The 57,201-nt window shown below is 64.1% G+C and carries 56 protein-coding genes (1 of these 56 only partly in view); 26 read left to right on the forward strand and 30 right to left on the reverse strand.

Annotated elements, in window-relative coordinates; translation table 11 throughout:
• Positions 1–212: 212 nt before the first annotated feature.
• The 19 genes from AB0876_RS32930 to AB0876_RS33020 all read right to left on the reverse strand — a co-directional run bounded on the left by AB0876_RS32930 (position 213) and on the right by AB0876_RS33020 (position 15,963).
• Positions 213–479, reverse strand: a complete 267-nt coding sequence (locus AB0876_RS32930; protein ID WP_526044102.1) for a hypothetical protein — start codon at positions 477–479, stop codon at positions 213–215.
• Between the two features lie 68 nt (positions 480–547).
• Positions 548–6,028, reverse strand: coding sequence for a helicase-like domain-containing protein (locus AB0876_RS32935; protein WP_526044171.1), 5,481 nt, complete (start codon positions 6,026–6,028; stop codon positions 548–550).
• A gap of 14 nt (positions 6,029–6,042) precedes the next feature.
• On the reverse strand, positions 6,043–6,645 hold the full coding sequence (locus AB0876_RS32940; RefSeq protein ID WP_526044103.1) for a hypothetical protein: 603 nt from the start codon (positions 6,643–6,645) through the stop codon (positions 6,043–6,045).
• A 197-nt stretch (positions 6,646–6,842) separates the two neighbouring features.
• On the reverse strand, positions 6,843–7,301 hold the full coding sequence (locus AB0876_RS32945; protein ID WP_526044104.1) for a hypothetical protein: 459 nt from the start codon (positions 7,299–7,301) through the stop codon (positions 6,843–6,845).
• 61 nt (positions 7,302–7,362) lie between these two features.
• Positions 7,363–7,722, reverse strand: a complete 360-nt coding sequence (locus AB0876_RS32950; protein ID WP_448499618.1) for a hypothetical protein — start codon at positions 7,720–7,722, stop codon at positions 7,363–7,365.
• Positions 7,723–7,779: 57 nt separating this feature from the next.
• On the reverse strand, positions 7,780–8,118 hold the full coding sequence (locus AB0876_RS32955) for a hypothetical protein (RefSeq protein ID WP_217340846.1): 339 nt from the start codon (positions 8,116–8,118) through the stop codon (positions 7,780–7,782).
• Between the two features lie 56 nt (positions 8,119–8,174).
• Positions 8,175–9,368 (reverse strand): DUF1173 family protein, encoded by a 1,194-nt coding sequence (locus AB0876_RS32960; RefSeq protein ID WP_448499614.1) that lies wholly within the window; start codon positions 9,366–9,368, stop codon positions 8,175–8,177.
• 44 nt (positions 9,369–9,412) lie between these two features.
• Positions 9,413–9,766: a hypothetical protein gene (locus AB0876_RS32965; RefSeq protein ID WP_526044105.1), complete on the reverse strand. Its 354-nt coding sequence runs from the start codon at positions 9,764–9,766 to the stop codon at positions 9,413–9,415.
• Positions 9,767–9,769: 3 nt separating this feature from the next.
• Entirely contained in the window at positions 9,770–10,516 is a 747-nt protein-coding gene (locus AB0876_RS32970) for a DNA methyltransferase (RefSeq protein ID WP_526044106.1), read from the reverse strand.
• 46 nt (positions 10,517–10,562) lie between these two features.
• Positions 10,563–10,739, reverse strand: coding sequence for a hypothetical protein (locus AB0876_RS32975; protein WP_526044107.1), 177 nt, complete (start codon positions 10,737–10,739; stop codon positions 10,563–10,565).
• A 46-nt stretch (positions 10,740–10,785) separates the two neighbouring features.
• Positions 10,786–11,298 (reverse strand): hypothetical protein, encoded by a 513-nt coding sequence (locus AB0876_RS32980; protein WP_526044108.1) that lies wholly within the window; start codon positions 11,296–11,298, stop codon positions 10,786–10,788.
• 12 nt (positions 11,299–11,310) lie between these two features.
• The gene (locus tag AB0876_RS32985) at positions 11,311–11,793 is read right to left on the reverse strand and encodes a hypothetical protein (protein WP_526044109.1); all 483 of its coding nucleotides are present in this window, start codon (positions 11,791–11,793) and stop codon (positions 11,311–11,313) included.
• Positions 11,790–12,893 (reverse strand): DNA methyltransferase, encoded by a 1,104-nt coding sequence (locus AB0876_RS32990; protein WP_448499602.1) that lies wholly within the window; start codon positions 12,891–12,893, stop codon positions 11,790–11,792. The genes AB0876_RS32985 and AB0876_RS32990 overlap by 4 nt, the downstream gene beginning before the upstream one ends.
• A 174-nt stretch (positions 12,894–13,067) precedes the next feature.
• A complete protein-coding gene (locus AB0876_RS32995; RefSeq protein ID WP_526044110.1) occupies positions 13,068–14,033 on the reverse strand; it encodes an alpha/beta fold hydrolase in 966 nt (321 codons plus the stop codon).
• The gene (locus AB0876_RS33000; RefSeq protein ID WP_526044111.1) at positions 14,030–14,524 is read right to left on the reverse strand and encodes a hypothetical protein; all 495 of its coding nucleotides are present in this window, start codon (positions 14,522–14,524) and stop codon (positions 14,030–14,032) included. The genes AB0876_RS32995 and AB0876_RS33000 overlap by 4 nt, the downstream gene beginning before the upstream one ends.
• 1 nt (position 14,525) lies before the next feature.
• Positions 14,526–14,891: a hypothetical protein gene (locus AB0876_RS33005; protein WP_448499598.1), complete on the reverse strand. Its 366-nt coding sequence runs from the start codon at positions 14,889–14,891 to the stop codon at positions 14,526–14,528.
• 26 nt (positions 14,892–14,917) lie between these two features.
• On the reverse strand, positions 14,918–15,172 hold the full coding sequence (locus AB0876_RS33010) for a hypothetical protein (RefSeq protein ID WP_448499596.1): 255 nt from the start codon (positions 15,170–15,172) through the stop codon (positions 14,918–14,920).
• Positions 15,153–15,443, reverse strand: coding sequence for a hypothetical protein (locus tag AB0876_RS33015; protein WP_448499594.1), 291 nt, complete (start codon positions 15,441–15,443; stop codon positions 15,153–15,155). The genes AB0876_RS33010 and AB0876_RS33015 overlap by 20 nt, the downstream gene beginning before the upstream one ends.
• 76 nt (positions 15,444–15,519) lie before the next feature.
• Entirely contained in the window at positions 15,520–15,963 is a 444-nt protein-coding gene (locus AB0876_RS33020; RefSeq protein ID WP_448499592.1) for a WhiB family transcriptional regulator, read from the reverse strand.
• Positions 15,964–16,393: 430 nt separating this feature from the next.
• On the opposite strand from AB0876_RS33020, the gene AB0876_RS33025 reads away from it, so the two are divergent.
• Positions 16,394–16,972 (forward strand): helix-turn-helix domain-containing protein, encoded by a 579-nt coding sequence (locus tag AB0876_RS33025; RefSeq protein WP_448499590.1) that lies wholly within the window; start codon positions 16,394–16,396, stop codon positions 16,970–16,972.
• A 12-nt stretch (positions 16,973–16,984) separates the two neighbouring features.
• Here the strand turns inward: AB0876_RS33025 and AB0876_RS33030 are convergent, their stop codons facing one another.
• The gene (locus AB0876_RS33030) at positions 16,985–18,052 is read right to left on the reverse strand and encodes a C40 family peptidase (protein WP_526044112.1); all 1,068 of its coding nucleotides are present in this window, start codon (positions 18,050–18,052) and stop codon (positions 16,985–16,987) included.
• A 141-nt stretch (positions 18,053–18,193) separates the two neighbouring features.
• On the opposite strand from AB0876_RS33030, the gene tcmP reads away from it, so the two are divergent.
• On the forward strand, positions 18,194–19,183 hold the full coding sequence (tcmP, locus tag AB0876_RS33035) for a three-Cys-motif partner protein TcmP (RefSeq protein ID WP_217341102.1): 990 nt from the start codon (positions 18,194–18,196) through the stop codon (positions 19,181–19,183).
• Here tcmP and AB0876_RS33040 read toward each other — a convergent pair.
• The 4 genes from AB0876_RS33040 to AB0876_RS33055 all read right to left on the reverse strand — a co-directional run bounded on the left by AB0876_RS33040 (position 19,180) and on the right by AB0876_RS33055 (position 23,355).
• On the reverse strand, positions 19,180–19,926 hold the full coding sequence (locus AB0876_RS33040; protein WP_526044113.1) for a DUF5131 family protein: 747 nt from the start codon (positions 19,924–19,926) through the stop codon (positions 19,180–19,182). The two genes, tcmP and AB0876_RS33040, sit on opposite strands and share 4 nt — an antisense overlap.
• A gap of 168 nt (positions 19,927–20,094) precedes the next feature.
• Positions 20,095–21,174 carry a hypothetical protein gene (locus AB0876_RS33045; RefSeq protein ID WP_526044114.1) on the reverse strand — a complete coding sequence of 360 codons (1,080 nt, stop codon included), beginning with the start codon at positions 21,172–21,174 and terminating at the stop codon, positions 20,095–20,097.
• A 505-nt stretch (positions 21,175–21,679) separates the two neighbouring features.
• Complete coding sequence (locus tag AB0876_RS33050) at positions 21,680–22,561, reverse strand: ParB-like helix-turn-helix domain-containing protein (protein ID WP_526044115.1); 882 nt, start codon at positions 22,559–22,561, stop codon at positions 21,680–21,682.
• Between the two features lie 2 nt (positions 22,562–22,563).
• A complete protein-coding gene (locus AB0876_RS33055) occupies positions 22,564–23,355 on the reverse strand; it encodes a ParA family protein (protein ID WP_526044172.1) in 792 nt (263 codons plus the stop codon).
• Between the two features lie 920 nt (positions 23,356–24,275).
• Here AB0876_RS33055 and AB0876_RS33060 point away from each other — a divergent pair.
• Positions 24,276–24,557, forward strand: coding sequence for a hypothetical protein (locus AB0876_RS33060; protein ID WP_526044116.1), 282 nt, complete (start codon positions 24,276–24,278; stop codon positions 24,555–24,557).
• A 338-nt stretch (positions 24,558–24,895) separates the two neighbouring features.
• On the opposite strand, the gene AB0876_RS33065 is transcribed toward AB0876_RS33060, so the two are convergent.
• Both AB0876_RS33065 and AB0876_RS33070 read right to left on the reverse strand, forming a co-directional pair.
• Positions 24,896–25,186, reverse strand: coding sequence for a hypothetical protein (locus tag AB0876_RS33065; RefSeq protein ID WP_526044117.1), 291 nt, complete (start codon positions 25,184–25,186; stop codon positions 24,896–24,898).
• A 538-nt stretch (positions 25,187–25,724) separates the two neighbouring features.
• Positions 25,725–26,033 carry a hypothetical protein gene (locus AB0876_RS33070; protein ID WP_526044118.1) on the reverse strand — a complete coding sequence of 103 codons (309 nt, stop codon included), beginning with the start codon at positions 26,031–26,033 and terminating at the stop codon, positions 25,725–25,727.
• A 254-nt stretch (positions 26,034–26,287) separates the two neighbouring features.
• Here AB0876_RS33070 and AB0876_RS33075 point away from each other — a divergent pair, with 254 nt between their 5' ends.
• Positions 26,288–26,677 carry a MerR family transcriptional regulator gene (locus AB0876_RS33075; protein ID WP_526044119.1) on the forward strand — a complete coding sequence of 130 codons (390 nt, stop codon included), beginning with the start codon at positions 26,288–26,290 and terminating at the stop codon, positions 26,675–26,677.
• Between the two features lie 20 nt (positions 26,678–26,697).
• Here AB0876_RS33075 and AB0876_RS33080 read toward each other — a convergent pair whose 3' ends face one another.
• On the reverse strand, positions 26,698–28,626 hold the full coding sequence (locus AB0876_RS33080) for a hypothetical protein (RefSeq protein WP_526044120.1): 1,929 nt from the start codon (positions 28,624–28,626) through the stop codon (positions 26,698–26,700).
• A gap of 1,113 nt (positions 28,627–29,739) precedes the next feature.
• On the opposite strand from AB0876_RS33080, the gene AB0876_RS33085 reads away from it, so the two are divergent.
• From AB0876_RS33085 to AB0876_RS33190, 22 genes are all read left to right on the forward strand, one after another.
• Positions 29,740–31,035, forward strand: a complete 1,296-nt coding sequence (locus AB0876_RS33085) for a DUF4226 domain-containing protein (RefSeq protein ID WP_526044121.1) — start codon at positions 29,740–29,742, stop codon at positions 31,033–31,035.
• A 72-nt stretch (positions 31,036–31,107) separates the two neighbouring features.
• Positions 31,108–31,413, forward strand: coding sequence for a type VII secretion target (locus AB0876_RS33090; RefSeq protein ID WP_526044122.1), 306 nt, complete (start codon positions 31,108–31,110; stop codon positions 31,411–31,413).
• Between the two features lie 10 nt (positions 31,414–31,423).
• Positions 31,424–31,690 (forward strand): DUF2694 domain-containing protein, encoded by a 267-nt coding sequence (locus AB0876_RS33095; RefSeq protein ID WP_448499569.1) that lies wholly within the window; start codon positions 31,424–31,426, stop codon positions 31,688–31,690.
• Between the two features lie 89 nt (positions 31,691–31,779).
• Positions 31,780–33,477: a hypothetical protein gene (locus AB0876_RS33100; RefSeq protein WP_526044123.1), complete on the forward strand. Its 1,698-nt coding sequence runs from the start codon at positions 31,780–31,782 to the stop codon at positions 33,475–33,477.
• Complete coding sequence (locus tag AB0876_RS33105; protein WP_526044124.1) at positions 33,474–33,827, forward strand: YbaB/EbfC family nucleoid-associated protein; 354 nt, start codon at positions 33,474–33,476, stop codon at positions 33,825–33,827. The genes AB0876_RS33100 and AB0876_RS33105 overlap by 4 nt, the downstream gene beginning before the upstream one ends.
• Before the next feature lie 444 nt (positions 33,828–34,271).
• Positions 34,272–34,607, forward strand: coding sequence for a hypothetical protein (locus AB0876_RS33110; protein ID WP_526044125.1), 336 nt, complete (start codon positions 34,272–34,274; stop codon positions 34,605–34,607).
• A gap of 107 nt (positions 34,608–34,714) precedes the next feature.
• On the forward strand, positions 34,715–35,203 hold the full coding sequence (locus AB0876_RS33115; protein ID WP_526044126.1) for an Rv2240c family protein: 489 nt from the start codon (positions 34,715–34,717) through the stop codon (positions 35,201–35,203).
• A 1,335-nt stretch (positions 35,204–36,538) separates the two neighbouring features.
• Positions 36,539–37,606 carry an EspK C-terminal domain-containing protein gene (locus AB0876_RS33120; protein WP_526044127.1) on the forward strand — a complete coding sequence of 356 codons (1,068 nt, stop codon included), beginning with the start codon at positions 36,539–36,541 and terminating at the stop codon, positions 37,604–37,606.
• A gap of 180 nt (positions 37,607–37,786) precedes the next feature.
• Complete coding sequence (gene eccB / locus AB0876_RS33125) at positions 37,787–39,241, forward strand: type VII secretion protein EccB (RefSeq protein WP_448499559.1); 1,455 nt, start codon at positions 37,787–37,789, stop codon at positions 39,239–39,241.
• A gap of 141 nt (positions 39,242–39,382) precedes the next feature.
• Positions 39,383–39,745 (forward strand): hypothetical protein, encoded by a 363-nt coding sequence (locus AB0876_RS33130; protein ID WP_526044128.1) that lies wholly within the window; start codon positions 39,383–39,385, stop codon positions 39,743–39,745.
• 26 nt (positions 39,746–39,771) lie between these two features.
• A complete protein-coding gene (locus AB0876_RS33135; protein WP_526044129.1) occupies positions 39,772–43,653 on the forward strand; it encodes an FtsK/SpoIIIE domain-containing protein in 3,882 nt (1,293 codons plus the stop codon).
• Positions 43,647–44,402: a helix-turn-helix domain-containing protein gene (locus AB0876_RS33140; RefSeq protein WP_526044130.1), complete on the forward strand. Its 756-nt coding sequence runs from the start codon at positions 43,647–43,649 to the stop codon at positions 44,400–44,402. The genes AB0876_RS33135 and AB0876_RS33140 overlap by 7 nt, the downstream gene beginning before the upstream one ends.
• 108 nt (positions 44,403–44,510) lie before the next feature.
• On the forward strand, positions 44,511–44,816 hold the full coding sequence (locus tag AB0876_RS33145; protein ID WP_526044131.1) for a hypothetical protein: 306 nt from the start codon (positions 44,511–44,513) through the stop codon (positions 44,814–44,816).
• A gap of 41 nt (positions 44,817–44,857) precedes the next feature.
• Positions 44,858–46,288 carry a PPE domain-containing protein gene (locus AB0876_RS33150; RefSeq protein ID WP_526044132.1) on the forward strand — a complete coding sequence of 477 codons (1,431 nt, stop codon included), beginning with the start codon at positions 44,858–44,860 and terminating at the stop codon, positions 46,286–46,288.
• A gap of 54 nt (positions 46,289–46,342) precedes the next feature.
• Positions 46,343–46,702 carry a hypothetical protein gene (locus AB0876_RS33155; RefSeq protein ID WP_526044133.1) on the forward strand — a complete coding sequence of 120 codons (360 nt, stop codon included), beginning with the start codon at positions 46,343–46,345 and terminating at the stop codon, positions 46,700–46,702.
• A gap of 40 nt (positions 46,703–46,742) precedes the next feature.
• Positions 46,743–47,039 carry a hypothetical protein gene (locus tag AB0876_RS33160; RefSeq protein WP_079632970.1) on the forward strand — a complete coding sequence of 99 codons (297 nt, stop codon included), beginning with the start codon at positions 46,743–46,745 and terminating at the stop codon, positions 47,037–47,039.
• The gene (locus AB0876_RS33165) at positions 47,039–48,025 is read left to right on the forward strand and encodes an ESX secretion-associated protein EspG (RefSeq protein ID WP_526044134.1); all 987 of its coding nucleotides are present in this window, start codon (positions 47,039–47,041) and stop codon (positions 48,023–48,025) included. Before AB0876_RS33160 ends, AB0876_RS33165 begins: the two co-directional genes overlap by 1 nt.
• A gap of 140 nt (positions 48,026–48,165) precedes the next feature.
• Positions 48,166–49,596: a MinD/ParA family ATP-binding protein gene (locus AB0876_RS33170; protein WP_526044135.1), complete on the forward strand. Its 1,431-nt coding sequence runs from the start codon at positions 48,166–48,168 to the stop codon at positions 49,594–49,596.
• The gene (gene eccD, locus AB0876_RS33175) at positions 49,593–51,107 is read left to right on the forward strand and encodes a type VII secretion integral membrane protein EccD (RefSeq protein ID WP_526044136.1); all 1,515 of its coding nucleotides are present in this window, start codon (positions 49,593–49,595) and stop codon (positions 51,105–51,107) included. Before AB0876_RS33170 ends, eccD begins: the two co-directional genes overlap by 4 nt.
• Positions 51,107–52,789: a S8 family serine peptidase gene (locus tag AB0876_RS33180; RefSeq protein WP_526044137.1), complete on the forward strand. Its 1,683-nt coding sequence runs from the start codon at positions 51,107–51,109 to the stop codon at positions 52,787–52,789. Before eccD ends, AB0876_RS33180 begins: the two co-directional genes overlap by 1 nt.
• Positions 52,780–54,501 (forward strand): type VII secretion protein EccE, encoded by a 1,722-nt coding sequence (gene eccE / locus AB0876_RS33185; protein WP_526044138.1) that lies wholly within the window; start codon positions 52,780–52,782, stop codon positions 54,499–54,501. Before AB0876_RS33180 ends, eccE begins: the two co-directional genes overlap by 10 nt.
• Positions 54,482–55,495 (forward strand): hypothetical protein, encoded by a 1,014-nt coding sequence (locus AB0876_RS33190; RefSeq protein ID WP_526044139.1) that lies wholly within the window; start codon positions 54,482–54,484, stop codon positions 55,493–55,495. The genes eccE and AB0876_RS33190 overlap by 20 nt, the downstream gene beginning before the upstream one ends.
• 49 nt (positions 55,496–55,544) lie before the next feature.
• On the opposite strand, the gene AB0876_RS33195 is transcribed toward AB0876_RS33190, so the two are convergent.
• The 3 genes in view from AB0876_RS33195 to AB0876_RS33205 are tightly spaced (at most 7 nt apart) and all read right to left on the reverse strand, a layout consistent with a single transcriptional unit that may run on beyond the window.
• On the reverse strand, positions 55,545–56,327 hold the full coding sequence (locus AB0876_RS33195; RefSeq protein WP_526044140.1) for a DUF2637 domain-containing protein: 783 nt from the start codon (positions 56,325–56,327) through the stop codon (positions 55,545–55,547).
• A 7-nt stretch (positions 56,328–56,334) separates the two neighbouring features.
• The gene (locus AB0876_RS33200) at positions 56,335–57,162 is read right to left on the reverse strand and encodes a hypothetical protein (RefSeq protein ID WP_526044141.1); all 828 of its coding nucleotides are present in this window, start codon (positions 57,160–57,162) and stop codon (positions 56,335–56,337) included.
• Positions 57,163–57,201 carry the final stretch of a helix-turn-helix domain-containing protein gene (locus tag AB0876_RS33205; RefSeq protein ID WP_217340948.1) on the reverse strand. Its footprint extends 381 nt past the window's final position, so the window shows 39 of its 420 coding nt (coding positions 382–420); its start codon lies off the right edge, out of view — the gene reads right to left on this strand; the stop codon is at positions 57,163–57,165.

A 57,201-nucleotide genomic window follows, 5' to 3' on the forward strand; every position in this document is an offset into this window, starting at 1 on the left:
GATGCGTAGAGAACACCAATCCTCCCAGCTCAAGGGGCACTTTCCTTATATCGACACCCACCTACACAGGCAATTCATCGGTGGATCGAGGCTAAGGATGCGCGGCGAAGGAAGCTGGCGACGTCGTCAGTGGTCAACGGGGAGCGGTCGGGAACGTCGGGACTAGACATGTGGTGTCCTTCCTGTTGGATGTCGGGTGTTGCCTGCGGGGGTCAGACGTCGAAAAGGGCCAGCTGCACGGGTTTGCCGCGGCGGCGCGGCGATCGTGTCGCTCCCCTGCATTCCTTGTGAGCGATGTGCTCAAGAGCGGCGGTGAGGATGGCTGCGGGGCAGGTGTCGAGTGTGGGGCTATCGGCGATGGTCTGCCGCAGCGCCGGGGGCAGCATCGGCAAGTGGATGTGGCAGATCAGCGTGTCGGTGGGTTCGTCGCATCCGCTCACTCGGCAGGTGGTCGGTCGCTGAGATGCTGGTTGGGACATGGCGGCTTCCTTGTGAGTTGTCGTGCGTCTCAGATCATGTGGTGAGAGCTGGCTGGCGTCGTTGCCGCTTAGAGTTCGTGGCCGAGGCTGGGGTCGTCAGGGCCTCGGTGGTAGTTCTGCAGGGCGATGCGTTCCTGTGCGGCGATGCGGCGGCGTAGGACGTCTGCGCTCGGGTAGCCGGACTCCTCTAGCACTGCTGGGGTGGGGTTGAGCAGCAGGCTCCAGCCCGGTTTGCGGCCCCGCATGGTCATGCGTTGCTCGGCGGCGCGGGCCTTCTCTTTGGCTTCGGGGCTGTCGGCTGCCAGGCGCAGCTCGAGGGTGAGTGCGGCCAGCTCGGCCTTGGCGGCGTCGAGCGATGCGGACTCCTCGAACGGCGCGGGCGGGTTGTCTAGCAGGTCATCGAGCTGGGTTTGGTCGCGTTGCATCTCAGCGCGCAAGTTGGCTTGGTGGGCCGGCAGACCTGTGTAGAGGTTTTCGAGGCGTTTAACGAGACCGCGAGCTTTGGCCGCGCCGGGCTCCCCTGGCGCGGCGGTGGCCAACAGCTCATCGGATTTCACCTCTGTGGAGCGGGACGGCAGGTTGAGTCGAAGGATGAGCATGTCGTGCATGAGCGAGCGGGCGCCCAGGACCTCGATACCGTTCACGGTGATACCGACCGGTTCGAATACTGAGGCGCCCTCTTTGAGGCGGCTGTAGGTGTGTCGGCATGCTGCGGCGACGGCGGCGGCCTGGTTGCCTCGGTCGGTGTAGCTTTTGCCGTCGATGCTCAGCGGCGGTGGAGTGTCGCGGGCGATGAGCTCTTCAGCTGCTTTCACCACGGGGCCGAGACGCTCAATGTTGTTGTGCTGGTTGGGGATGGAGCGTTCGAGTTGGGCTACCTGCCAGTCGCGTTGGCGCACGGTCTGGTTGTGTGAGCGCTCCAAGGCGGTGAGTCGACGCACGTCGTCGTCGAGTTCGACTTGGCGGAGGTAGCGCGGGTCGCCGGTGGCGATCGCCTTGGTTTCGGCGGCGGCCGAACCGATGTCTCCGCCGCTGAGGTCTTCGATTTCCAGGTCAACGACTTCGTTGCGGCGCATTTGTTCGATGAACAGCGATTTGGCTTGGACTTTCTGCCACATGACGGTGTCGTAGGTGCCTTCGGTGACGTAGTTGAAGATGTCCACTTGTTCGTTCTGGTTGCCCTGCCGGATGATCCGGCCTTCGCGTTGTTCGAGATCGCAGGGCCGCCAAGGAACATCGACGTGGTGGAGGGCGGCGGCTCGGGCTTGGACGTTGGTTCCGGTGCCCATCTTCTCTGTGCTTCCGATCAGGACGGACACATCGCCGCGGTTGCATTGGGCGAATAGCGCTTTCAGTTCGCTGGGTTTGCGGGCTTCGTGAATGAAGCGGATGGCCTCGGCGGGCATGCCGCGGGTGATCAGTTCGTCTTTGATGGCCTGATAGATGGTGAACTGGTTGGGGTCTTTGGAGGGCGTGCCGCGGTCGCAGAACACGATTTGCAGAGGCCCGGTGCGCGGCAGCGGGGCGCCGGTGTCCTTGTCGTAGTAGACCCTGTCGGCCAGTGGGGTGTGGACTGCCATGATGCGCTCGGCGACAGCTTCTGCGCGGCTGTGGGCGGGTTTGGGCAGATGGGCGAGGCGGGGGTCCAGCGAGACGTTGCGGCCGTCGTTGGCGATCTTGAGGACGTTGTCGCGGCGCGGATTGCGGGCGTCGAGGTGTTCGGCTCGGTATCCGAGGTCGCTGATGAAGTCGTTGACCTGGATGTCGGGTTGCAGACTGACGATTTGGCGGGCACCGGTGCGTAGCGTGGGCAGCCTAACGGGCACCTGGTCGCGGGTGACGACGTCGGTGTAAGCCGAGGACAGCGCCAGCAGTTCGATGAGGTTGGTGAACTTTCCGACGCGGGTGACCGGCCTGAGTTTGGTGCCGGTGGCGTTGACTTCGACGGTGCTGACGGTGGTGGTGAACGCCGCACCCCAGTCACCGAGGTCTTCCACTCCCGCATCGCGCATGAGGTCGGGTCGCAGATAGCTCTGCATGACCCACAACTCCCCCAGTGAGTTGGCGATCGGGGTTCCGGTGGGCAAGGTGGCCACGCGCTCGACCACCTTGTCTTCGGGGATGCCGGCGGCCAGCGCTTCGTCGCGTCGCCGTTGCCGCAGGATCCGCAATTTGAGGGTGAGATCCTCGGCGCGCTGCGAGGAGGCCGGGCACGACAATTCCTCGATATTGCAGACCCGCTGCTTGTTTTTGAACATGTGGGCTTCGTCGATGAAAAGGTAGTCGCAGCCACTGTTTTCGAATCCGAGACCGTGGTCTTTGCGGTCCTGCGCGGCGAGCCGTTCCATGCGCTCTTGGGTTTGCTTGATGGCCAGCTCAATGCGTTTGATGGTGCGGTCGGAGTCGGCGACCAGCAGTTGGCTGCGCAGCTCGGCGAGTTGTTCTGCGATGTAGTCGGACACGACGGTCGGGTCGACACGGATCGCGGTGAAAGCCGACTGCGGGATGATGACCAGATCCCATTCGCTGGCCGCAGATTGGGCGATGAAGCGGCGGCGTCCCTCGGCGGTGGTGGCTGATGATCCCAGCAAGACTCGAGCTGCGGGGTACCACTGGTTGGCTTCGCGGCCTACCTGCTCCACGATGTGGTTGGGTACCACGATCCAGGGTTGACGGACGAGGCCGAGACGGCGCAGTTCCATGGCTGCCATGAGCATGGTGCCGGTCTTGCCGGCGCCGACGACATGGTCGAGCAGTGTGGCGGGTTCGGCGATGATGCGGGCGACCGCGTCACGCTGATAAGGGTGTGGGGTGAAGTGATCAGACAGGCCGGGCAGGCGCAGTTTGGATCCGTCATAGCGCGGGGCGCGCAGTGAGTTGAATCGCTGGTTGTATTCGGCGACAAGGACTTCGGTGCGTTGCGGGTCGCTGAAGATCCAGCGACGGAACTCCTCGGTGATCTTCTCGCACTTGCCTTGCGCGGCGAAGGTGCCTTCGGTGTCGAGGGCACCTTCTTCGGTGTAGAGGACGACGCTGCGGCTGTTGCAGATGGCGTCGAGCAGGCTGACCGCGTCGCAGCGATCACGGTTCAGGCCCCAGGTTTCGGTCATGAGCCGGCCGTGTCGCTTGTACTTAGCGATGTCGATGGTCCAGCGTCCGCCGAGGTGTTCGGCGATGACGTCGGTGACGCCGAAGGTTTCCTCGGCGAACTGGGCGAGGTAGCGCGCGTCGACCCAGGGTGCGCCTGGGCGCACCGTGATTTCCTCGGCGGTGCGGTCTGGCGGGATCAGCTCGCGCAGTTTTTCGGCATAGCGCGCGTAGACGGGGTTGGTTTCGGCCGCCAGTGCTGCTTCGGTGTGTTTGCGGCGGACGTTGCCCGACAAGGCGGTTGAGGCCGGGACCAGCTCGTCGGGGTCGTCGAGGCTGGGATAGACCAGGCCGTCGATGAGGTCGCGAGCATCGGAGACAGGTACTTCCAGCAGGCCGGCGATGTAGTCGAGGTCGATGCGTAGGTTGCGATCCAGGCTCATCGCCACGGCATCTTCAGGGGTGTCGGCGTGTAGACGTTCCGGGGCCGGTGTGAGTTGATCGGTGGAGAAGATGGGTGCCTTGCTGGCTTTCTCGGTGTCTTCGTCGAATTCCTCCAGCGAGGAGAGCACCGCCCAGCCGGGATCGTGGCGGATACCACCGTCGAGGTGGCTGCGTTTGCGGTAGGGGGCGGGAGCTTCCCAGGCCGCTTCGTCCCATTGGACGAGCAGTTCGTCGGGGACGGGACCGCGATACGGTACGCCGGGTTGCCCTTCTTTTTCTCGCCACCGCTTTTCGAGTGCGACAACTTTGTCGTCGTGGCGTTGTTGAGTGATTTCTTTGGGATAGACCCAGGTGAATCGGTTGATCGGTCCGTGTTTGCTGACGTAGCGGTCGTAGAGGGTGTTCAGGTGTGCGCGCAGTTGGTCGCGTTCGGTGTGGGGCCGGCCCTGGCTCTGGGCGAGCATGAGGCTGGTGGCCACGTCACGAAGGGTGATCAGCTCGCGGGTTTCGGCCATCCGCGATTTCGGGGTGTTGTTGGGCGCCCAACGGTCGTCGCGGGTGCGGTACTCGATGCCTTTGGTTTCGGGGTTGTAGCGCAACGTATACGGCGGGGTGTTCTCGCCGCGGTCGGCGGCAGTGATCAGTCCAGGGTCGAAGGTGTCGGGCGAGACGACGGTGAGGTCCTCGGCGCGGGCGGTGAGCCCGTATCCGCGGTCCACGGCCCGGTCGACGATGTCGGCGAGCGTGTCCCCGAGTTGTTCGGCCAGGACGGCGCCGGTGGACCCGTCAACGGTCAGGGTGGGTGCGCCGTTGAGTCCTCGTCCCAGCTCCATGGCACCCAGGACGCGGTCTGGGTGGGTGGCGAAGTAGGAGTTGACGAACGTGTCGGTGGGTTGGCCGTCCTCGTCGAGCATGGCTGCGGTGGTGGTGACCCATTCGGGCAGTTGCGCGGGCGCGGGTTGTTCGGGATCGCGGCGGCGCAGGATCAGCAGGTCGGTGACGACGTCAGTGCCGGCGACGCGGCTGAATGCTTTCGACGGCAGCCGGACTGCGCCGACGAGGTCGGCGCGCTCGGCGATGGCGCGGCGGGCGGTGTCTTTGGCGGCGTCGAGAGTGTAGCGGGAGGTCAGGACGGCGACGTAGCCGCCGGGGGCGGTCAAGGCCAGGGCCTTGACGATGAAGTGATTGTGGATCGACAGGCGTAGCGGGTTGTGGCTGGGGTCAGTGATGGCGTATTTGCCGAAGGGCACGTTGCCGATGGTCAGGGCGAAGGAGTTCTCCGGGACCCGGGTGGCTTCGAATCCCTGGTGGCGGATTTGGGCCGAGGGGTAGAGGTGCGAGGCGATCGCGGCCGTGATCGCATCGTTCTCGACACCCACCATGACCGCGTTCTCGGGAGCGTGGTTGATGAATGTTCCGCTACCGCAGCCGGGTTCAAGTACGCGGCCGCCACTGAACCCGGCCTGGGTCATGGCCTGCCAGATGGTCGCGGCCACAGCGGGATCGGTGTAGTGGGCGTTGAGGATTGAGGCCTCGGCCTGGCGGTACTGGATGTCGGTGAGCAGTTCGCGCAGGCGTTGCCGCTCGTTGGCGAAGGTCTCGTTGCGAGGGTCGAATACGGCGGGGACCGCGCCCCATCCTGACCAGGCCGCCAGCACAGATTGTTCTTCGGCGGTGGCGGGCCGCTGCGCGGTCTGCAGGACCTCGAGGAGTTCGATGGCCGCGATGTTGGCGCGCGCGCGGGCTTTGGCGCCCGTGGGGACTCGGGTGTCGGTGCTGGGCGGGAAGTCAGTGGCGGTGCGGTAGGTATCGGGTGCAGCAACAGGTGCGGGGGGTGCCTGGGCCTCGGCGTCATCGACGGTGCCTGAGACCGATGTGCTGGTGGCCGTCGTGTCGGCGGCGGGGACGACGGGGGCCGCAGTGGGGGCCTCTACGGGTTTGGTGACCGGTGGAAGTGCCTGACCGCCAGGGTCGATGTCGCGGGGATCGGTGGGTTGATCGACGATTTCGTCGAACAGTGACGGTTGTGCGGTTACCTTTCGGGCAGACCGTCGTGGCGCAGATCGGCGAGGATCAGCGGGGCCAGTGTCGCGGCCAGCGGGTCCTCGCGATGGCTGGGCAGCGGCAGGTGTTCCTCGGCGCGGGCCGCCAGCAGGTAGCCCGCCTTGATCCGAAAGACCGCCGAGAAGTCCGGGGCCGGCCACACTTCCGCGACCAGGTCCTCGATCTGCTCGCTCGGCTCGAGGCGCAAGGCGCTGTGCGTCCATCGCTGCTGCCACGGCACCTGGAGGCGATCCGGCGGTGTCGTCTGCGACGTCAGCGGCTCGCTCGACTCGTCGTCCTGCGGGATCTTCTCGTAGAGCTCCTGGCTGAGCACGATCTCCATGGCCTGTGCTCGTGTCGTGTTGAGTAGGCCCACCTTGGTCAGATAGTCCGGGTGCTGGCTGTGCTCGGTCTGCCACTGGCGCACTGCCTGCTCGCCCATCTGCGCTGCCAACTCCCCCACCTGGCGACTGATCCGCGCCGCTTCGGACTCCAGGAACCGGTCCCGCTGCTGCGGGGTCCACTGGGGCGGCAACGTCAGGTGCTGGTCGTAGACGTTGTCCACGATCTCGCGTATCTCCGGGCTGGTCACCGCTGCCTTCCCCGTCGAGGATGCTGAACAGATCCGACTGGTTAGGATCTGATGCGCGCTTGCCTGCCATATTGTCCTCTCCTGGGTGGTGGTGTCGGGATCTGGGTAGCCGAGGGCAGTGAGAAAGTGCCGCCAGTTGCGTTCAGCGATGGCTTTGCGGCGGGCGCGGGCGGCCGCCGCCCGAGACTGCTGAGGTGTCACCAGGGCGTCCGGACGGATCCGGTCGGATGTGTCGCGCGGACCATGACTCTGGTGACACTTCGGCGCTGTCGTGTGTCCATGCACCGCAGTCGAGCAAGTGCGGTGCGCATCGGTTCGCCGGTTCGGCGCTGGCTGCATGCACTTTGGGCCTCGTCCCAGGCGGCGGCGTCGCGATCGGCGCCGTGAAGCGTTGCGCTGGTGGTGTGCACCCAGTGCGTCCCGTGGCCGCCGCCGGCCGCCGAGGCGGCCAGGATGAGGCTGGCCAGCGGCTCCAGAGCGATGGAGCACCACAGCCTGCTGCCCGGATCGGAGATGGTTGTGCGGGTGAGCAGTTGGTCTGCCAGGCGGATCGCGTCAGCGGGGGCAGCGATGCGCGAGAGTGGGTCGCGGCGCAGGACGAGCAGCAGCCGTCGGCAGGTCGTGCGAGGCGCCATGGTGAGGGTGTCGGCATTCATCGGTCGTGCTTCCTTCCTGGGTGGTGGATGCGGCGCAGGGTCAACGCCGGTGGTGGGTTCGCTACATTTGCGCCGCTGTACGCGATGTGCTGTCGTCACGGCCGCAGTCGTCGACCCGGGCCAAGTGCAGGTCCAGAGCAGCTGCGATCAGGGCGCCCGCTTTTGCGAGATCACTGATCGGTTCGCCAACGGGTTGGAAGGTCTCTTGGTCGAAAGGCCACAGGGTGGGCGAGGTGTACATGTATGCCGCGGCGGCGGCCACCAAGCTGGTAGCGGTGCGCACTTCACCGAGGTCCTGCGGTGAGTGTGTTGCGACGTTGCAGATGAAGAGCTGCTCGGCAGCGATGAGCTCGACGGCGCTCGGGTGCGCTGCGATGTTGGTGGTGTCGGTGATCATCTGGGGTCTCACGTTGGTCTGCATGATTTCTCCTGTGTTTCGCCCACGATTCGTTGTTGTGTTCTGTTGAGGGGCAGCCGATTACCTGTAGATCAGTGATATTGGGAACGCGCCGGGCGTGCTTTCTTCGACGGTGTCGCCGGTGTCGGTGTCGATCCAGAAGCGCCACTCCGGCTTTGGCGCGATCAAGACCGCCCATCGGTGGTGTACGTCGTCGGCGGTGAGCTGGGCATCCTCGGCGTCCCGCCCGTACAGCTGGATGTCGAATTCGTTTGCCTGTCTGGCGAATTCTTCATCCCTGTCGTGTCCGTAGGTGTAAAGCATGTCGCCGTATTCGTGCTCGATGAACATGTAGCGATGCTCGGCGTCGTACTGCGTGTCGAAGTCCTCGGCGGTCAGGGGCGGGTGAACTGCGGTCATGGTGTTTTCTCCTGTGGTGGTTGAGTACCGATATGAGGTCGCGAAATGTTGGCGGGTTAGAGCGTTGGTGAGGGCAGATCCGGCATGTCTTCGTCGGTGCGCCAGTTCCATATCGGCAAGCCGGCTATCGAGTCGTCGCCATCGGCTTCACCGGTGGGACGGTCGATGAAGGCGGCGACGGCCGGAGTGGTGTCGGTGAGTATCAGTGAGGCCATGGCCGTTGCGCTGCCGTTGTAGGACAGCACTTTCCGGAATGAGCGCTCCTGCTCGATGGCGGCGTTGAGTAGGGTGCGGTCGGCATCGCCGGTGAACGGGATCCAGTTGTGATCGGTGGTGATCAACGACAGTTGTTCGACGTTGGCGTATCCGGCGCGCGACACTGAGAATGTGCAGATTGCTAGCAGTCGCACCTCGCCTGCTTCGGCCATCTGCCAGTGTTCGAGTTCGGTGGCGAATCGTTTGGTGAGCTTGCGGTGCAGGTCCTCATCGAGAAACCAGGGGTGCCCGGGCTGGTGCCGGATCTGCATCTTGTATCCATGGTTGGCGGGCTCGATTGCCTTGATTTCACCTATCCCGATGAGCAATTTGGCGGTCTTTCCGGGCTGACGTCGGGCCGGAGCCCATGCCTTGATCCGGCGCTGCTCGATCTCGGTCTTGCGTGCGGCCGAGAACGGCTCGGGGACGAACAGGGATGGGGCGAGGGGGTTCTTTCGGACGAGTTTGCCGTCCACGGCTGCCCGCAGGCGTTGGTGAACGACGGCCCAGGAGCGGTGGCCGGTGAAAGCGGCGTGCCAGGTGGTCAGTTCTGCTTCGTCCCACAAGTAGTGCAGCACAGCAAGCAGCGAGAGCTTGTTGCCGTCGCTTTGGACGGTGTCTGACGGTGAATGGGACGGTTCAGGGGCAGAACGGTTGCCCGCCTTGGACAGCGAGAAGCCCAGCCGCAGGGCTGTTGTGCCGTCGGCGGGGTTGTCCACGATTGATTGGTCGGCAACGGCGCCGTAACCGGAGAGTTCGTCGGGAGGCAGCCACGACCGGCACCGATGGTCATGGGCGGCGGCGGTTCCGGGCATGCGTTTGACGATGAGGTCGTGCCCGGCGGCCGCGATGTACATTTCGACCCCTGGGGGCCGGCAGAGGCACAGAGGTCGGTGCCGGGCGGCTTTCGCTCGGCTAAGTGCCTGTTGGGCGTCCGGGGTGTGGACATCGTCGACGACGTCGCCGTCGACGAAGAACGGGGTCGGTATCGCCATCGGTTCTGTCCTCCGTTTCGAATGGGACTGCTAAGTCGCCAAACTCATGCGCGACGCAGCTCGTCGTGGTCGGTTGGTTCTTGCGCGGCGTGGTCGCGAAAATAGGTAGCGACGTCGGTCCGCGCGGTGTTGTCCTCAATACCGGCCAGCGACAACAGCAGCCCGCGGCGCAGGTCGGCGGGGAGGCGATCCCAGCACATGTCGCACGGATGGTCGGCATTGTTGACTGTCCGTCCGCAGCCCCCAGGGCACGGTGGGGCGGTCTTTTCCTGCCGGGCCGCGAAGGCGGCCTGGTCAGAATTGGGCACTCTGACGAAGCGCCAGCGGCTAGTCCAGCGGATCGGATGTCCGCAGATCCGGCAGGGCGAAGTATCGGGGACCACGGCGGTGACAGGCATCGATCAGACCTCCTGAGGGTGAACGTCGGTGTTGGATAACGATGTTGGTGTTCCGGCAAGATCTGGGCAGTCCAGCTGCAGGCACATTTGGTCGAGTCGCCGGGCTGCGGATTCGCAGTGGCGTTCATCGAGCTCGACGCCGATCGCGTGGCGGCCAAGGTTGCGCGCCGCTACCAGGGTTGTTCCGGAGCCGGCGAACGGGTCGGCGACGACTCCAGGCGGGGCCACCAGCAGGAGCTGCTCGAGCAGATCGAGGGGCTTGGCATGGGGATGGCCATAGCGGTAGGCCGGCGAGGACGGACCGGCTACCCACGACCGGCTCGTCAGCACGCTGGTGCGGCCGCCGACCGCGGCGGGCCAGGGCCCGGTGAGGTAGATGGCCTCGACGTCGCGACGGAATCCGCCTCGGGCGCCGCGTATTCCCGCGTCGGCCGCTTTGGCGTAAATGAGGCACTGAACCGCGTTGCGCGGCTGCGCCACCAGCAGGTCGCCGAACACGATGCCCGGCCGGGGCCCCCACGCTGTCAACGCTGAATCGCGTGTGCTGGTGTCGCCGTCCCCGGCGATCCCACCGTGGCATCGGCCTCGCCTGCCATGCCCATCGGCGTTGGTCAGTCCGCTTCCGGAGCGCCAACGCCTCCCGTAGGGGGGATCGGTGACCATTAGGTCGGCGGTGAGCCACTCGGCGAATTCCTGTGCGTCACCGTGATACAGGGTGACGTAGTCGTCGCGGTAGTACGGCTCAGCCATGGCCGTGCTCAGCTATCGCCGCGCGCGCTTCCTCGACATTCACTTGCTATTCCACCTCTACGCCGAGCTGAACGTTGGGCCACTCGCGCAGCCCTCGCCAGTCGGAATCGTCCTTGCTCGATTCCACGACGACGGCGCCGAAACCTGCTTGTGCGGCCGCGGCGATGGCGTTGGCGATCGCTGCGGTCTTGCCTTTGGGGGTCTGGCCTGTGGTGTCGGTCATTGCGATCCTTTCGGTCTGTAGTGGTGATTCGGATGCTGTGCGTGTGTCAACGTCGCGTCCGGGGCAACCACGGGGCTATCGCCGCGTGCATCGTGTGGATGACGGAGTTGCGCTGGCGTGGCGGGAGCTCGGCGATCGAGCACAGCTGCCCCGGGAGGGCTGCGCCGGCGGCTTGGTCCCAGATTTCGGCGGCCTGGCGCCAACCTGGCACCGTTGTGGGCGCCTCGGCATTGACCAGTGCGTGCCACGCCCAGTCGATACCGGAACCCGCGCCGTGCTGAGTCGATGCGGCGTAGAGCAGCTCAGCCAGAGGCCTGATGGCGATGCTGGCCCACACGGCGGTGTTGGTGTCGTGGCGCGCCAGCGGATCCAGGAGCGTGTGTGCGATGTGGATGGCGTCGTGGGGTGATCGGATCGCCGCGGTGGGATCGTCTCCGAGCTGACGGAGAACATTCTGGCGGCTCAGCTCGTTCCGCAGCTGGCCCAGGTGAATGCGTACCGCTCCAAGCAGGTTGCGTCCGTGTGCGAGCCTGGCCTTAGAGGCCCTGGCGGTGGTCACTATCATTGGTTCTCAGTCCCTTTCGTTGTCGATGGCGTCGAGTTCTTCGATCAGGTCGTTGTTGATGTCGTGTTGCACGGCGGGCATGAATTGGCCGAGGATGACGCTGCGGTTGAGGTGTTGGGTTCCGGCGAGCAGTCGGCGGCGGGCATTGTGGTCGTCGGCTGCGCCGGCGCCGCCGACGATCGTGCGTGCCCGGTCACACAGTTCGGCGGCGATCGCCCACATCGCTTCAACGTTGGCAGTTGGGCTGCATTCGCTTTCGTGACCGATGTCGGCTTTTAGGATGTCGAACCGGGCCGGGTCGGCCTGGAGGGCTTCGAGCAGCAGGTGCGCGTAGAGATCGCGGAAAGCCTCAGGGCGTGAAACCATGTGCGGCTCCATCGCCGAGCCGACGTTCAGCTGTGCTGGCCCCGGGGTCTCCTCGTACAGGCTGGCGTTGAGGGCGTAGATCCACACCGTGGTCAGGTCTTTGTTGCTGGTCGGCAGGGTCATGATGCCTCCTCCCCCAGTTCGTCAAGCAGGGTCCGCGGGGCGATGGTCTGGTCGCCGCTCGACGAGGAAACAGGTGTGTTGGCAGGTTTGGCGTCGTCGTGGAAGTCCAGGGCAGCGTCGCGTAGGCGGGTGCGCAGCGCGAGATCGAGATAGTCGGCTTTGATGTCGATACCGATGTAGCGGCGGCCGCCCCGTAGAGCGGCGAGCCCAGTGGTTGCTACCCCGTTGCAGGGGTCCAGTACAGTACCGCCGGGTTTGCAGCCGGCCATCACGCACCTTTGAGCCAATGTCGTTGGCATGACGGCGAAGTGGGCGTGAGGAAAGGACGTGGTGTTGATGGACCAGACGTCGCCTGGATTACGGCCCTTCGGATGGCCGTCCACATCGCTAGTCTGCCGCGCGGCGGTGGGCCAGCCCTGGCGTGATTGTCCCGCTGGCCGCGGTGTCGTATCGATCGGTCGACCGTTGGGTCGCCGTTGAGGCCGCATGGCTTGCGGTTCGCGGATGGCATCGAGGTCAAACCAGTAGCGGGGCGACTTGGTGAGCAGGAACAGGTATTCGTGTCGTGAGGACGGTCGGTCGGTGACGCTTTCGGGTTTGGCGTTGGGTTTTTCCCAGACAATGTCGCGGCGCAGGATCCAGCCGTCGTCTTGAAGCGCGAACGCGACCCTCCATGGGATGCCGAGGAGCTGCTTTCGGCCGAGCGTGGCGGTGGTGTTGGTGCGTCGCGGCATGACGTGGGGGCGGCTGCGCCCTGATGTCGGTCCTGCTGAGGCGTCAGCGCGGGCGCTGTAGGTATCGCCGAGGTTGAGCCACAGAGTGCCGTCGTCCGTGAGAACGCGTCGCAGCTCGGTGAACAGGTCTCGCAGGTTGCTGACGTAGTCGGCTGGGGTGGGCTCCAGGCCGTATTGTCCGTCGCTGCCGTAGTCGCGAAGGTTGTAGTAGGGCGGACTGCTGACGATGCAATCGGCTGAGCCACTTGGTAATTGACGTGCCACGTCTAGCGCTTTGCCGTGGTAGAGCGTGACCTGCTCATCGCAGAAATAGGGAGTCAGCGGCGGCAGGCTGTTGGTGGGGCCGTCACCGTGGATGTGAGTCATCGGATCACCATGCGGTCCGGTGCATGTGGCGGCGGCGACGTGTTGTGAGTAGCAGCGCGAGGTTGTCTGCGACTGGGGCTTGTGGTGCGGGCTCAGTCGGTCGGGACTTGAGGGGTCGGGTGCCGTTGCAGGCGGTGGTGGTGGTCATGGTGGGTTCCCTTTCACCGATGCACGTCACGCTGACGTGGCGATGTCGTTGAGCGCGGCGGGGTTCGGCGTCTGTGCGTCGGGCTCGGGGTTGTCGATGGTGCGCAGGATGGCGTCGCCGACGATGGAGGCGGCTTCCTGCAGCAGCATGTGTCCGGCCTCGGGCAGGTGGATGTGGGTGGCACCGACGATGGCTGCGGCGATTTCTTCGGAGTGCGCCGGTGGTGTGAGGAGGTCTGCTCCCCCGCTGATCACGGTGGTGGCCGCGGAGATGGTTGGCAGCACGTGACGTTGGTCGAAGGTCTTGAGGGAGTGCAGGAATCCCAGTGCTGTGGACATGGGGGTCGACCGAAATGCTTGGCTCAATGATGCGGAGGTGGTCTTGTCGTGGGTGACAAGCTCGCACGCCGGGCGTGCGAGGCTGCGCATGATTCGTTCGCTGAGTATGTGCGGCACCTGCTGGGCGAGAGCCATGGCGGTGTCGATACCGGGCAGGGTCAGGAGTCGGGCCAGGCCGTGCTCGGTGAGGTTGCCGGCCGCGGTGGCGACGAGGACGAGTCCGTCGGGTTGCACGGGTTGCTGGTCGATGGGCCGTGCGAGGTAGCTCAGCGCAGCCATTCCGCCCATGCTGTGACCTGCGAGGGTGAGGGGGCCGCTGACTTGTAGAGCGGTCAGGACTTCGGCGAGGTCCTGCGCGAGCCGCTGGGGTGTGTAGGTGTGCAGCGGTGCGCCGTCGGATCGCCCGTGGCCGCGATTGTCGTACTGGATGACTCTGATGCCGGGGCGGCGAAACCGCTGCGCTGGGCGGTACCAGGATTGGCGCGTCAGACACAAGCCGTGCAGGGCAACGACGGTGTGGGTGACGGGCGAGGTTGTGCACAGGTCCGACACGCTGAGGGCGACACCGTCGCTGGTGATCACGGTGCGGCGTTGCGGCGGCTGGCGGGTAGGTGTGGCCGCGTCGCCGAGCGCCGGCGCTGTGAGAGGGCTCATGGGTGTGCCTCGCTTCCGTTTTCGCCGCAGCCCCCGGCGCCGAATTGGCGCCAGGGCACAAACCGGACCAGGCCGAGCGCTGCGCCCGGGCACCAAAAGCCCCATTCCCGCACCCTCGGACCGGTGATGATGATTGAGACACAGGGAATTTCGTGTCCTGCGCTGTCGCGAAGTAGACGCACACTGTGGCGGTGAGTAGCGCGGCGAACCACCAGACTCCCCCGCCGTCTGGCGACGGTGCGTGTCGGCTCGACTTCGTCGTAAGCACCGCGGATCAGCAGCGACACGAAGCCCCAGGGATGGTCATGGAAGGTCGGGTCGTCTGATCCGATGAACTTGTGTAAGTAGATGTTGCAGAGCCGGTTCCGGGGAATGGCATACCAACGCTGCAGATAGGTCGCGCCGTGGTTGGTGATGACCTGGTGAGGCTGGCCGCTGAGCAGGACTCGAAGCCATCCACCTTGGCGAGGCACACTAAGCGTCGCGCTCATGTCAGCCTCGCAGCGTTCCTACGAGCTCGACGGCGACCATCGGTGATGCGGCTACCGGATGATCCAACGTCACGATGGTGTCGACCAGAACGATCATGACCAGCGCCAGGACGAGTCCCATGATGATTCCGACCACGAACCAGAAGGCGGTGTTCCGCGTCCACGAGGCAGCCGAGGCCGCTTTCAGCGCGGCCATCGCGGATTCGTGAGCGCTGTCGGCGCTGATGCCGGCCGCGTCGGCATGGATACTGGCCGTGTCGGCGCAGATCCGGGCCACGGTGTCGGGATGTGCGCTGCCATTGACCGTCTCCCGAGCGAAGTCGCCGGTGAGGTCGATGTCGTCATCGCTGCCGTGCAGTGTGCTCATTGACTGGCCTTTCGTGGCATGGGCGGTTAACGTGCGAAGTTGTCGGGCGGCGCGTCGTTCTGATGCAGTGCGGCAGGAAGCGGCAGGCCGGCGCAGGTACCTACGGCAGCGGTGGAGGGTTGGGCGCTGACCGATCCGGGCCCCCGCAGGCCGACGCAGGACAATGTGAGCCCAGCAATGACCAGCGCCGCGTAGAGGATGCCGATGACCACGGCGGCGGTGTGATTGGCGCCGGGTGGGCTGGCGTTCGTGGTGCTTGAGTCAGTGATGATGGTGGGCACGGAAGGCTCCTTCACATCCGGTGGACGTGATGTCAGCAGTCGCCGGGCTGTTGAATGCCCGTTCGAGGTCGTCGATCTCGGCGTCGTCGTCACTGGGAGCGGCCGACCACGTGACCACGCGACCGACAGCGACGTGGCGAACAACTTTGTCGCTGTGCACAAGTCGGCACAGCGCGCGGTAGATGCGTTCCTGCGTCGGTGGGTACGAGCGCTGGGCGCCTGGCGCCAGTGGCTGCTGGGGCGCGTTGGTCCGCAGCTCCGTGGTGCTCATCGGCCGACCGGCTGAGCGGAGCTGGGCAAGAAGGTCATCGCGCAGAATGGCGTTGACTTTGCGGTCAAAGGTATGGTCAGGCACTGTATTTCACCTGACTCGGGCTGTGTTGAACCTCAGGTGTGAGTGGATTCCTGGACGGCATGCTTGCTGCCAGGGCATCAATCGAGATGGTGAAGCCCATCCGACGCTGGTGCTCTCGTGCTGTGAATTCCTGTGCGGCGACAATCCCCAGGCGGTCGCGGGCCTCGATCAAGCGTTGAGGCTCGAACTGTCGTCCCGGCAGGTACACCCCCGCCCAGACGCCGTCGGTGGCGCCGAAATCCAGGGCGTTGCGAGCGCATTGGGTTTGCGCTGGGCAGTTGAAGCAGATCCGGACTCTTTGAGCGATGTGGACCTTGTGAACGGCGAACCAGTCGTCGGGATCGTCGTGGCGGCACAGGCCAACCTCGTGCGGTGAGCATTCACGCGGCGACTGCACGTCGGTGTGGGTGTCAACGTGCGTGTCGGGTGTCTCCATGTCAACTCCTCAACTCAGATCGTGATGATTGACTTAACTCATGTCTATCACAACCATAGTTGATTTTCTACACATCATGTTGACTACATTCGATCAACTGGTTTGACCGGGTCGGATCCACCCGTGAGCGGGTCCAGAACCGACAGGTGTGCCACGCCACCAGCTGTCGCTGAGCAGTGCAATCGTCGAATCACCGTGTAGGTACTGGCGGGAATGTCGGACGTGGTCTGCGGCATGGCCGAGGCTGCAGGGGCTCACACCGCATCGCGGCGGGCGCAGTTGCACCCGGAAAGACTCAACTGCGGTCAGGTTAAGTCTGTACTGCTCAAGCGTCGGGTTTGCCCATCTTTGGTCACGGAAGTTCTATAATCTGATGTCACGTGTGTGCACAACGGTGATGAATGCCAAGGGGAAGGGCGGGTAGAAACCTATGGGTCGATCGGACTCCCCCGTCGATCCTGACATCGCGCGGGTCGGGCGAGCCGTCACAGCTCGCCGCCTAGAACAGGGCATGGAGACCCAGAAAGACCTCGCCGCCCGGGCGGGTGTGGCCCTGAACACCGCGGCGTTTCTGGAGCGCGGGAGAACCTTCCCCCGGCAGGCCAACGCTCGCAAGATTGAGCTCGCTCTGGAGTGGCCCCCGGGGACACTCGAGTCGCTTCTGCGCGAGCAGGATGAGCGAGATCGCCCGCAACCGGAGGCTGCGGCTGCGCCCACGGTCGCTGCGGGTCCACCGCGGGTCAGTACGAGCACCAACAGTCACACGCTCGCCATCGCGCGCGCGGTGGTGGCCGTGGCTACTACCGCGATGGACAGTCTGCTGCGCCACGCGGATGACGATCCCGCGGCGCATCGCGCACTCGAAGAACTCGACCATCACCTGCTGGCGTTGGAAACGGTCATCGCGGCCAGCCTTCCCCATGCCGGCGGTGCGTTCGATGAAACCCAAGAGGCTGTCACAGATGTCCATCGACAGCGGGAAGCTTTGAAGGCCGATCGCCGCACCTGATGAAGGTGACTTTTATGCTGCAACGGGCCGACGCGCTACGTACGCAGCAGGCATCGGCGAGACTTTTACCACGTCGCCCGTTTGGGGTGCATGCACAACCTCGGTCGGGCTGATCGCCATCATCACGTGGCCTGGGCCTTCTGCATCCCAGGTGTAGCCGGGCCCCTTCGGGAAGATCAGATCCCCGGCCTGCACCTGACCTGGTGGAACCCCGACTCCCTGGGTGACTTGGGTGTAGGTATTCGGGCCGAGGGTTACACCGGCCTGTCGCCAGGCCCACTGTGTAAGACCAGAGCAGTCAAAGTTGTTGGGGCCCTTTGCTCCCCAGACATAGGCCGTGCCGCGCTTGCTCAATGCTGACTTCACCGCGGTCTGGGCCAATGGTCCGCCACCGACCGTTGTGGCTGGCGCGAGAGGCCCAGTCAACATGCGGTTGTTGGGTCGGGTGAAGGCGGACAGGTTGGGGATCAGACCCGACCCGCCGAGGCTGGACAGGCCCCCTCCCCCACCACCACCGCCCATCATCGGCAACCCGGTCGGCATGCCCATCCCGGGCATGCCTCCACCACCCATCCCCCGCGCCGGCATCCCATAACCACCACTGGAATTCCGAATCGCATTCGCCAGCAACGCATTGCGCTGCTCGGAAACACGCAGCAAATCCTTCGCACGATCCAACTGCGATCGCAAATGCTCCACCATCTGCGTCTTACCAGCAGGCGTATCCGTACTAGGCGCGATCGCCGTCACCCCACGACGGGTGTCATCAACCACCCCATCCATACCGGAGCGGCCAGACTGCGAGTTACGCGCGGCACCATCAAACCCCGACGCCGTCCCCCGATCAGCACCAATCACATTGTCCAACGCCGCAACACGACCACCAGACTGCGCATGCTGCGTCGAAGAACTCGCACCACCCCAACCCTTAAGCACATCACCGGCCTGAGCCAAACCATCCCGGCCAACACCAAGCCCCGTTGTCGAGGACCAACCACCCGACACCGCCGCCGGCCCATACAACCCACGCGCATCACCGAGCACCTGCCCAGCCTCAGCAACCAGCGCATCCAGCGACATGCCCCGCAGTATCACCCACACCACCACCCCACCGCTAAGCCCCAAACCCAAATCGTTGAAACATGGGCGGGCATCCCGATCGTCTCCAACACTGCCGATTACGCTGCGCAAAGGCAGATGGCTACGGATGGGGGCGTGTACATGCCGCGTGAATGGTCCTACTGGACTCGCAACAAGTTGCAGATCCTGGCCGACTACCTGCCAGCCTTCAACGCGGCAAGCCAGAAGAAGGCTGCACAGCGCATCTATCTGGACTTGATGGCCGGCCAGCCCGACAACATCGAGCGACACACCGATGTTGAGTTCGATGGGTCACCGACTGTGGCATTGAAGGCAGACCCCGGTTTCACGGTCTTGCGATTCGGGGAGCTGGGTACACGGGCCGACAAGCTGTCCGCAGCACTGGCCGAGCGGTTTCCCGGCGACAAGAGGTACAAGGTGGTCAAGGGCGACTGCAACGAGACAATCGATGAGGTGCTGCGCGAGCTCCAGCCGCTGCGATGGGCCCCGACGTTCGCGTTCCTGGACCAACAGGCGGCCGAGATCCACTGGAACACCATCGAGAAGCTCGCACGGTTCCGCCAGAACAAGAATGGGTGGAAGACCGAACTGTGGATCCTGATGTCACCCACCATGATCGCCCGAGAGGCACGCCGCTCCGAGCAGTTCCGCCAACGGGTGTCGAGCCTGTATGGCGGAAACGAGTGGCTGCGCATTTTGCATGCTCTCGACACCCGCAAGATCAAGGCAGAGCAATACCGCCAGGAGATGGTGAATCTCATGCGTTTCCAGTTGGAGACGGCCCTGAGCTATCAATACACGCACCGAATCCCAATGACGATGTCTACCAACAAGATGACGATATTCGACATGGTGTTCGCCACCGATCACGACGCTGGCGACAAGATCATGCGGCACCTTTACAACAAGGCGGCGCAGCGAGAGCCCGAGATGATGAGGCAGGCCCAGATCGCCAAGGCTGATAAGGAAGCCAAGAAGGCCGGGCAGGACAGTTTGTTCGACGTGGGCGACATCGATGTGAAGCCGGACGACAAGCTCGGTGAGATGCTGTGGACGCCTCAGCCGTCTTGGGATCCGGCGTCGCGCATCTGGTGGAACGAAGACGCTTAACCGGTTGCGGCAATGGGCATTTCGTCCCAAAGTTGACCGTCGAGCTCGCGTCCGGCAGCCTTAGGCGTGCGGCCACCCCACTGCTTGAAGAAGAACGGCACACCCTCGTCACGGCAGGTATCGCGGATGCCGCGCGCCCAGGACAACTGCATCGGCCGATAGCGGGGTCCAGACTCGCCGCCGGCGATCACCCAGCCGATACCAGTGAGGTCTATACCGTCGAGCGGCCCGAGCAGCGGCTCGCAGGACAGAAAGCGCACCGCGGCCGGGACCTCGCGTAGGTGGTCGACGCGGGGCAGCGCGTCAGAGTTCTCGACCGAGACCCCCATCCACAAGTTTTGGGGCCAGTCCAGCTTCTCAGCGACTCTGCGAAGGCGCAGACTCCGCTTGGTCAGCACCTGATACGTGTGCTGCGGGGTTTCGCGGCAGACGTCGAACACATCGCGGATGAAGTCCAGCGGGACCCGCGCGTGGAACAGGTCGGACATCGAGTTCACGAATACCACCCTGGAAGTGCGCCAACGGCGCGGCTCGTCAAGGGACTGCGGGTGCACCGTGACATCAAAGCCGGGACCAGATGTGCGGGGGTCGCCGTCCATCTGGTACTTCTCGGACCCCATCGCTTTGAGCCGCTTGGCCAGCGTCATCGCGTAGCAGTGGTCGCAGCCCGACGAGACCCGATCACATCCCGTCACGGGGTTCCAGGTTGCCTCTGTCCACTCGATCGCCGATCGATCCGCCATTGCGAGCTCCCCTCACCTGCGGTTTCCTGCCGTCACTCTATGCTGTGGTACCGACGAGGCTGACGGTACCTTTGTGGCCGGTGTGTCTTGTGGGTCGCAATGCGGCGACATACCGCAGTCGACCAGAACCACGGCTGTTGCTGCTGCTGCTGCATGCGTACCGTCGCCTCAGTAGCCCTTCGGAGGGCGCGTCGGATCGGCCTGCTGGATCTTGGCGGCCAGGTCGTGGCCGTCGGCGGATACGTGGTAACGACCCATGGCGTAATTGACGAACGCCGCGCTTTGGGCGACGTTGTCATGACGATCACGTGCGGTCCCCGGCTCGTGATAGGCGTCGAAGGTCGTTCCCTTGAACTGCAGCGTCCCAACGGTGGGATCACCCGACTGAGCGTTGGAGTCCCAGTTGTTCACGGCGCGGTTGTTGAAGTCGGACTCTCGGTCAGCGACGACCATCATGCCGTTCTCCCAGAAGGCGCGCGCTCGTGGATCGGTGATTCCTTTGATGTCCAGCGCTCGACGAATGGCCGCACGAAACGCCTCAGCGCCAGGCCCGGAAGGCATTGGCGTGTGTAGCGATATCGGAGAGGTTTTCTGGCCCGATCTGTTGGGTCGGGTGAAGGCGGACAGGTTGGGGATCAGACCCGACCCGCCGAGGCTGGACAGGCCCCCTCCCCCACCACCACCGCCCATCATCGGCAACCCGGTCGGCATGCCCATCCCGGGCATGCCTCCACCACCCATCCCCCGCGCCGGCATCCCATAACCACCACTGGAATTCCGAATCGCATTCGCCAGCAACGCATTGCGCTGCTCGGAAACACGCAGCAAATCCTTCGCACGATCCAACTGCGATCGCAAATGCTCCACCATCTGCGTCTTACCAGCAGGCGTATCCGTACTAGGCGCGATCGCCGTCACCCCACGACGGGTGTCATCAACCACCCCATCCATACCGGAGCGGCCAGACTGCGAGTTACGCGCGGCACCATCAAACCCCGACGCCGTCCCCCGATCAGCACCAATCACATTGTCCAACGCCGCAACACGACCACCAGACTGCGCATGCTGCGTCGAAGAACTCGCACCACCCCAACCCTTAAGCACATCACCGGCCTGAGCCAAACCATCCCGGCCAACACCAAGCCCCGTTGTCGAGGACCAACCACCCGACACCGCCGCCGGCCCATACAACCCACGCGCATCACCGAGCACCTGCCCAGCCTCAGCAACCAGCGCATCCAGCGACATGCCCCGCAGTATCACCCACACCACCACCCCACCGCTAAGCCCCAAACCCAAATGGCTCTTGCGGGCTTCAGCTGCCTTGAGCGACGCAGACGGGCGCACCCACTCTCCCGTGCTGCTCTGACCTCCGTTATGCGTTCTGGCTGCGGTAGGAAGCCGTTGAGTACAGCCGCAGGGCGCATGATCGCCAGAATCTACAAGTTGGAGTCCTTGCGCTTCTCCGATCAGTGGAGGACCGAAGCTCGCTCTCCGCGCGTGAAGGCGGCTTGGGATGCTGAGTCGACCGCCGCATATCCGGCACAGTTGTTCGCTGGAGGCTGGACAATCGGTGAGTTCGCCACAGCAGGTGCCGCCGAAGACGCCCTGCTCAGAGGTCCCCGCTCAACGCTCGCTCCTTTGCGCGGAAACCCGTGGTGCACAACGTAATTCACTGGACGATGGATACACATGGTAACTAGCGCTCCCTGGGCGGTTGGGGCAGTTTACCGCGGTAAACTGCCCCAACCTCTCATTTCAGAACTTTCCGCAGATCGCTTGCTAGGGTTCTCGCGCCCGCTTCGCCGAGGTACTCACGCAACGCTAACGCGAGGCCTCGCGGCTCGGCGTCGAACTTGCGCAGGGCCTTGGTTACTGCCCGAACGGGCGGTCCCGCTTGTTCGGTGTCCCGCTCGGGCCCTGCGGATTCGTTGTCGCCACTCCCCTGTTCGTCATCGCGATTGTCTGTTGCAGATCGCCAACGCGCTACCTGTTTCTCCATGGGAATGCGGGCCAGTGTTCGTGCCTCACGCACCGCGAGGTCACCCCGTCGCACCTCTTCTTGCAGTTCCGGAGCGAGTTTCAGCAGGGCTCGCCGCTGCGACACCCACGCCTTGCTCTTCCTGAGGTGGTCGGCTGCAGCGTCGGCGCTGCCGAATTCGCTGACGAGCTGCTCGACGGCTTTGGCTTCCTCGATCACGTCAAAGCCGCTGCGGTCGACGTTCTCTGCGATCACGGCGGTAAGTAGCGTGCCGCGGTCTTTCGCGAGCTCGTCCTTGATGACGATATCGAGTTCGGGCCGGCCGAATTTCTGCGCAGCGGCCAGGCGCCGGTTGCCGATGATGACGACCCACCGAGCCGAGATTTTGGCGTCCGGATAGAGCTTCTCGTAGGCCGATCGGCTGACGGCGACTACGGGTTGGAGCTGGAACTCGACGATCGACGCGAGCTCATCGAGGTCGCCCACTGAATCACGTGGGTTGTTCGGGTTGCCTACAAGATCGCGGAGTGGAACCGATCGAGTCAGTCCTGACCGCGGCTGTACCGCGGCCTCGCCAGTAGTTCCGTCAACTGACGATTTTTCGCCGACCGCGTCGAGCAGGCTGTCGAAAGAGCGCACACCACCTTTAGCCATGATCAGACCCCCACGCCAGTCAGGTCAGACCCGATCGAAAGGCCAGTGAGTTCCGCCGCGAGCTTGTAGAAATCGTCGGCCGCTTTGAGTGCCGGCGCCTTCTTCTTCTCGTCGGTCTCGCGGCGCTGGGCCTCGCTGAGGCCGTTGGCGTACTCGGTCACCACCACACCTTCGTTGGACGCGTTCGTGTGGATCAGGTACCGGCGAATGACAGTTTCGGCTAACGGCCAACCACGCTTCTTAGCGAAGTCTTTCGTCGCGTCCCGCCACGCTTCGCCGTCACGGGCGTTCCAGTTGTTGATGACGACAGTGAAGGGGAGGCCCCGCGGTTCGAGCAGCTTGCGGATCGTGCGCGCGGTGGGATCGAAGCACAGCGGTTCGGTCATCATCGGGACGATGACTTCGTCGCTGACGTCGAGCACCGTGCGGAGCGCATCAGCCGAGTAGCCGATGCCGAGCCCGTCAGCTGCTCCGTCTGGATCCACGTCGAACCAGCCTGGGGTGTCGACGAACACGTAGTCGATTCCCGCGAGATTGTTGAGCTGGCGGATCCATTCCAGGGGATCGTCGTGGGCCTGAATGAGGTGGAAGTTCAGATCATCGACCCGGCTGGCCCACCACTGAGCCGAGCCTTGGGGGTCGATCGAGATGGCGGCCACTCGGGAGCGCTCATCAGGATCGGCGGAGCCGCGCGACAGGCTGATCAGCTGAGCCACGACGGCGGCGAGGTTGACGACGATCGTGCTCTTGCCAACCCCACCTTTCTGATTGACAACGGTGATGACGCGAGTCATGGGGGAGACCTCCGGATGCTTCATCCGCGAGCGCGGATTACTAGGTCGAGACAGACCACCAAAGAGTACGGTTCGTGCCCGAAATTGGCGTGTCGACACGCTGAACATCGCGTAGAAATTTGTGCAGTTTACCGCGGTAAACTGCACAACCGCCGGGTACGCAACATTGGCCTCGCCGAGGCGGTTCCTTGGGGCTAAAAGTCCCCGACCTGGGGTAATGCTGGCATGAAAGCGCAGTTTACCGCGGTAAACTGCGCTTCCCGGGCCCCCTTCGGCGCCTTGACTTGCTTAAGCCGCAACGGCCCGGGGTGGTCCCCGAAACGGGCGCCGCGTCCCATCGGTCGCGGGCAGTTTTAAGACCCTTCTGCGCCTACTTGACGCCATCCTTCAGAGCGCCGTGATGTGCCACCATCGAGCATTCTCAATACGCCAATGAGGTCGGTTGGGAGCCTGTTGACGCTCGATCAATCGTCCCAGAGTGAACACCCAGGAGGGGCTGAGCCTTGCCCCAGGAGGGCTCGGGCAGAGGGGTTGCCCGGCCGTCCGGAGGTCATTGGAGGCTCGTGTGTGCTCTCGGCTTCGGAGCTCGCGCGTCTATCCTTCAGTGTCGGCCGGGCCGCAATTGCCCGGCTGTCATCGCTTGCGTATCTCCCACACTTCGGACGGCTGGCCGTCGCCTCAGTCGTGGCAATTCTGCGATCCCTTTCGCGTGCATCGCAGAGTTACGAGCGGGGGAGTGATGGGGACGCTGGGGCGACCGCACGTCACGAGGCTTCATGTCGCGTGCCATTTGCACGCGCACCCGGGCGTACGCGGGGTGCTTGAGGTGTCAGAGGTTGCGTCGGCCGTATCCGTCGCAGCGTCTGTTTCATGAGGGTCGGTCGCGCGGGGATGTCAGTGCCTGGGTGCAGACTCGCGGCATGAGTAACTTCGTCGCCCAGGACACGTGGGAGTTGGATATGCGCGAAAGCGCGGGCGTCGTTCTGGCCGCGCGAATCGACCAGCTACGAGAGTCGCTGATTGTGGACTCCGGTCCCGCCGGGCATTGTGGGCCGACCGCGGTAAGGCTCTCTCCCGACGCTGATGTTCCGTACTGGCTGCGCACTGCGCTCGCGGATGCCGAACTGACGCAGGCCGAGGGCCCGTGGCCGGGGCTGGGCTCGATGCTGGTCGGGAGTCGACTGGCCCGGGCTTATCGCTGAACATCCCGACGGTGTCGGTGTGGACGAATACAGCCTGACGAGAAACACGGGGGTTGGTTGGTCGACGCTCGCAGCGTTTTGGCAGTGGCTTCTCGACCTGGATATCCGGGCTTCACTCGATGTGGAGCTGGGGGTCGACGTTGACGATGCGCCAGGACGAGTTGATCTGTTTCTGTACGCCCTGGTGGCGCATGTCGACAGTGCCCAGGTTTCGCAGGTCACCGATCGCGCACCCGGCCTGACCCTGACCTCAGCGCTTGCTCGTGTGGCGGCGCGACGCTCACGTGGCATCTCGCCTAGATGCGCCGCCAGATCCTGTGTCGTGGAATCCGGCCGGGCTAGTCGCGGTCGCCGCGGATCAGGTTGGCGCCGTAGTCGTCCAGCGCTGTCCTCACGTCGCCGTAGTTGCGCACCTGCGCGGTTACGGCCGTCGCGGCCCGTGAGATCCCGAGGATCTCCGCCTCCGACTGGTCCATCCATTCGGCCCCGGCCCGGGAACCGTCGTCCGCGAGGTCCTTTATCGCGTCGAGCACCTGTTCGCCGAGCGCCTCGATGGCACCTCCTGCGGCTTCGAGGTCGACCAGCAGACGCGGCCCTTCGACACGATCCCAACTGTTCACATCGCTCATAGCATTTAACGCTACGGGCCAAAACCCCGCTGTGCGGACGACTTTCAACGCCGGCCGGATCTGTGGGCGGCCAGCAACCGTGGGTGAGATTTCAGGCGCCGGTGGAGATACGAGGTCGCGTGTACGTAGTGAACGAAGATAGGGCGATCTATCTGATCCGTTCCGGTCGAAATGAAACCACCTTCGACGTCACAGTGACGAAATGTGAGCGCGTAATGGGGTGCCCGCCTCGACTGGGTCGCTGAGCGGACCGAGGGATCTGGTCGTCGCCGTCGTTGCGTGGGGGTAGGGCAGTTGCGATGGCGTAGGCGATCTGACGCACCGGTCCGACGTTACTTGTTGCAGGCACGGCGAGATCGGTGTGGGGAGAGCTGGTTGGGTGCGGCGCTGCTAGCATTGTCCGCGTCAGAGGTGGTCATCGGGGACGGTGATCCGCACAGGAGCCAGACCAGGCTCAGCGCACAGGGGCCGTTACCCCTGCTGAGTCAAGAGGTCTGGCTTTTGTGATTCTCGCGTGCTGACCTGATGGGGATCCGGCTCAGGACGCGGTTTGCAGTACCTGACGGCCGCCGGTGCGCAGAAGATCTGCGAGCTGGTCTTCGACGTTGACGTCGGGTTCGCTGAGGATCGCGAGCACATCGGCCGCGGCGATGTCATCGATGGCGATGGCTTTGAGGGTCTGGCCGAGTATTTGATCGGTCACGTTGCGGGTCTTGAGCAGCTCTGCGAGCAGCAGGCCGGAGACTCGGAGCAGTTCGGGGGTGGTCAGTCCGTAGCCCTGGGCTTGGCCGGCCAGGAACGCGCCTTCGGTCTTGTTGACACGCACGCCCACCACTTTGTCCCGCACGTTCGATCTCCTTGCGTTGGGTTCCGCGGTGTCACCGCGTGAGCCGATGTCGTTATTTTAGGGCACGCATGCCGTTATTTAAGGACATGCGGGTCAGTGTCGGCCGCCGATGTCGCTATTATGTCGTTAAATAAGGGCATGGTGTTCTTAGTTGCCGAGTCGGGGGAGGGGGCGAGTCCGTCACGACGTCAACCGATCCGCCGCAGTTGAAGTATCCGCCGTCTCATGTCGAGACGGTGCCGACTGGTGCGATCGTGACGGTGAAAGAAGCTGCTGAACGGCTCGGCAAGGATCGCCGTACGGTCGTCAAAGAGATCGAAAATGGCGTGCTGCGTGGCGGAGCGATGCCGCGGCCAGAGCGATTGCGCTGGTATGTCTACGAGGATGCGTTGCCGGCGCGGTCGGGCCCGGTTGCGACGCCCAGTGTCGTTGCGCCGGCGGAGAGTTCGGATCTGGCCAATGCTCGGGCGGAGATCATTGCCCTTCGGGAAGCGAACCGGCTGCTCATTGCAGCTCAGCAGGATCTTCTGGAAGCTGATTCGACCGCGGCCGAGCGGTATCGCAGTGTGGCACGGACCTATCTGGATGCGCTTTCACAGTTCATGACGCCGGGGCATCTCGGTGAACTGACCCGCGAGTTCTGAGCCACGCCCCTGGTTTGTGGTCAAGGGGACAGTATTCGGCCGCCGAGTACGTCGGTGATCAGATCGAGGGCTTCCAGCTCGATATCGACTTCGTCGGGGCCGGTGGTGATCATGGATTCTCGCCAGGCTGCGTATTCTTCGGCGTGGTCGTCGCCCACGCTAGCCGGCGCGAATCCTCCTCGGGGGGCGGCGGCCGGTTGTGGGTTGCGCTGTTGTTCGCGGTCGTCGAGCCATTTGCGCCAGGCAGCGCGTTCGGCTTTGTGCCGGTCAAGACGGTCTGCGCGCAGCTGGTCGAGGTGGTGTTGTCCAGCGATGTCGTCGAGGCTGACGTGGCCGGCCGCGACCGCTCCCCACCCTGCTTTGGTGAGTAGGCCGGCGATTTCCAGCGCGGTAACCATGGTGTCACCGGTGGCGCGCGGTACCCCTGCGGCCGCGTACAGGTCGGCCTTCTGGGTCAGTCCGTGATAGGCCACGAGCTCGTACACGCGGCGCAGGTGGTGCCCGATCACGCTCCACGCTTCATGAACTGCTTCCACGCGTACCCGCTGCGCTCGCGCTGGATCCGTATTCACACGATTTTGGCTGGTCAGAGCGTAAACATCGGCCTCGGTGCCCACCGCCTGGCGCACCAGAACAATCGGGGACCCTGGCCGTTCCCGTAGGTCGGCCAGCACTCGCCACACACTGTCCTCGCTCAGAAGCCCTGAGCCGATCGAAAGTGTTCTACCCCCCACACCTACCAGCCAGGTCCCAGATCGTTGCTCACCGGCCACCAGGGCGTAGAAAGCCAGTGCTTGTAGTACTGCCCGTACCGTCCACCGCAGCCTCTTTCCGGCGAACTCTGCATCAGCCCATGCCGTTGCGTTGGCGAGCCACTCTCGAAGATTCTTCGGTCCACGCCATCCCTGTGCCTTACCCCCCGGTGTGTATTTCTTGTCTCTGTGCCGCGCGGGAGAGGAATTTAGGACGTTGGTGATGTACCAGTGCTGGGCTTTGGTGAAGTCCTTGCCGAGGGCGAGGTCACCGCGGTGCTGATAGCGCGCGTAGGCGTGGCCGAGTCCGTCGTGCCAGCAGCCGCCGGGGGCGATGCGCTCGCGCAGATCGGCGATGCTGTAGCCGCGAGCGAAGGCGTTGACGATTACCGACATGCGGGCCTGGTGTTTCGTCTCCCAGGTGAGGCGCTTGGGGTTCAAGACCCCGTGGGCGGCGAAGTCGACGACGTCGGCCGGCAGTTCGCCGCTTCGGCGGTAGTCGGGGGCCAACCGGGTGTCGTCCCCGCTGCCTTCGAGAAAGTCGCCGATGGGGGTCGGCGCGGCGGTCGTGGCCTCCGGCGCGGGTTGGGGGGCATTGAGTGCGCCGAGCAGCATCTGCAGTCGGGGCAGCAGGTCGGGGGCTGATCGGGTGGCGAAGGCCTCCACGGCGTCCTCGAGGCTGCCGTCGAGCTGGCGGTAGCCGCCGTTCTTGTCGGGTGATCCGGGCACGCTGATGCAGCCCTTGGCAGCGCCGGCCATGGGCGTGATGTCCAGTGTCGGCAGGCGGGTGGAGAGCAGGCGCACCAACGCCTTCATTTCGTCACATGACGCTGATGTGCCGATGGCGAGGGGGGCGATGAGGTGGCGGCCGCCGTTGGTCGACGAGTCGGTGATGAAGGCGCCACCGCATGAGCTGATCCATGCCGCGGCGGTATCGAGGTCGGCACGGACTTGCTCGGCGCCATAGTGCTTGACATCGAAGTCGAGAACCAGGACCTGAGTGCGTCCTTTGGTGTACAGATACACCGCGGCTGATCGCCATGGCAGCGATTCGGTGAGCCGTCCTGTGTCCGAGAACTTCTCGGTCTCGGCGTTGTACAGCCGCATCTGGGTGCGCCCGGGCGCAGCGATCAACCGCGCCAATTTCTTCCAGATCAGGCCGGGTGAGACCGGTGGCGCGGCAGGCGGAGCGGTCATCGGCGAACTGCCGAAAGGCGTTGTCCTGCCTGGGATTCAGTCCGATGTGTGAAGGGTTGATGAGGATACATCACTCGGGTATTGCGGCTCACGAGGGCGTCCTTTATCCTGGAGCCAGCCATAATGGTTGGCTCCATTTGTTTGGAGTCGGCTCCGACGCCGAGGGTGTTGAGATTCTTTTGTTGGAGACCTGAGCCGAAGTTGGCGCTTCGGTTCAACTTTCAGATTTCCCCGCTACGGCGGGGATTTCTGCGTTTCAGGCTCCGTTCGCCTGCCTTGAGGCGGCATGATGATCGGTAGGCGGCGTTCAACCCCTCTCGTGTGATACAACGGGTGGGACAATTGTTAACTGTCCGTGGTTGTTGAGCATGCCCTAGCCCGCGGCCGTCGCGGCGATGACACGCCGAGGTCACAGATCAATGCCTGAGTCCCGTCAACTTCCATGCGCTTTGCCTCCATGGCTCACAGCAGGTTGGTCGTTGCAGTGCGGCATGGCGAAGATGGCTTATGTGTTCCTTTCCCAGCTGGTGGTGACCAGTGTTAGGCGGGGTTTGCCGTGGTGGCGTGCATGCGATGCGGCGTGTCCCCAAAGTCAACAATTGTCAACATCGGTGGTTGATCTGCGCTGTGCTCCAAGATGTTTCGCCAAACAGCCGGTCATGCCGAGCGAGGGTAGCCGCAGTACGCCCATAAAAGCTCTAGGCCAGGCCAATATTGGGCAAATGTGGCTGGGGCATTAGAAATCGCCGGTCGTGACGGTTTACCGTCCGCGGTATGACGGCTTGGGCTGAAACGATGACGGGAAACCTGCTGAACTTTTCGCAGGTTCTAGGTGGTGGTGGCTCGGCGCCGATGTCACCGCCACGGATCCCCGCTCCGCCCTTGTCCCCAGATACCACGGTGACCCTTCCGGCGATTTCGGATCGCAGCGACATCACCGACAAGCAGCGAGCGGTGCTGGCATACCAGGGTATTGATCCTGAAACCGCTCCCTTATCTGACATCAATCATGGCCTAGGTCTACCAAAGCAAGTTCCAGCTCCCGCCAGCCCAGCTCCCGCTCCAGCTCCGACGACACCGGCCAGCAATAGCGGCACCCCTGCGGTGACACCAGTGGGCGACGGTAAGCAGGACGGCGATGGGCAGCTCAGCGGGGCGGCAGCAGATGTTGCCAAACGTCTCGACGAAACACTCGGCAAGAATCGGTCGGCGATCAACAATGCCGACGAACAGCTCGCTGATGCCATCCTCAAAGCGCAAAGCTCAAGTGAGGCAGGCAAAGAGAAGCTCAAGCAGTTGCAGGATTCGATCATCGACCAGGTGCAGAAGCTCAGCCCCACCTTGGATACCCAGGCCGGACAACAGCAGCTCGCTGAATTTCTGCGGGGCAAGGCTTCTGAGATTCTGAACGTCGCCAACACCGCCGAGCTCGACGCGAAGTCTCATGCGGCATTGCTCGACGGGGTCGCCGCCCAGTTGGACGCGATCGGCGACAGCGACCGTGGTAAAGCTGGCAACCAGGGCGAACCTGGCAGCGCCGAGCAGCAGAACCAATCTGGTGGCGATCAGCCCGCGGCGCCTGCTACCGCGCCGGCACCCGCGGATGCCCCATTGCCGGGCGATCCGCTGCTCGATGGGCTCGCCTCAGACCCGCTCATGCAGGGTCTGGGCTCGCTGCTGGGACCGGCAGCGGGGGCGCTGGGCGGGCTGCCTCAGATGATGGGCGGCATGATGCCGGGCATGGGTGGCGGTGGCGGTTTGCCGTTGGGCGACATCGGTTCTGCGATCGGCTCTGCGATCCGTGGCGGGACTGGGGAAGGGCCGGCTGATCCAGTGACTGATCCGCCGCTGAACGACAAGGCCGACGACAAACCTGAGACCGATGACAAGGACCAGTCAAAGCCTGGCGACGACAAACCCGAAGATAAGGCCGCTCAGACGACCCCCGCGGCCGGCCCTGCCGATGCGACGACTCCCAATGCCCCGCAGGCACAGTCCGGCCAGGTCGAACAGGCCGCGGCCAATGACCTCAAGGTCAAGCTGCCTCAGTCTGGTGACGAGGTAACCGTGGCCAATGCTGCCCTTAAGAAGGCTGGCGACGAGGTTTTGGCAGGCAAGTCGATCGATGACTCATATCGCAATGCCGGTCTGGCCATGTCCCCGCCTGGCGCCCCGATCACCAAGAACATGGTGTCGCGTTCGGAGGGCCTGGAATTCGGAGATGTCGGCCAGTTCACCGATCACCGCGTAATGGCCCTGGGCAACGACAAGGTGTGGGACAACGGCCGCGAGATCCCACTCAAGGATCTGCAAGTCGGCACAACGTTCCTGGGATGGGAACGCCCGCACACGACCCAGCCGGTGATCGCCGCGACGGCGACCACTCCGACACCGCCGAACAGGACTTAGCCCCAGTGTCCGCCAACCCGCCGCGTGGATTCCTGAAACCCACCCTATCTGAGCAGGAGTAACCTCATGTCCGTGAACGAATTGCGTTTCACCTCGGATGATCTGCGGCTGGCCGCCACAAAGTATGAGGCCACCGCCGATCGCTACGCCACGGCTCGTAATGAGAACGCACGGGCGGCGCAGGACACCGAGAGCTGGGGTCCGCTGGCCTACGAATCGCGTCGAGCAGCGATCGATGCGATCAACGCGCGCGAACGCGCGTTGACCGCCGAGGAGGACAAGAATCGGGCGATGGCACGGCAGCTGCGAATGACGGCCGACCAGTTCGACGCCATGACCGAGCACAACGCCGCCAACCTCACCATCAACCGGGACTGAGGACGCGACGGTGTTTGAAGCTGCCAGTCGCGATGAGTCGATCATCGTGAGGGTCGGGCGCAACGGTGATACGGCGGGTGTGCAGCTCGAACCGCCGGCGATGAGGTTGGCGGATGACGTGCTGGCCAGCCGGATCGTTCGGCTCAGCACACTGGCTTATCTGCGCTCGCAGCTTGCGTTGCGTGAGGAAATGTTCCGTAATCGGGTTGAGGGCATCTCGACGCGGCTGCCCACGGCGCCTCAGGTTGAGGCGTATGCGGCCACGATCGACTTCTAGCACGGGGCAAGGGGGAGAGGTAAGTGGTGGCCTACTACGCGAACGACGCGGGCCTGGCGACAGTAGCTGGTCAATTGCATAACGCCTCGGTGGGTTTGATGCAGCTGGCCGCCACACCGCCGGCACATCCGGCTCTGGCCGCCGACGAGACGTCGACGACCGCGGCAGCACGGTTGTCGGAGCACGGTGCGGTGTTGGCTTCGCGCGCAGCCGACGCTGCCCAGGTTCTGTTGGCCGCTTCCCGAGCTGTCTCCGAAATCAGTCGCGTGTCGGTGGAGATGGATGAGCAGAACGCCAAGGCGCTCGCCGCGGTTCGCCGCGGGCCTACCGACGGGGTCGCCCCGGCGTTCGTCCCGGCTGCCACCAGCGATGTGGTCGCGCCGGATATGCCGATCGCGCCCGCGGCGCCTCGTTACGGGAAGATCTCGGCTCAGATCATGGAAAACGGCCAATCCAACTCGGGCAGCACGTTTAGCAGTGCGTGCGCCCGGTACGGAGCGATGTTCAATGGGTCGGCGGTGGCGTCGCGGTTGGCCGCTCAAACAATCGAGAGTGAGGCACTGCGAGGCAACACCGCCTCAGTCCTTGCCTCGGCGCTGCGGCGATACGCCACCTGGGCCGATTCCATGCAGCAGCACTCCTCGACTCTGGCATCGGCGGCCACCGGCCACCGCGATCGTTTCGGCACTGCCCAAAATGACACACCACGCTCGGCGGCATTCACCAGCAAGGAACGCGAACTCAGCCAGGCTCAAACGCTCAATGCCCGCTTCGGAGGCGCCTACTCCTCAGTGGTGACGAAACTGCAAAGCGACCTCGTGGCACTGAACACCCGCGCGGGGGTAGCCTCCCAGACCTATCACCTGGGGGAGCTCCCCGCCGCGCCGCCACCGCCGCCACCAGTGGTCCCGGTCGTGTCACCCACCGCGCCAGAACCAGGCCGAGCCCCGCAGGAAGGACAATCTTCCTCGCGCCCCGAAGCTGCTACCGATCACAGCCCAGGAAACCACGATGTCGGCGACGATCTTGGCGCCGCCGGGTCCGGCACCGACGAGCCGCTGGATCTTCTTGGTGACCCGGCGTTGGCCGGTGAACAACCAGGTGATCCGATGGCCCAAGCTGGGCCGTTGGTGGCGATGTTGCCGGGCGTGCTTGCCGGGGTGGTCGGCGGTGCGCTGGGGGCATTGACCAGCTTGCCGTCGGCCGCCGCGCAGCAGGCGCAGTCAGCGATCTCGCAAGCCGGGCAAGCTGTCGAGGGACTGGCCAAAGGTCTGTCCGAACCTGAAATGCCCGATCTGGGCGTCTCCGATCTGGGCAGTTCGTCAGCAGGGTTCGGCGATATTGGTGGCGGCGGTGGTGGCTCAGGTTCGACCGAGCCTGCCGGTGTCTCAACGGATCTGCCACCGGCATCCGGCGGCATGCTGGCTCAGGCCGGGCCAGCCAGCGCGCCTGCGGCCTTGCCGACTGGTTCCGCTGCGACTGCGGCGAGCACCCAGCATGGCGGGATGATGGGCGGGATGCCGATGATGCCGCCGATGGCCGGGGGGATGGGGCGCGGAGGCGGCGGGGGAAGTAAACCGGTCGCTGAGCCTGACAAAAAGATCATTGTTCCGGTGGAGCCGAACTCCGAGTTCGTCAAAGGAGAAGTGCCGCGCAGAGTGGCCGCCGAGGCTGCCGACGTCACCAACGACCATCGGGCCGCGAACCGAAGCACCGACGAAGCCGACGTGGTCGTGACGTCTTCGCGGCGTCGCCGCGTTGAAATGCCGAAGGATGACGACCAGTGACCGTGTACGAATACCCGGACTACGCGGCGCACGCTGAGATGGTCGCGGGAATGAAAAGCCGCATCGAACGGATGACTAAAGTCTTGACCAAGCTCCAGCAGGAATGGGACGACTGCGCAGTAGACGCCGCCAGCGGCAACCGCGACGTCTCGCTGACAGTGGATTCCAAAGGCCGGTTGATGTCGCTGTCGCTGGCCGAAGGCTGCACCGCTCGCTACGACCACGTCGGCCTCGAAGAATTGATCAACGCAACCCTCAAGAGCGCTGTGAAAGCAGCCAGAATGGAAGCAGCCGACATCGAGAAAGACATCAGCGCCGACGTAGTCGCCGCGGAGCGCAACAACGGATAATCAACAGGCATGGGGGAAATAGCAATGCCAGAACGAATGACTGTCCATCCCGAGATTGCCAAGGCTGCAATCACAACTGAGACCGAGCCTGTCGAGACCTCCGGAGGCTCGGCGGCGACTACGGAAGGGCTTGCCGCCGATGCCCAGCCGCACCCATTCTCCGCGGCAGTTGCTGCAGGCGAGTCATCGGTACGGGGGCCGCTCTTGGCTGCCAGCCGCTTCTTGGCCGCCAGAAGTGCAGAAATGGCCTGAAGTTTGCCCAGGCTCCGGTCTGAGCGCCGAAGGTTATGAGCGACCTCTGAACACTGCGACGCTGTACGCGTTTGCCGGTGAAAGGCTGGTACGTCAAATAGTACGAAACAGCGCTAATCAGCCCGTACCGCTAGAAAAGCGTCTGATGCTGGCGGTACCGTTGATGCATCAAGGAGTGTAGGGGGAGTAACAATGCCGGCTGTTGTACGTACGACCATTCATCCGGACGCGCATGCCGTCGTTACCCGGGCTGCTGCTCAAGCCGACATTGATCTGGTCAAGACCACCGCCAACGCCCCAGCTGCCGAGCTGGAATCAACCTGTTCAGCAGCCACAATGAACCCATTCGACGCGGCACTGGCGACAGCGAGCGCATCCTACAAAGCAGAGTATTCGAGCGCAGCAGCTCAGGTCGCAACGACAGGTGTTGCAATGGGTTTCGCAGCGGTAGCAGGGTTGATCGCACTTGACGAGACCGACGTCGCCAACTCCTTGAACGTAAGTGCCGTCACCGCGGAGGTCCTGTAACCATGGCGATTCAGCACGCACCGCAGCCGGCGTACTCGCCGACCACGCCGGCGGCACCCGAATCAACACCCCAGTCTGCGCAGCCGCCGCGCCGCAGAGGTCTTCTCGTGCTGGCTATTGTTGCGCTGACAGCGGCTATTGCCGCCGGAGTGATGGCCGGTGTCGCATTGATCCGCCTTCCAGCAACTGCAAATATGGTGCCGCAGGCTCAACCGGAACCTAGCCCGACAGCGCCGAGTGCAGGCGACGTCGACACAGCAAAAAAGACTGCTTGCGACGCTTGGAGCGTGGCCTCCGCAGCAATTAATGCGGCCCGCCAGTCTTTCATCAACTCGCCCCCGAGCTGGGATGACCCAGCGACTGTAGCTGCGCTGAGCCAAGCCCAGGCCGGTGTACTTATTCAGGTCGAATATCTAAAGCAACGCTTATCGCCACTAACACCCAACGCTGTGGCGGCACCGATCCATGACTACATTGCTGCAGCTGTCGATACAGTCGCAGCCGACGGGCAGCATCAGCCGGCTGCAGTGTCCAATGCAGCGGCCGATCGAAGTACAGCGGCAGCGAGCCGGATTCGTACCGCCTGCGAGCTCTGAGCAATGCCTGCGGTCTCACCATCGGACGGCCAACGTCCTACGAGTCGCATTCTGCCCTCATGGATGTGGCCCTCCGGGCAGGACATCGGTGCCTTAGACGCCAAGTACTACACCGCCCAAAGTGCGGAAAAGCGTGAGGGCGCTCGATTCAACCGCTCGACAGCAAACGAATTGACGCACACCACTGAGGGAGCGTTGAGCGACGCAGCGATCAATTCGCACATGGAACACGCGGTGAGGCACGATCTGCTGGTCGATATCGCTGAGGCTGGCTTGCGCGCCGCACGAAGAGTCTCCCGGCTTCGACACGAACTCGTGACCAGCCTCGACAATATCGAGGCAGGCGGACAGCAGGCACTCTCGTCAAGTCCGCCTGCAATGCACCCAGCCATAAGGGCCGCGGCCGTGACTGACGCTGAGGCTACGGTCTCTGCGTTCAGCGCGGCGGCGACGGCGACCTACACCTACGCGACCGGGGAAGCAGCACCGGCCCTTACTGCGCTCAATGTGCGGAAGCCGATTCCAAACGACAAAGACACAACACACGCGCTTGATAACAAGGGGCTCGACAGTCGATCCGACAAAGCATTGGACCAAGGCGGATTGGGAAGTCGGCCCGAAAAACTCCCGGGCGGGCAGGGCGACCAGGCTTCAGGTCCTGGAGGTTTAGCGCAGCGGCAGGACAAGATTCCCGGTGGTAGTCCGACGTCAGGCAAGTCGCAGGGCGGTTTGGGTGGACTGGAGCAGCGAGGAGATCTAGCCGGCGGCGTGCGTTCTGGATCTCTACCTTCCCCGTCGACCCAACCCTCTCCTTTAAGTACCACAGGGCTGAGCGGTAGCGGACTTCCAGGCGGAGGCGGCGGTTTGTCATCTGGCGGCCTTGGTTCTGGTGGGTTGGGGTCGGGATCTAGTCCGTTGTCGGCGTTGACTTCTGGTATGGGTCGGATGCCGCAGGCTTCGGGTTTGACGCCGCCAGGTAGCAGTTCGGCGTTGCCGACGTCGGGGTTGGGGTCGGGTGTGGATCCGGCGTCTTTTAGTCGTGCGGTTTCGGCTGGCAGTGCTGCGGCTGGTATTACTTCTTCCCCGGTCGCTCCAGCTCCGCCGTTGGCTGGCCCGTCAACGGCGGCGGTGACTCCGGGTGCCGGTTCTTCACCGGTGTCTGGTCCGTCTGCTGTTCCTGCTGGTTTGGCGGGTTCGGGGCAGCATGTGCCTACTTCGGGACCTGCGATGCCTGCCCCTGGGATGGGGGCTCCTGGTGCTGGTGGGATGTTGTTGCCGTCGCCAGGGTTGGGTGCTCCTGCGGCCGCTGGTGGTGCAGCGACGGTGCCCGCGTCGATGCCTGCCGCTGCGGCGCCGTCGTCGGCCGGGTCCGGTAGTGGGGGATCTGCGGTGGCTTCTGGTCCGACGTTGGTGCCGGCGGGTGTGGCGACTCCGGTGGCGGTTTCTCGTGGCGCGGGTAAGCCGTTGTCGGCGGATGTGCTTTCTGCGGCGGCGTTGACGTGGGAGTTGGCGCGGGCGGGTGATTTGCGGCTGTACCCGATGGATTGGGCTGTCGGTGTGTTCCGTTCGCCCACGGGTACTGAGACTGTCGTGATGAGCGGTGATGGCTGGGGTTATGTGCCGGTCGGGGTGTTTTTGCCGCGGTCTGCTCGGTTGTTGGTGTCTGATCCGTTGGCTGACGATGCTTTTCGGAACGTGTGGTTCGGGTGGGCTGATCCTGCTCGGATCATGGTGGAGTATGCGAAGCTTCGTGTTGAGGGCGATTGGAAGCTGGTGGCGGCCGCGACGACGGGTTCTGCCGATTCGCTTCGTGAGGCCGGTGTGGACCATACGGTGGTGAATCGTCGTGAGGAGGGTCGGCCGAAAGGGTTGCCGGCGGATTGGCAGCCGCCGGTTCTCGACAGACAGCATCAACATCGGTTGGAGCTGGGCTATCCGGATTTGTTCGGGCGGCTGGAAAAGCTCAGTGGTGTCGGGAGACGCTATCAGGAGCGGGTGATTTATCCGGTGAGTGCTGCTCTGATGGACTGTTTGGTTGGCGTTGACGAGATCCCGCAGGTTCTGCGGTCGGGGTGGCATACGGTCAGCTGTGCGGGTGATCCGAGCGCGGCTGAGTGGGCGGAGTTCGATTCGGCGTGTGCGGAGATCTTCTTGTCCGTGGGCGCCAAGCGTCCAGGCGGGATTACCGACACTCCAGGGCACCCGCAGGAGGTGCCGGTGTCGATCCACCAGTACTACCGGGGGCAGTGGGTCTTGGCCCGGGCTATGGAGCATTTCGGTGGGTGGGCCGGGACTGCGATGCCGTTGTCGGACATGGTGTATGCGGCGATGGCTGCGGCGCGGTTCGATGTTCGGGCGGTGCTGGCTGAGCCGTTGCGCTCGGTGGAGGAAGACTGCGCGTAATTGGTTGGCGTTAAATTTGTACGCGGCCGTAGCGCGTGAAGTCTAGCTGGCGGTACTGTCCGGTTTGTGGAGGGAAACGTAGGTTCTTCTGGGCCGGATTCTGGCGGGCCGTGGGGGCGTCCTGGCGTGACGGGTGGGGATCCGGCGAAGCCGGATAGCCGGTTTGGCCGGGGGCTGGGCTTGGCGACGCGCACCCAGGTCAGCGGACACTATTTCGAGCGTCGTCGTCTTGGTTTGGCGTTTTTGCGGCGGGCCGAGCCGATGGAGGGTGACCCTGAGCGGTTGCGCAAGGTCCTCTTGCTGGTGTCGGCGTGCCTGGGCGTGGCGGTGTTGATCGGCGCATTGGCGGTGGGGTTTTTCCGGCCGGCGGGGTTGATCGACGATTCGACGACCATCGTTGGGGTGCGTGAGACCGGGGCGTTGTACGTCATGGTGGACGGGCGCTTGCATCCGGTGCTGAATCTGGTTTCAGCTCAGCTGATTTCGGGCCGACCGGACATGCCTAAGTGGGTTAATCAGGGCGAAGCGGACCGGATGCCTCGCGGTGTTGAGGTTGGCATTGAGGGTGCGCCGGTAGATCTGCCGCGTGTTCAGTCGCCGGAAGTGTCGCGGTGGGCGGTGTGCGACACGGGTGCGACAACGATGGGCGGATCTCCGCTGGTGACGGGGATCAATGGGGCGTTGACGTTCGGGGATGGCGCGGCTCCGCTGGGCGATGACAGCGCGGTGCTGATGTCCTTCGATGGTGTGACGTACTTGGTGTATCGCGGGTGGCGGATGCCGGTGGATCTGAGTGATCGGGCGGTGACGACTGCGCTGGGGATCGCTCCAGGGGCTCCGGTTCAGGTGATGTCGCGTGCATTGTTGGCAGCGGTGCCGGCCAAGGGTCCGATCGTGGTTCCGCCGGTAGCCAATGCTGGTGCGCCGTCGCAGTTCAAGTGGGGCCCTGGTGTTGTGGTGGGGTCGGTGGTGTCCAGTCAGGACGTTGCGGGCGGGCCGGATCGGCTCTATGTGGTTCTCGACGATGGCGTGCAACAGATTTCGCCCGTAGTGGCCGCGATGCTGCGACAGCGTGACTCGTTTGGGACGTCCAAGCCGGTGTCGGTACGTCCGGATGAACTGGCTACCGCGGCGGTGCAGCATCGGCTCGATGTGGACTTCTATCCGGATAATCCGGTCACTTTGGTTGATACGTCGGCGCGGCCGGTGGTGTGCTCGGCGTGGGAGTTCAAGGTGGGGGAGCGGCAAGCTGAGATCCGTGTCGTCAGCGGGCGTGGGTTGCCGATTCGGCGAGATCAGAACAAGAATCTGGTGCGCTTCCAGGACGGGGGCAGCGACGGTGTCCAGGCCGATCAAGTGTTGGTGAGCGATGAGCCGGCGACGTTCGTTACCGCGACTGGGCTCGCTTTGGATTCCCCTCGGCGGCAGTCACTTTGGTTGATCAGTGGGTCAGGCAAGCGGTTCGGCGTGCCTTTCGATCAGGAGTCGTTGAACGCTTTGGGTTTGGCTGCGGTCGGGCGTCAGCAGGGGGTCAGTGATGCGGTGCGCTCTGCTCCGTGGGCGATGGTACAGGTATGGCCGGCGGGCCCGGAGTTGTCGAAGGCTGCGGCGAACAAGGAACACGGGAGGGCGTGAGCGATGTCGACAGTGAAGTTCAACGGGGGTCCTCGGCAGAGACCGCCACGTGGTGTGAATACCTCACCGATCCTTTGGCCCAGTTCGCTGGAGCCGTTTCTGAGTCCTCAGGCGTTGCCGCGCACCAAGGCTCAGATCATCATGCCGATCGTGATCGGTGTGGCGGTGCTCGGAATGCTGGGTTTGATGTTCTCGCAGAAAGCCCTGCGGCAGGGGCCCATGATGGGGATGTCGCTGCTGTTCCCGGTCATGATGATCGCCTCGATGATGATGATGTTCAGCAACCGTGGCGGTAACGGTGAAGGGCAGCCGTTGAGTCCGAGCGCGCTGGACGCTAAACGGCGCAAGTTCCGCCTCGATCTAGACGAGTTGCGAGTTGAGTTGCACGAGGCGGCGCGGGCACAGTTCAACCAGGTGCAGTGGATGCATCCGGCTCCTGATCACTTGCTGGGGCTGGTGGGTTCGGATCGGCAGTGGGAACGAAGCCGGAGAGGCGGCCAGTAATGACGACAGCGCAGAGCCCTTCGAGGTTGGACCCGCATTTCGGGTTCGTCCGTTTCGGTTTGGGCAACCAGCAGTTGACGCGCAAGTTCGAGAACGTACCGTTGCTGGGAGATTCGGCCGATTACGAGCCGACGTCCTATCAGTCTGTCGCGGCGTTTCTGGGGACACAGGATAGGGTCCGTGGCATTCCGAAGCCGGTGTCGCTTCGCAATACCCCTGGGATGGCCTTCGTGGGGCGTGGCGGCCAGATGGACGCGGTGTATGCGTTGGTTCGGTCGGTTGTGTTGCAGGCAGCGATGTTTCATTCGGATACAGACCTCAAGGTTGTGGTCATCACCGAGTCGGTGAATCGTTGGGATTCGTGGTTGAAGTGGCTTCCGCATGCGCAGCATTCGACGGCGCTGGACACCGGTGGTAGCCGACGGATGGTGTGGAGGTCGGTGGCGGCCTTCAACTCTTCGGGGATGGCCAATGCGTTGCATCAGCGCGAAGGATTCACGAAGAACGACACGTCGACGATGCCGCATCTACTGATCATCAATGATCTGGCACGCATCGATGAGACGGAATGGAAGACCATCACCCGCGCCGAGGGGGTGGCCGGGGTGACATTCATGCGCCTGGCCACAGAGCCCAGCAGTGCTCTGGAGTTCGCGAACACGTTTGTGGTGAGCCCGGATCTGATCGAGCACAATGGATCTCGGTTCGCGATTCCGGATCAGATGAGTGAATCCACGGCTCGCACCATCGCCCGTCGGATGTCGAAATATCGTGCGGACGCCTCGGCACGCACGGTCGTTGATGACTCGTCGAGTCTGGTTCAGCTCACTGACATGCTGGGGATCGAGGATTTTGCGCAGCTGGATTTGACGTCGCTGTATGCCAAGACGCGGATGGGCCCGCCTTTTGAGGAGTCCGCGTGGGGCAAGGAGTGGCTGCGGTTTCCGGTCGCGCGTGACACGTTCGGGAACTTGGTTCATGTCGATCTCAAAGCCGAGGACGAGGGCGGCATGGGCAGTGCCGCCGTCGTGGTGGGGACTTCTGGTTCGGGCAAATCGGAGTTTTGGACAACGCTGTTGCTCTCGGCGGCGCTGACGCATTCGCCTGAACAGCTTCAGTTCATGTTTTTCGACTTCAAGGGCGATACGACGGCGATGACGATTCGAGGGTTCCCTCATACCGTCGCCGCGCAGAACAATCTGAAGGACGATTCTTTGTGGATGGAGCGCATGTGCGATGTGCTCTATGGAGAGCTGGAGATACGCAAGAAGCAGTTGGCCCGAGCAAAGTGCCACAATGCCGCGGAGTATGAGTTCCGGCGTATTCACAAGGGGGAGAAAATTCCTCCGCTGCCGGTTCTGTTGCTGGTGGTAGATGAGTTCACCCAGATGTTTCAAGAGTGCCCGTCCATGGTTGATGTGATCGACGAGTACACGCGCCAGGTCCGCGCGTTGGGCGTCAAGGTATTGATGGGCTCGCAGTATCTGGGTCATCACATGTCACGTGGCGGCATCATGGCCAACATGCCGATCCGGATCGCGCTGCGCGTGCTGGATCCCAAGGATTCGCGCGAGGTGATCGGGGTCGAGGACGCGCGGTGGCTGCCCTCCAAGCCGGCGGGTGCAGGTTTCTTACTCAGTCAAGGCCGCGACCTTCAGCAGTTTCAGACTGCGTTCGTCTCGGGCACCTATCACCAGCCGCGGCGGCGGATGGCCACCGCCGAACTGCGGGAGCAGCAGACCTATGCTCCGCCCAGGGAGTTCCTGTTAACCGGGATGGAACCTGTCACGGTGCCTGCCCCGGTCACTGTCGATGTGCAGGACGAGGACACCCAGGACGTGTTGCTCGGCCCTGACGGGCGAGAACTGCTCGACGTACAGGTTGCTACGCAGGCACTGCACGATCGGATGCCAGACGTAGTGCTCAAGCAGAAGTGGCTGCCTCCGCTGGAGGCGTTGCCGGTCGATGAGCTGGTACGCCGGTTGCGTGGCAAGCCATGGAATGTGGACTACGGAATCAACAGGGAACTGTTGTTTCCGGTCGGAGTGGAAGATCGCCCACACCAGCATCAGCAGCGGGTGTACGCGGTGAACCTGCTCGAGGACAACTGCGCGGTGATTGGCAAGCAAAACTCCGGTAAAACGGTGGCGCTCGCCACGATGATCACCGGGGCCTCATTGATGTATCGCCAAGACAGGATTCAGTTCTTCGTCGTGGCGTGCAGCGGATCTGACCTCAACGCTGTTGAGGAGCTGCCACATGTGAGCGCGTTTAGCCAATACAAAAAGCGCGACAAGGTTTTCGCGATGCTCAGCGAGCTGGAGTCGATCATCGAGCAGCGAGAGCAGGCTGGCGTCGACATGAAAGTGTTGCGCGAGCACAAGTTCGGTGGCGGTCGCGGCCGAGGGACGGTGAATGCGTCTGACCCATACGGGGATGTGTACCTGGTGATCGATGGGTGGACCGCGTTCAAGAAGGAGTATGAGGACGCGGCGCTGGCCAATGGGGTCACTCGCGTGATGGAGCTGCTGAACAAGGGCGGCAGCTACGGCGTGCACGTGATCATCGCGGGGCACTCATGGTTCGACTTCGGCACCCGGCTGACCCCGCTGTTCAACGCCAATGTCGAGCTGAAGCTGGCCGACAACGACGATCTCAACCGCAACAGCCGCGACGTGGCGCTCAAGGTGCCGCTCGGTTTCCGGCCGCTGCACCGAGCCGAGCCCGAATTCGGGATCGATGGGCCTGAGGGCACTGTCGAGGAGAATCCGAGCGGCGCCCAGTTGACCGAGCACGTGGGCGAATTGGACGAGGCCGAGGACCAGGAACTGATTCGCATCGTCGGCCGCGGCACGTCGATGGCTGGATTCCATTTTCAGACGGGCCTGCCACAGGTGTCGATCAACGGCATGGTCAGCGACCTCGCGGCCGCCATCCCCGCAATCACCGACAAGGCCGGGCGACGTGATGAGGCACGAGCGCTGAAAATGTTGCCGACACTGGTCACGCTCGACGAGGTGTTCAACCAGGCTCACGACCTGGGCATGCTCGGGGGCAAGCTGGTGCCGTTTGGGATCTGCGAGAAGGGTCTCAAGCCAGCTTTCGTGGACTTCCTCAAACACTCGCATCTGCTGCTGGTCGCCGACCCTGAATCCGGTATCAGTACCGCCCTGGCCACGCTGGCGCGTTCGATCATGCGGGTGTTCACACCGGACGAAGCCGAGATCTTTGTCGTCGACAACGCTCATGGGCTGCTCAACGTCGTCGTTGGTCCGCATCTAGGCACTTATGAGGTGCCAGCGGAGAAGCCACCGGAGCTGGGCTACGGACAGATCGGGACGACGTTCGGTGCTGCCACTGCCGCGTTGGAAGCAGCTGCGGCTGAGCCAGCGCCGGCCAGTGGCCAACGCCGCGAAGGGTACGTGCACACGCTCGAGCAGATGCGTGGCCTGGCTGCCTACCTGGCGGAGGAACTGGCTCGGCGTCAGCCTGACGGTGAACTGTCGCAGGAACAGCTGGCGGCCGGTGTGGGCGGCTGGAAGGGCAAGCGCACGTTTGTCATCGTCGACCGTGAAGAGGACGTCCACACGCTCGGCGGCGGTGCGATGGGCTTGAGCACCGCACACCCGCTGTCCCCTGTGGCCGAGTTCATGTCCAATGCCGCCGAGGTCGGTCTTCACGTGATTGTGGGGCGGCGTGTGGCGCGGTGGACTGGGGCAGGCTCCAGCCCCTTGATCAAGGCGCTGACCACGACGAATCGTCCTGTGGTGGTGATGAACAGCTCCAAACAGGAGGGCGTCGTCGCGCGGGGGATTAAGGCAGGTCCGCTGGATGTGGGGCGCGGGGTGTATGCCACCGACGGGCTGCCCGACCGGGTTCAGATCGCGATGTCGGGTCGGCAGTGCTGACCTACACCGAGCACGCGGCACGGCACCTGGCAGACCTGATCGACAAGGCGCGAGCAGAGCAGGGCTGGTCGGTGGCCGATCTGGCGACCCATGCGCAGGTGTCGCGGCCAACGGTTTCTCGGCTGATCAATCACGCGCAAATTCCGGTGCGCCAACGCACCCGCGACGCGATCGGCGTCGCGCTGGGTTGGCAGCCAGGGGCATGCGATGCGGTGCTGGCCGGGGCGCAGCTGTCGCAGACGCAGGACGTTCTGGCTGTCGGCGCCGAGGCCGCGAGTCGGTTGGCACGCGAGGTCGAGCGAGCTCGGCTCGACATTGGCTTGAACAAGCTGGAGTTGAGTCGGATTGCCGGGGTCGCGCGGCCGGTGGTGTCGCGGCTGATCAACCACGGAGAGGTCCCGGCACGGTTCGCGGTGCGCGATGCGATCGGGGTGGCAGTCGGGTGGGAGTCGGGCAGCTGTGAGGCTGTCTTGGCCGGCGGCGCGCCGACGGTGGCGGCCTCGGCGCAATGGGCGCAGACGGTTGCCCAGCGTCTGGAGCACCTTGCTGCGCAAGCGGAGGAGGCCGCGGCCGAGAGTGAGCGCCAAGCTCAGTGCTGGCACGCCATCGCCGAAAGTGCCGCAGGCTCGGCAGCCGAGAGTGAACGTCGTGCTGCGCACTGGCGCACGGTGGGCACAGATGCCAGGGCAGCGGTGCGGTTGGCGCGCCGCGGTGGTCGCGATGCACTCAATGGCAACAATGGGTGTTGAAATGCGTTGACTTCCAGGCGATATTGCGCGTTGCTGTTGCCAGTCTTTTTGCGGGCAGATTAGTCTCGGATCAGGTGGGAGACCACATAGGGAAGGGGAAAATTAGTCATGACGATGCCGTTGCTGGTTGAAACTCCGATTCTCGCGGCGCAGGGCGCCTCGGAAACGGCGGGGTCCGCGGCGCTCGGGGGTGTGCTGACCGGTGTTGCGCCGGCGTTGCTCGCTCCGATCCCGATGGGCGGGGAAGAGGTGTCCATGCTGCTTGCCCAGGCAATCGCCGCCAACGCGGCGCAGTTCTTGGCCGCGTGTGGCGTGGGGGTTGCCCAGCGCGAAGCGCTGGCGGCGAGCTCGATCACTTCTGCGGCAGCTCACGAGATCACCGACGCGACAGCGGCCGTGCAACTGTTTCTGTAGCTGCGATCTGTTCACGGGCTTTCCCGAGCTAGGAGTGTGTGGTGGTCGCTTATTATGGGCTGACGCCGGAGGTCAATGCGTTCCGGTTGACCATGATGGGGGCTGGTCCGGCAGCTCATGTGCCGGCCGCTGCTGGGTTTGAGACTGCCAGCGTGACCCATGCTCAAGGTGCGGTCCAGATGGCCAATACTGCCGCAGCGACAGCCGCGACGTACTCGGGGATGGGCTCTGTGGCGATGATGCAGGCCGCGGTCACCCATAGCGGATGGATGTCGACCGCGGCAATTGCGGCACAGCGAAGCGCAAAATGTGTCGAATCCGGGATGGGGCTCTACGGAAGCGCGGTAGCCAGCACCATTCCGTTCGGAATGGTGGTCGCCAATCGCGTGCGCGACGCGACGTTGCAGTCGACCAATATCCTCGGGGTCAACACCATTCCCATCGCCGAGACGGAAGCTGAGTACGGCGAGTATTGGGGCCAGAACGCCAGCGCCATGACGGGGTATCTGTCCGGTGTGACCAGCTTGGTCAGCGCACTATCGGTGCCGCTGCCGATGATGCCCGGAATGGCAAATCCGGCCGAGGCGCTGGCAGCGGGTGTGACCGCCTCGGGCATGTCTTTGGGACTGCAAGGCGCCTCAGCAGCGTTGTCGCAAGCAACGCAGGTCGGCGCGACCGCGCTGAGCGGCGCATCGTCGATGATGGGCACGGGCCTGAGTGCTGCCACGAACGGGGCTCCGGCTGCGGCGCAGCAGGCAACAGAGGGCTCGACCGCGCCGGGGATGCTGGGCGCGCCGCCTGGGTCGGCTTCCCCTTCCCGTCCCGGCGGCGCCCCAGCATCCACCGATGGCACAGGGTTCATGCAGTCAGCCCAGGCAATGATGGGGCCGATGATGCAGGCCCCGCAGGCGTTGGCAGGCGCTCCGCAAATGCTCAGCCAGGCAGGGCAGCTGCCGTCGTCACTGTTTGGGCAGGCCAGTGGGCTGATGCCACCGATGATGTCAGGATTGGGCGGCGGCGGGTTCGGCGGCGGGGCACAGGGATTGGGAGCTGGCGGGCTCAGCAGCGCTGGTGGCTGGTCGGGCCTAGGTCTGGCCAACGGAGGCTATGCCGGCGGAGGAGCTCCGGTCGCTGCATCGCTGAGCAAACCCTCAGGTATTGGGGTGGGAGGCTCCAACGCCATGGCAGGCCCTGTGGGAGTTCCGCAGAAGTGGTGGAATGCGCCCGGCTCGCCCGATTCGGCGGCGACGTCGATGGCAGGGCCTCGGGGCGGCGTGACCGGCACGACCGGCGGCGCACCGATGGGAGCCGGGATGATGGGGGCTCCAGCAGGCCGATCAAACGGACAACGCGGCCACGGCGAGATCAGTGAGGCCGATCAGCAGGTCGTGACCGATGACGGCGCGGGCGAGGGTGTACCGGTTTACACCGATGACGGTGACGTCGTCTACGTCGGGGGGCGGGAGGTATGAATCCGCGAATTATTTAGCTGCGGGCGTTAGAAAGTTTTTCATTTCAGTGCAAATGTGACCTATCGCAGCACCAACATCACGTCACCGCACTATCGAGCACGAGGGGAATTACACACGATGTTTCAGACCGATACCGATACGATGCTCACTTCGGCGGGCCATCTCGACAACATCCGCAACGAGATCATGGGCATGCTCAATCAGTACATGACCACCAACCAGGATCTGACCTCGGGTGCGTTCACGGGCATCGCCGCCACACAGTCGACGCTCACCGCCGAGGACATCCTCAACACCGGCCGGCAGGTGTCGGAGCGGTTCCAGGGCGTCATCGACCACATGAAGTCCTCGGCGCACCAGTACGCCGCCATGAACCAGGACAACGCGGTCAAGCTCGGCCACGTGGGCGCCTAGTCCCTACCCCGACACTTTTCGAATCTTCAAGGAGGACACTATGAGCGGACAGCAGTCTTACGATCACGTACGGATGATTGAGCACGCGACCACCCAGACGAACATCATGACCCGTCTGGAGGAGCTCAAGCAGGAGTCGATCCACGCCATCAACTCGGTAGCAGAAATCTGGAAGGAGCACGGCTCCAACGCCGCGCAGGAAGCGCATCAGCAGATCGCGCTGGCTTTCCAGCAGGTGTTCGCCACGATCGGCCGCCACGGACAGGCGATCCAGGGCGCAAGCCAGGCCGCCGAGCACACGGATCTGGCGTCGGCAGCCGGGTTCCGCAACCTGTAATGGCAGTCGCGTCTGGAGCGCGGCTATCGGTCACTTCCACCGGATTGTGGCTGATAGCCGCGCTTGCTGGTATTACACGGCTGCCCGCGACCCTGCGGGTACCGCCTTCTGACGGCGCCGACCGAGCCAGCCTCAGTGCCACCCATCCCGGTATGGAAGTCCTGCAACAGGCGGGGATCTGGACTGAGGCAGGCCTGGATGGCGATGTCGAGCAGTGGATGGTTACGTTGGCCCGCCCCGACATCAGGGTCGATGTGGAGGTTGACGTTCCGTCCGTGATGAGTACCCGGTTGCTGGGTCCTGCACCGGTTTTCAGACCTTCACACGATGAAGCAACGATCCGGCAGAATTCAACGGCAGCGATCGCCGCCTACGAGGAATTGCAGCGCTGGCGGGCCGATCAACCGGCCAAGCGCGTGGCCACACTGTGCCGGCGTGACGGGGTTTGGGTGGCGGCAGCCAGAATGTGGCAGCCAGGTGCCACCAGTTCTGATGGGCAGGATCACGAGGAGCTCGACGAGATCGTGGTGTCCCTGGTCGGTGACCAGCCGATCGCCACGACGGTGGCTGAGTTGCTTGGCAAGGCAGAACCTGCCGCGTTTGAGGGGATGAGCATCCAGTCCTCGGTCCTCAATGACGTTGTGGGCCAGTGGCAGCACGATCCAGAGACCCACATTGTGGCGGTCCTGGTCAATCACGGTCTGACCGTCGAGCAGGCGCGCATTGTTGAAGCGGTCGCTGACCGCTCGGCGGTGCGGTCCACGGTCACTGCGATGCAGATGCGGCCCGGGCGTGGCGATTGGGCACAGTTGACGACGACCATCGCGGACACCATTTATGGTCGCGTGGTGCGCAGCGAGACCGGCTCTGGCGGGGATCTGTGGACGTTGATGATGCCCGGCACCGAGCGCAGGATCCGTGCCGCTTTCGACGGTGTCTTGGAATCGCTGCCCAGTGGGCAGGGCTGGTCTGACTACACACGGTAGTCCGTAAAATAATTACGGACGATCTTGCCGAGCGACGTAGACGCGAAAAACTGAACAGGGTTACGCTCGCTTTTGTTGAGAACAACACCAGCCTTGCGGCAACAAACATGCTGCTGACCGGGGGAGCTGAGGGGAAAATCATGAGCGAGCAAGACTTCCTGAACCGGATGGGAGCGTCTTCGTCCGACAACACTGCGGACCGCGCGAACAACGGTGCGCCACAACCAGGAACACCGCCGCGTGGCCCCGGGCCGGGCGTACATCGACAGGGAGTCGACGCCACAGGCGGCGCCCCTATCCAAAATCGTCCCCCGACCGCCCCGCCACCGCAGCATCCCGCGGCGCCGGTCCAGTACGACGATCTCACTCAGCAGATCACTCCAGCGCATATCCGCGCCGCACAAACCACATACGCCCCCCAGGGCGCTGCCGCCCCGCAGTATCAAGGACGCGAATCCGTCGAGCCGACACACGGTTGGCAAGCGGGCCACGGCGCAGTCCAGCACATGGCACCGGAAGCCTCTGCACCGCAACCCAATTCCTTCGGATGGACAGGGGGTGGGTCAGGATTCGTGTCGGCCGCGGGCAACGGTGAGCTGCTCGGTGAACAGGTCCGCGCCACCGACTTCGTCGAGACCAAGAAGATCCCGTCAAATCAGGGCTGGCGCAAATGGCTCTATCGACTGACATTCGGCACGGTCAACACCGGGGAGTCCCCGGATGAACAGCGGGTACGGGCCATGCGAGCCCAGGTCGCCGCGCCCATGGCAGGCACGTTCTCGATTGCGGTGCTTGGCGGTAAGGGCGGTGTCGGCAAGACGTCGATGACGATCATGCTGGGATCGGAAATCGCACGGCTGCGTGAGCACGAACATACGATCGCCATCGATGCTGACCCCAGCCACGGCGCGAACCTTGCTGGGCGCATTGACCGTTCGGCAGCCTCGTCCTACCACGAGATCGTCGCCGCGCAGAACATCAAGCGGTATTCCGACATGCGAGCACGCGTTGGACACAACACCGCCGGGTTGGACGTGTTGGCTTCCCCGACGCACCGAGGGGCCACAGGTAGCGCCGGTGCCGTGGATCCGGAGTTGTACCTGCAGGCACGTGGATGCCTCGAGGAGCACTACAACGTGCTGCTCACCGACTGCGGCGTCAACATTGAAGACCCGATCGCAGCCACCGCCCTGGCGCACGCCAACGCCGTGGTGATGGTGACGTCAGCGATCCCAGAAAGTGTCGAAGGCGCCGGTAAGGAGATCGATTGGCTGTACAACCATCCCGACTACCGCTCGTTGATGAGCCGGATAGTGCTGATCATCAATCATGACCGTCTGCCGGTAAACACCAAGCACCGCAAGCAGATCCAAGCGTTCGTCGACGCCGTTGCCGAACGCTACAGCCGATGGGTACCCCGGGAACGGATCTTCATCATGCCCCACGATCCGCACCTGGCGACCTCAGCCATCGTCGACATCAACGAACTGGCCCCTGCCACCGCACGGCAAATCTTGGAAGTGGCCGCGTGCCTGGCCGGAGGCTACACCGCGACGGGAGCCGCCCAGTGACCACGCCACCAGCTGCCAGCACCGACGGTGCGGCCGCGATCGCTGATCCTGCCCCGCTGACACGCGTGGTGATCTTCGTGGGCGACAACACCGAAATGGACTTTGTGCTCCCCGCCAAAGTCGAATTGGTCGTCATCGTCGAAGACTTGATCGACTCGATCAACAAGAAGCTGCGTCGCCGCCGCCAACCGATCTTGAAGGTCGGCCCGACGTATAGGTTATGCCGGGCCGACACTCAACCTCTCAACCCCGAGCACACCCTCGACGAAGCCGGCGTGCTGGACGGGGATTGCCTGTGGCTGTTGCCTTCTGAGGTCACCGAACGCTTCGAGCCGGTCATTGAGGACGTATCAAGCGCAGTTGCCCAACAGGCTGAGCGCCAACTCACCCGCACCGACGAGCACACACCGCGCCAGGTGGCACTGGCCCTCGGCGCCGCTCTCACCGCATGGGCGGAGCTCATATTGCTGCGCTCGTGGTGGTACAGCGGTGGATGGGTCCCCGCGGCGGTGTCGTGGGTGCTGACCGTCGCGCTGATCGCTGGAGCCTGGGCCTCTGCTAACGCCAGCCAGCCGCAACGGCGCGCCGCCGCTGATGGGTTCGCTTGGACGGCCATCATCCCGTTGGCCGCCGCAGTGGCAACGTCGATACCGGGGCATCCCACAACCTGGCACGCTCTTGCCGCAGTCCTGGCAGCGGCCGGCGCGGCAATACTGCTGGCCATCTGGACCGATCGACATCTGAGCGCAGTCGCGGCGATCGTCGTCGCGGGTCTGGCCGCCGCGGCGGTCCTGACCGTACAGGGATCAGAGTGGCAGGTGCGACCTGAACGACTCGCGATGGTGATGCTGATCGTGGTGCTCATCATCGTCACCTACACCTCCAACACCATGGTGATCACCTCCGGGGTTCCCGGGCCGTGGTTCCCGTCACTGACCGGGCGCGGAGTCTTCGAACGACGCCCCAATTCACCGCGCGACTCGGTCTCCCCTGTGTACCCGGCCGGCACTGAGAAACCTGAGCAGATCGCGAGATGGGCTCGACGTGGCAACGCGGTGGCCACCGGGGCGATGCTGGGCTGCGCGGCAGTGATGGTGGTGGCCGCCCGCTATGCGGTCATCCCCGGACAGAAGTACGCAGCGTGGTACTTGGTGGTGGCGGTGTCCATCGCGCTCATCGTGCTGTTGCGAGCACGTTCGTTCGCTGACCGGTGGCAATCGATCATCCTGACGGTCGCTCCAGTCGTGGCGGTAGCGGTGATGATCGGGCGCTACGCGGCCTCCACCACACCACCGGACCTGACGACATCGCTAATGTGCGTTGCTGTCATCTTGGGTATCGGCGCGCTCGGGCTGCTGGTCGGCCTGGTTGTGGTGGCCGCGAAAGTGAACGCGCCGATTCGACGCATTGTCGAATTCGTTGAGTACGCGCTGCTGCTCCCGCTGCTGCCGCTGGCGGTGTGGCTGCTGGGCTTGGCCTCGATGATGCGCAACATGCTCGGTGACGTGTGATGAACAGCGGGATTCGACGCGGATGCCGCGTCGCGCTCGCCGCAGGGCTGGTCACGACGGTAGTGGCTGTCTGCGACACCGGGGCCGCCTGGGCAGTGGAACCGCCCGTTGTGCCGCCGGGTCCCGCCCCCGCCGACCCTGAGCCTGCCCCGGCCGAGCCGATGAAACAGGTCGCCGGATGCGTGCAGACCGCCGAACTTCCCGGCAGCGATTTTCGTGAACTGCCCGCTCCGCTTCAGATGCTCGACATGCCCGCGGCGTGGAAGGAATCCACCGGGGCGGGTGTGGTGGTCGGGATCATCGACACGGGGGTGGCCCCGCAGCCGCGTTTACCGCACCTGGTCGCCGGAGGTGACTACGTGATGGGTCGCTACGGTGACGGCTTGTCGGACTGCGACGCGCACGGCACCCTCATCGCTTCCTTGATCGGTGCTGCGCCCTCCGGCGCCCCGCTGCCTGTGCGGCCCGTCGACGCCGCCCCGCCCCCTCCGCTTCAAGGTGCGCCACAACCGGTTCCGGTACCGCCACCGCCCCCGCCGCCCACAGTGACGGTGACCGCGACTGTCACCCAACCTCCACCGCCGCCACCCCCTCCGCCTCCGGGGGACGCTCCTCCGGCGGAGGCAGCTCCGGCGTGGGGTCCGGCACCGGCCGTGCCCGCGCCCGCGTCTCCACCACCAGGTGGTGGGCCAGACGGGGTGATCGGGATCGCCCCGGACGCCACGCTGATCAGCATCCGTCAGACCGCGCAAACCTTCGGATTCGCCGAACCCAAGTTCGGAGAGAACACCCAAGATGTGCGCCGCGTCGGCGATATCCATGGCATGGCCCAGGCAGTGGTGCATATGGCCAACCTTGGTGCCAAAGTCATCAATATTTCTGTGGTGGCGTGCATTTCGTCAGCCAAGCCCGCCGACCTGACCGAACTGGGCGCCGCACTGCGATACGCAGCCGTCGACCGCGACGTCGTCATCGTCACGGCCGCGGGCAACGCGGGTACCGAGCAATGCAAGGACCAAAACCCTGAACCCTCGCCCAACACACCCGATGATCCGCTGGGATGGAATAGCGTCCGAACCATCGCGGCACCAGCGATTTTCGACCAGTTCGTGCTCACGGTGGCAGCCACCGACAGTTCCGGCACCCCCCTGACCGATCAAGCGGCCTCGCTGCACGGCCCGTGGGTCGGCCTGGCAGCGCCAGGCACCGACACCGTGGGGTTGTCCCCCGACGGGAAAGTGGTCAACGCCTCCATCGACGGCGACAAGCTGAAGCCGATCGTGGGCAGCTCGTTCGCCGCGGCCTACACCACCGGCGTCGCGGCTCTAGTCCGCGCCAAGTTCAAGGATCTTTCGGCGCACCAGGTGATTCGGCGTCTGCAAGCGACCGCCACACCCCCTGCTGGAGGCCGCGACACAGTGGTGGGATACGGCGTGCTCGACCCGGTGGCGGCCTTGACATGGGATGTGCCACCCGGGGATTGGCTGGCGCCAGGAGTGGACATGCCCCTGCGACACCAACCTGCACCCCCGGCCCCTGATCCACGGCCACGATGGGGCGCAGCTGCAGTCGCTGGCATCGCCGCGATGGTGATCGGCGCTGCGGCCTGGGGAATGACTGTAATGAGACGACGTCGCCGCGCTGAAACTTCGGCGGGCGCATGGGAGGATCGATGGCTCTGAATCCGTACGTCGGCAAGCTCATTGCCGCCGAGATCGCCGCATTGCCCATCGCGGCTGCCGTGTACGCCGCCGGCGCCAGGGCAGTGTGGGCAGTCGCGGTCGCCGCCGTTCTCGCGGTGTCGCTGTTCGTAGTTCCCATTCGGGATATGACCCTGTGGCAGTGGGCAATCCAGTTTGCGCACTGGGTTGGTCGCCGCCGCCACCACTTGCACGAGGCGATGCAACCTCCCTCGGACGACAAGCGCGAAGAGGGGCCAAGCCCGGACCTCAGCTCGCCGAACGACGACGAGGAGCAGCCCGACGCTGCGGCCGTCGATCGCGTTCGCAAGGATCGCTTCACCGACGTCGAGATCAACGACACCACGCACGTGGGGGTGCTCGTCGAGGACCACACGGTCGTCACCATGGTGGCGCTGTGGGGCCGGCCGTACCTGCCCACCCTGCTGACGGCCAATCGGGCTGAGACACCCAACACTGTGCCGTTGACTGTCATCGCCGGTGAGATGAAACGGGCCAGTCTGGGGGTGGATGTTGATGTTGTTGCCGAAGGTTCCCGCAGCTACACCGCTGACCCCTACGGCGCTGCGTTCACCGCTTTCATCGGAAGTCGACCCGTCGTCGGGCAACGCAGCGCCACCCTGGTGGTTCGCCTCGACACCCACGCCGCCGACACCACCTCGGGTCTGATGTGGCGTCCCAACAGCGTGACCGCTGTAATCGCTGCGACACAACGCATTGTCAAAGCGCTGCGCCAAGCCGGATGCCGCGCCGAGATTCTCACCGCAGCCCAGATGCGCAATACCACCGCGGCCACCGTAGGGGGAGCTGAACGCCTCGACGCGACCTACCACGATCGCTGGGCCACACTGCATCAGCCAGGGCACGGATACACCACCAGCTACTACCTGCCCGCCGATCACCTCACACCGCGAGCCTTGGAAGATCTCTGGTCGATTGATGCTGACCACACCACAGTGGTGGTCGCGCTGCGCCGCTACGACGAGGGTGTGCGTGTTGGTGCCCTCGTGCGGTTGGTGACGAGTCGACCGCTTCGCACTACCCCGGCCACGACCTTGCGTCGGTGCACGGGCCGGCAGTGGGAGGTGTTGGTGCGCACCATCCCTGGTGCGGCGCGACTGACCACCATGTTGCCGACGATCGAGCTGACCGACACACTCGACGAGACTGTCGCAGTCGGTCCGTCAGGCATTCTGATCGGCGCGACGCGCGACGACCGCGCGGCAGGAGAGGCCGGGTCGGTGCTGATTCCGTTCTTCGACCCGGCCGGACCAACCCGCATCGCGGCCAACGTCGACGATGCCACTGTGCGACAGCTGATCCGGCGTGCCTCGGCCGCCGGCGAGCTCGTCGCGGTCTACGACGACAGGGGCCGGTGGGCGATGACCGGTGCCTCCTCGAGGATTTGGACGACCCGAGATCACACCGAGCAACCACCTCGGCCGCCGACCATGGTCTTTCACCACATCAGCAGCAGCAATCCTTGCCCAGGAGCACGCAGCGCGGTCGCAGTCGGCCCCCCGCGCCCCGGCTACAGCCCCGATATCTGGATCGACCAGTACGGCGCAAAGTCTCTGCAACTCAACACCGCCAAATTCGACGTCCCGCTGGAACCGATCACCATCCGCGGCGAAGACGCCGCCACGGCGCCGGCTCGGCCACCACACCCAGCCCTTGTCGGTAGCCAGCAGTAGCGTCTCGGTCAAATCTCATGGGGGGATGGGGGATCCAATGCCGAAGAAAACTCAGAAGCGGAAATGGAAGCGGACGTTCTATCACGGCGGTGTGCCTGGAGGCCGGCCCGGAGGTCTGATCTATCCGGCCGCTGAGCTCGGATTAGACTACACCGCGGCGTATTTGTTGACTCCCGGGTTGCCCGTGCAGATGCCGAAATATGAGCCCGATCGGGTGCACTTCACCACTCATCTCGGGGTGGCGCGAGGTTATGCCGCGCAGTACGTCGCCCCGGGAGTGGGGCCGGTGCCCGGCGATGTCTACCGCGTGATCGTTGACGGTCCGATCGAGACCGATCCCGACTTCAGTGATCAGAAAGTCGTTAGCGTCTACGGCACCAGCCGCAAACCGATCACGATCAGTGCCGTCGTGGAACGAGACGTCGTGCTTGATCGGCGCCAGATCAACGAAGCCGGGTGGCCATTCCGGTGTTTTTTCGGCGAATGGGAACCCGTTCACGCCAAGGACGGCACCGTCTTGGCTTCGCACGAGATGCGCGACCTCGGCGCCAGTGATGACTACCTCCGATTGCTGCCACGGTGGATGGATGCACGTGAGTTCGGCAACGGCGGACGCCTCTGGAGTCCGGGCCGCGAAGGAGTTGTGTGGGCAAGCCCTGACGAGGTTCTGGAGATTCTTGCGCACCTGGGGTTAGATACGGGCCCGCACATCATGACCGGCGATAACGTTTACCCTCACTTCGAGCAGGGTTCTAACAAGCCAATCCTGTTCGGCTACTACCAATGCCGGGAATGTGGAGCCACATTCGGCGATCCCACGATCAGTCTCGACGAACAGACCCCGGCGATCCATGCAGCCGCCATCCACCAAGCTGGTGACGACGTGGTCACCATCGCACAGTTCAACGGCGGCAACCTCAATGAGTACCTGTACGCCCTGTCCCGGCGGTCACCGCAACGCTGGACATCGTGGAGACCGCGGGGACTGCGCTGAGTCCAGCAACTCCTGCACGATCGCTGCCTCGTGAGCGACCGGAATCCCTTCATGCGTCGGCCAGGTCGGCGGCGATGATCCGCCGCACCGTGCTCGGGTGCATCTTGGTCTGTGCGGCGATGTCGGCGACCTCTTCGCCGCGGTCGGCGAGTGCGAGAACGCGTTGCACTTCGTCGGTGTTTTTGCGAAGTCGGCGACGGGCGTTGAGAACTCTGATGGCGCGTAACCCGTGGTCGGCATCGGGTGTGCAGTTGTCGTCGTCTGCTTCGGCTGAATCGTCTGTGTCGAGCTCGACGTCTTCGGGTTCAGGGTCTTTGGCCCGTGGGGTCAGGACGACCAGTGCGATGGTGGATTGGGCGATGGTGACATCGACGATCGTTGGCCACAAGAAGGCCAGTCCGATGCTGATTCCTGAGCGTATTGCGAGGTCGCGCAGGGATTCGAAGGACAGAACGAAGGCCCCGACAGCGATCAGGGCTGTCATGGTCAGAGCCACCCATGCGACGAAGTTGAACGTGCGCAGGTTGCGGACGAGGATGGCGAGGCCCTCGATGGAAAGCATGAGGATGATCGGTGGGGCGACAGCTACGGCGACCGCGAGTTGGCGTGGTACGTCGATGGTCTCTGAAACCCATGCGTGAGCGCCGTTTCCGGCGATGGAGGTGGCGGTGGCCAGGGCGAGGACGATCCGGAAATAGAGTCGGGCGCGTCTGCGTTCCGCCTCGGCGGCGGAGCTGAATATCGCGTCGATGGCAGCCGATGCCAGAGCCGTGAGGCGGGCGCCGAAGGTGAGGGTGGGCAGCGGGGCGGTGAGTACGAGTGCGTTGTCCATGGCGGTGTCAGGGGTAGGGCGTGTAGTCGTAGTCGGCGGGGTAGGCTGGTGGGCTGTTGTGGAGCATGTCGAAGGGCAGGTGCAGCATCGCTGCGGCGATTTGCCAGACGTACCAGAGGGTTCCGAGGACGACGGGGGCGCTGGAGACCAGCAGTGGTGTCCAGTGCAGGGTGGGGGCTCCGAAGCGTGGAACTGAGAGTGGCCGGCGTCGGGAAGCCTGGGGGGTCGGTGGATCGAGGAGGGTGGGCATCGCCACGTCGCGGCCGCCGAGGAAGAGATTCTCGTCGACGTCGGTGGCCTCGGGGGTTAGCGGCCACCAGTGGCTGGAGCCTTCAACGGCCAACCAGCCTTCGAGGATGCCGTAGATCGCGGCGGTGAGAAACACTGCGGGTAGTTGTGCGAGGAGCCAGGGCACGAGGACGACCGAGGTGAAGCTGGCTGCAGGGTCGTAGACCACAGGAAGTGGCAGGCCGCAGATGGCGGCGGTACCGAAAAGCGCGGGGATCGGGTAGCCCATTAAGCGGTCGGGGATGAGTGTGGTGATTTTGCCGTAGAGCAGTCGTCCAAGGGGCCATGCGAGCGGGGCGGCGAGCGCGCAGATCACAACCAGGGCGGTCTCGAATCCTCCGGTTGGTGTGGACATCTGGCGGAACACCAGGGGCGCGGTGACGTCGTCGTCGTGGGGATCCGGGCGTGCTCCTGTTCGGGCACGGTCGCGTGCTCGGATGGCCTTGCCGAGGCGTTCGGCGCGACGCTTTTGGATGAGCAGGATGCCGGCGTGTCCGGCGATCCAGGCGCGGCGTTGTTCGGCGAAAGTGTCTATGGCGGTGGGCATCTAACTCACCTGTGGCTGGTCGGTGCGGTCGCCGAGCAG

Origin of the sequence: Mycobacterium sp. NPDC049093 (assembly GCF_040704635.1) — a bacterium.
GTDB lineage: Bacteria > Actinomycetota > Actinomycetes > Mycobacteriales > Mycobacteriaceae > Mycobacterium.

What these genes read in the sequence shown, in the direction of transcription:
- AB0876_RS33180 (WP_526044137.1), top strand. Translation starts at nt 51,107, where the DNA reads ATGAACAGCGGGATTCGACGCGGATGCCGCGTCGCGCTCGCCGCAGGG.
- AB0876_RS32945 (WP_526044104.1), bottom strand. Translation starts at nt 7,301, where the DNA reads ATGAATGCCGACACCCTCACCATGGCGCCTCGCACGACCTGCCGACGG.
- AB0876_RS33165 (WP_526044134.1), top strand. Translation starts at nt 47,039, where the DNA reads ATGGCAGTCGCGTCTGGAGCGCGGCTATCGGTCACTTCCACCGGATTG.
- AB0876_RS33195 (WP_526044140.1), bottom strand. Translation starts at nt 56,327, where the DNA reads ATGGACAACGCACTCGTACTCACCGCCCCGCTGCCCACCCTCACCTTC.
- AB0876_RS33080 (WP_526044120.1), bottom strand. Translation starts at nt 28,626, where the DNA reads ATGACCGCTCCGCCTGCCGCGCCACCGGTCTCACCCGGCCTGATCTGG.
- AB0876_RS33060 (WP_526044116.1), top strand. Translation starts at nt 24,276, where the DNA reads ATGAGTAACTTCGTCGCCCAGGACACGTGGGAGTTGGATATGCGCGAA.
- AB0876_RS32975 (WP_526044107.1), bottom strand. Translation starts at nt 10,739, where the DNA reads ATGACCGACACCACAGGCCAGACCCCCAAAGGCAAGACCGCAGCGATC.
- AB0876_RS32985 (WP_526044109.1), bottom strand. Translation starts at nt 11,793, where the DNA reads ATGACCCTGCCGACCAGCAACAAAGACCTGACCACGGTGTGGATCTAC.
- AB0876_RS33110 (WP_526044125.1), top strand. Translation starts at nt 34,272, where the DNA reads ATGCCGGCTGTTGTACGTACGACCATTCATCCGGACGCGCATGCCGTC.
- AB0876_RS33030 (WP_526044112.1), bottom strand. Translation starts at nt 18,052, where the DNA reads ATGTCGCTGGATGCGCTGGTTGCTGAGGCTGGGCAGGTGCTCGGTGAT.
- AB0876_RS32950 (WP_448499618.1), bottom strand. Translation starts at nt 7,722, where the DNA reads ATGCAGACCAACGTGAGACCCCAGATGATCACCGACACCACCAACATC.
- AB0876_RS33120 (WP_526044127.1), top strand. Translation starts at nt 36,539, where the DNA reads ATGCCTGCCGCTGCGGCGCCGTCGTCGGCCGGGTCCGGTAGTGGGGGA.
- AB0876_RS33130 (WP_526044128.1), top strand. Translation starts at nt 39,383, where the DNA reads ATGCCGATCGTGATCGGTGTGGCGGTGCTCGGAATGCTGGGTTTGATG.
- AB0876_RS33170 (WP_526044135.1), top strand. Translation starts at nt 48,166, where the DNA reads ATGAGCGAGCAAGACTTCCTGAACCGGATGGGAGCGTCTTCGTCCGAC.
- AB0876_RS33015 (WP_448499594.1), bottom strand. Translation starts at nt 15,443, where the DNA reads ATGAGCACCACGGAGCTGCGGACCAACGCGCCCCAGCAGCCACTGGCG.
- AB0876_RS32995 (WP_526044110.1), bottom strand. Translation starts at nt 14,033, where the DNA reads ATGAGCCCTCTCACAGCGCCGGCGCTCGGCGACGCGGCCACACCTACC.
- AB0876_RS33200 (WP_526044141.1), bottom strand. Translation starts at nt 57,162, where the DNA reads ATGCCCACCGCCATAGACACTTTCGCCGAACAACGCCGCGCCTGGATC.
- AB0876_RS32955 (WP_217340846.1), bottom strand. Translation starts at nt 8,118, where the DNA reads ATGACCGCAGTTCACCCGCCCCTGACCGCCGAGGACTTCGACACGCAG.
- AB0876_RS33020 (WP_448499592.1), bottom strand. Translation starts at nt 15,963, where the DNA reads ATGGAGACACCCGACACGCACGTTGACACCCACACCGACGTGCAGTCG.
- AB0876_RS33050 (WP_526044115.1), bottom strand. Translation starts at nt 22,561, where the DNA reads ATGGCTAAAGGTGGTGTGCGCTCTTTCGACAGCCTGCTCGACGCGGTC.
- AB0876_RS33040 (WP_526044113.1), bottom strand. Translation starts at nt 19,926, where the DNA reads ATGGCGGATCGATCGGCGATCGAGTGGACAGAGGCAACCTGGAACCCC.
- AB0876_RS33000 (WP_526044111.1), bottom strand. Translation starts at nt 14,524, where the DNA reads ATGAGCGCGACGCTTAGTGTGCCTCGCCAAGGTGGATGGCTTCGAGTC.
- AB0876_RS33065 (WP_526044117.1), bottom strand. Translation starts at nt 25,186, where the DNA reads ATGAGCGATGTGAACAGTTGGGATCGTGTCGAAGGGCCGCGTCTGCTG.
- AB0876_RS33005 (WP_448499598.1), bottom strand. Translation starts at nt 14,891, where the DNA reads ATGAGCACACTGCACGGCAGCGATGACGACATCGACCTCACCGGCGAC.
- AB0876_RS33145 (WP_526044131.1), top strand. Translation starts at nt 44,511, where the DNA reads ATGACGATGCCGTTGCTGGTTGAAACTCCGATTCTCGCGGCGCAGGGC.
- AB0876_RS33025 (WP_448499590.1), top strand. Translation starts at nt 16,394, where the DNA reads ATGGGTCGATCGGACTCCCCCGTCGATCCTGACATCGCGCGGGTCGGG.
- AB0876_RS33055 (WP_526044172.1), bottom strand. Translation starts at nt 23,355, where the DNA reads ATGACTCGCGTCATCACCGTTGTCAATCAGAAAGGTGGGGTTGGCAAG.
- AB0876_RS33160 (WP_079632970.1), top strand. Translation starts at nt 46,743, where the DNA reads ATGAGCGGACAGCAGTCTTACGATCACGTACGGATGATTGAGCACGCG.
- AB0876_RS33045 (WP_526044114.1), bottom strand. Translation starts at nt 21,174, where the DNA reads ATGTCGCTGGATGCGCTGGTTGCTGAGGCTGGGCAGGTGCTCGGTGAT.
- eccE (WP_526044138.1), top strand. Translation starts at nt 52,780, where the DNA reads ATGGCTCTGAATCCGTACGTCGGCAAGCTCATTGCCGCCGAGATCGCC.
- AB0876_RS32965 (WP_526044105.1), bottom strand. Translation starts at nt 9,766, where the DNA reads ATGCCTGTCACCGCCGTGGTCCCCGATACTTCGCCCTGCCGGATCTGC.
- AB0876_RS32990 (WP_448499602.1), bottom strand. Translation starts at nt 12,893, where the DNA reads ATGACTCACATCCACGGTGACGGCCCCACCAACAGCCTGCCGCCGCTG.
- AB0876_RS32930 (WP_526044102.1), bottom strand. Translation starts at nt 479, where the DNA reads ATGTCCCAACCAGCATCTCAGCGACCGACCACCTGCCGAGTGAGCGGA.
- AB0876_RS32960 (WP_448499614.1), bottom strand. Translation starts at nt 9,368, where the DNA reads ATGGCGATACCGACCCCGTTCTTCGTCGACGGCGACGTCGTCGACGAT.
- AB0876_RS32970 (WP_526044106.1), bottom strand. Translation starts at nt 10,516, where the DNA reads ATGGCTGAGCCGTACTACCGCGACGACTACGTCACCCTGTATCACGGT.
- tcmP (WP_217341102.1), top strand. Translation starts at nt 18,194, where the DNA reads ATGCCGCGTGAATGGTCCTACTGGACTCGCAACAAGTTGCAGATCCTG.